General features: G+C 63.9%; 48 protein-coding genes and 1 pseudogene (1 of these 49 running past the window's edge). 18 read left to right on the plus strand and 31 right to left on the minus strand.

The annotated features are described in order from the left end of the window. Both P1X14_RS10960 and P1X14_RS10965 read right to left on the minus strand, forming a co-directional pair. Positions 1-982, minus strand: a pseudogene (locus P1X14_RS10960) (hypothetical protein); the annotation flags it as partial. Between the two features lie 37 nt (positions 983-1,019). Further along, positions 1,020-2,672 carry an electron transfer flavoprotein-ubiquinone oxidoreductase gene (locus P1X14_RS10965; protein ID WP_277315403.1) on the minus strand — a complete coding sequence of 551 codons (1,653 nt, stop codon included), beginning with the start codon at positions 2,670-2,672 and terminating at the stop codon, positions 1,020-1,022. Between the two features lie 129 nt (positions 2,673-2,801). Here P1X14_RS10965 and P1X14_RS10970 point away from each other — a divergent pair, with 129 nt between their 5' ends. From P1X14_RS10970 to moaB, 3 genes are read left to right on the plus strand one after another with little or no spacing between them, the layout of a single operon-like run. Next, positions 2,802-3,524 carry a uracil-DNA glycosylase family protein gene (locus P1X14_RS10970; protein WP_277315404.1) on the plus strand — a complete coding sequence of 241 codons (723 nt, stop codon included), beginning with the start codon at positions 2,802-2,804 and terminating at the stop codon, positions 3,522-3,524. Continuing rightward, on the plus strand, positions 3,521-5,368 hold the full coding sequence (locus P1X14_RS10975; RefSeq protein ID WP_277315405.1) for a lytic transglycosylase domain-containing protein: 1,848 nt from the start codon (positions 3,521-3,523) through the stop codon (positions 5,366-5,368). The genes P1X14_RS10970 and P1X14_RS10975 overlap by 4 nt, the downstream gene beginning before the upstream one ends. Positions 5,369-5,370: 2 nt before the next feature. Further along, positions 5,371-5,898 carry a molybdenum cofactor biosynthesis protein B gene (gene moaB / locus P1X14_RS10980; protein ID WP_277315406.1) on the plus strand — a complete coding sequence of 176 codons (528 nt, stop codon included), beginning with the start codon at positions 5,371-5,373 and terminating at the stop codon, positions 5,896-5,898. Here moaB and P1X14_RS10985 read toward each other — a convergent pair. From P1X14_RS10985 to P1X14_RS10995, 3 genes are all read right to left on the minus strand, one after another. Further along, positions 5,895-6,611, minus strand: coding sequence for a hypothetical protein (locus P1X14_RS10985; RefSeq protein ID WP_277315407.1), 717 nt, complete (start codon positions 6,609-6,611; stop codon positions 5,895-5,897). The genes moaB and P1X14_RS10985 overlap by 4 nt on opposite strands. Beyond that, positions 6,608-7,123, minus strand: coding sequence for a YbjN domain-containing protein (locus tag P1X14_RS10990; RefSeq protein WP_277315408.1), 516 nt, complete (start codon positions 7,121-7,123; stop codon positions 6,608-6,610). The genes P1X14_RS10985 and P1X14_RS10990 overlap by 4 nt, the downstream gene beginning before the upstream one ends. Before the next feature lie 71 nt (positions 7,124-7,194). Then, the gene (locus P1X14_RS10995; protein ID WP_277315409.1) at positions 7,195-7,545 is read right to left on the minus strand and encodes a VOC family protein; all 351 of its coding nucleotides are present in this window, start codon (positions 7,543-7,545) and stop codon (positions 7,195-7,197) included. A gap of 54 nt (positions 7,546-7,599) precedes the next feature. Here P1X14_RS10995 and P1X14_RS11000 point away from each other — a divergent pair, with 54 nt between their 5' ends. Beyond that, the gene (locus P1X14_RS11000; protein WP_277315410.1) at positions 7,600-8,670 is read left to right on the plus strand and encodes a PA0069 family radical SAM protein; all 1,071 of its coding nucleotides are present in this window, start codon (positions 7,600-7,602) and stop codon (positions 8,668-8,670) included. 139 nt (positions 8,671-8,809) lie between these two features. On the opposite strand, the gene P1X14_RS11005 is transcribed toward P1X14_RS11000, so the two are convergent. Beyond that, positions 8,810-10,210, minus strand: a complete 1,401-nt coding sequence (locus P1X14_RS11005; RefSeq protein WP_277315411.1) for a M1 family aminopeptidase — start codon at positions 10,208-10,210, stop codon at positions 8,810-8,812. A gap of 17 nt (positions 10,211-10,227) precedes the next feature. Continuing rightward, on the minus strand, positions 10,228-12,360 hold the full coding sequence (locus P1X14_RS22100; protein ID WP_346770455.1) for a GDSL-type esterase/lipase family protein: 2,133 nt from the start codon (positions 12,358-12,360) through the stop codon (positions 10,228-10,230). Positions 12,361-12,418: 58 nt separating this feature from the next. Here P1X14_RS22100 and P1X14_RS11020 point away from each other — a divergent pair, with 58 nt between their 5' ends. Beyond that, on the plus strand, positions 12,419-13,156 hold the full coding sequence (locus tag P1X14_RS11020) for a cyclic nucleotide-binding domain-containing protein (protein ID WP_277315412.1): 738 nt from the start codon (positions 12,419-12,421) through the stop codon (positions 13,154-13,156). 213 nt (positions 13,157-13,369) lie between these two features. On the opposite strand, the gene rutA is transcribed toward P1X14_RS11020, so the two are convergent. The 6 genes from rutA to dnaE all read right to left on the minus strand — a co-directional run bounded on the left by rutA (position 13,370) and on the right by dnaE (position 21,527). After that, entirely contained in the window at positions 13,370-14,434 is a 1,065-nt protein-coding gene (rutA, locus tag P1X14_RS11025; RefSeq protein WP_277315413.1) for a pyrimidine utilization protein A, read from the minus strand. Positions 14,435-14,437: 3 nt separating this feature from the next. Then, positions 14,438-15,223, minus strand: coding sequence for a pyrimidine utilization protein D (rutD, locus tag P1X14_RS11030; RefSeq protein WP_277315414.1), 786 nt, complete (start codon positions 15,221-15,223; stop codon positions 14,438-14,440). A gap of 22 nt (positions 15,224-15,245) precedes the next feature. Then, positions 15,246-15,629: a pyrimidine utilization protein C gene (gene rutC / locus P1X14_RS11035; protein WP_277315415.1), complete on the minus strand. Its 384-nt coding sequence runs from the start codon at positions 15,627-15,629 to the stop codon at positions 15,246-15,248. A gap of 4 nt (positions 15,630-15,633) precedes the next feature. Further along, positions 15,634-16,353: a pyrimidine utilization protein B gene (gene rutB, locus P1X14_RS11040; protein WP_277315416.1), complete on the minus strand. Its 720-nt coding sequence runs from the start codon at positions 16,351-16,353 to the stop codon at positions 15,634-15,636. 43 nt (positions 16,354-16,396) lie between these two features. Further along, on the minus strand, positions 16,397-17,992 hold the full coding sequence (locus P1X14_RS11045; protein ID WP_277315417.1) for a long-chain fatty acid--CoA ligase: 1,596 nt from the start codon (positions 17,990-17,992) through the stop codon (positions 16,397-16,399). Between the two features lie 61 nt (positions 17,993-18,053). Further along, a complete protein-coding gene (dnaE, locus tag P1X14_RS11050; protein WP_277315418.1) occupies positions 18,054-21,527 on the minus strand; it encodes a DNA polymerase III subunit alpha in 3,474 nt (1,157 codons plus the stop codon). A 469-nt stretch (positions 21,528-21,996) separates the two neighbouring features. On the opposite strand from dnaE, the gene P1X14_RS11055 reads away from it, so the two are divergent. Both P1X14_RS11055 and P1X14_RS11060 read left to right on the plus strand, forming a co-directional pair. Then, positions 21,997-22,485 carry a hypothetical protein gene (locus P1X14_RS11055; protein ID WP_277315419.1) on the plus strand — a complete coding sequence of 163 codons (489 nt, stop codon included), beginning with the start codon at positions 21,997-21,999 and terminating at the stop codon, positions 22,483-22,485. Then, complete coding sequence (locus tag P1X14_RS11060) at positions 22,485-22,913, plus strand: hypothetical protein (RefSeq protein WP_277315420.1); 429 nt, start codon at positions 22,485-22,487, stop codon at positions 22,911-22,913. Before P1X14_RS11055 ends, P1X14_RS11060 begins: the two co-directional genes overlap by 1 nt. A 167-nt stretch (positions 22,914-23,080) precedes the next feature. Here the strand turns inward: P1X14_RS11060 and P1X14_RS11065 are convergent, their stop codons facing one another. From P1X14_RS11065 to P1X14_RS11100, 8 genes are all read right to left on the minus strand, one after another. After that, positions 23,081-23,560, minus strand: a complete 480-nt coding sequence (locus P1X14_RS11065; protein ID WP_277315421.1) for a glutathione peroxidase — start codon at positions 23,558-23,560, stop codon at positions 23,081-23,083. After that, entirely contained in the window at positions 23,557-24,234 is a 678-nt protein-coding gene (locus tag P1X14_RS11070) for an ABC transporter ATP-binding protein (protein WP_277315422.1), read from the minus strand. Before P1X14_RS11070 ends, P1X14_RS11065 begins: the two co-directional genes overlap by 4 nt. Next, complete coding sequence (locus P1X14_RS11075; protein ID WP_277315423.1) at positions 24,227-25,477, minus strand: lipoprotein-releasing ABC transporter permease subunit; 1,251 nt, start codon at positions 25,475-25,477, stop codon at positions 24,227-24,229. Before P1X14_RS11075 ends, P1X14_RS11070 begins: the two co-directional genes overlap by 8 nt. A gap of 549 nt (positions 25,478-26,026) precedes the next feature. Then, positions 26,027-26,737 (minus strand): FadR/GntR family transcriptional regulator, encoded by a 711-nt coding sequence (locus tag P1X14_RS11080; RefSeq protein WP_277315424.1) that lies wholly within the window; start codon positions 26,735-26,737, stop codon positions 26,027-26,029. After that, entirely contained in the window at positions 26,737-27,513 is a 777-nt protein-coding gene (locus tag P1X14_RS11085; protein ID WP_277315425.1) for an AraC family transcriptional regulator, read from the minus strand. The genes P1X14_RS11080 and P1X14_RS11085 overlap by 1 nt, the downstream gene beginning before the upstream one ends. A 69-nt stretch (positions 27,514-27,582) precedes the next feature. Beyond that, positions 27,583-28,869 carry an MFS transporter gene (locus P1X14_RS11090; RefSeq protein WP_277315426.1) on the minus strand — a complete coding sequence of 429 codons (1,287 nt, stop codon included), beginning with the start codon at positions 28,867-28,869 and terminating at the stop codon, positions 27,583-27,585. Further along, positions 28,866-30,269 (minus strand): FAD-linked oxidase C-terminal domain-containing protein, encoded by a 1,404-nt coding sequence (locus P1X14_RS11095; protein ID WP_277315427.1) that lies wholly within the window; start codon positions 30,267-30,269, stop codon positions 28,866-28,868. Before P1X14_RS11095 ends, P1X14_RS11090 begins: the two co-directional genes overlap by 4 nt. A gap of 122 nt (positions 30,270-30,391) precedes the next feature. Then, positions 30,392-31,876 (minus strand): carboxylesterase family protein, encoded by a 1,485-nt coding sequence (locus P1X14_RS11100; protein WP_277315428.1) that lies wholly within the window; start codon positions 31,874-31,876, stop codon positions 30,392-30,394. A 227-nt stretch (positions 31,877-32,103) separates the two neighbouring features. Here P1X14_RS11100 and P1X14_RS11105 point away from each other — a divergent pair, with 227 nt between their 5' ends. The 9 genes from P1X14_RS11105 (at position 32,104) to P1X14_RS11145 (ending at position 47,565) form a co-directional block, all read left to right on the plus strand. Beyond that, the gene (locus P1X14_RS11105; protein WP_277315429.1) at positions 32,104-33,510 is read left to right on the plus strand and encodes a toll/interleukin-1 receptor domain-containing protein; all 1,407 of its coding nucleotides are present in this window, start codon (positions 32,104-32,106) and stop codon (positions 33,508-33,510) included. Next, the gene (locus P1X14_RS11110) at positions 33,507-35,474 is read left to right on the plus strand and encodes a hypothetical protein (protein WP_277315430.1); all 1,968 of its coding nucleotides are present in this window, start codon (positions 33,507-33,509) and stop codon (positions 35,472-35,474) included. The genes P1X14_RS11105 and P1X14_RS11110 overlap by 4 nt, the downstream gene beginning before the upstream one ends. Further along, positions 35,425-37,983 (plus strand): DUF2610 domain-containing protein, encoded by a 2,559-nt coding sequence (locus P1X14_RS11115; RefSeq protein WP_277315431.1) that lies wholly within the window; start codon positions 35,425-35,427, stop codon positions 37,981-37,983. Before P1X14_RS11110 ends, P1X14_RS11115 begins: the two co-directional genes overlap by 50 nt. Positions 37,984-38,742: 759 nt before the next feature. Continuing rightward, the gene (locus tag P1X14_RS11120; RefSeq protein WP_277315432.1) at positions 38,743-39,006 is read left to right on the plus strand and encodes an AP2 domain-containing protein; all 264 of its coding nucleotides are present in this window, start codon (positions 38,743-38,745) and stop codon (positions 39,004-39,006) included. Positions 39,007-39,036: 30 nt separating this feature from the next. Then, on the plus strand, positions 39,037-39,759 hold the full coding sequence (locus tag P1X14_RS11125; protein WP_277315434.1) for a hypothetical protein: 723 nt from the start codon (positions 39,037-39,039) through the stop codon (positions 39,757-39,759). A 47-nt stretch (positions 39,760-39,806) separates the two neighbouring features. Further along, positions 39,807-42,029 carry a M23 family metallopeptidase gene (locus P1X14_RS11130; protein WP_277315435.1) on the plus strand — a complete coding sequence of 741 codons (2,223 nt, stop codon included), beginning with the start codon at positions 39,807-39,809 and terminating at the stop codon, positions 42,027-42,029. Positions 42,030-42,242: 213 nt separating this feature from the next. Further along, entirely contained in the window at positions 42,243-45,905 is a 3,663-nt protein-coding gene (locus P1X14_RS11135; protein ID WP_277315436.1) for a hypothetical protein, read from the plus strand. Positions 45,906-46,030: 125 nt separating this feature from the next. Next, positions 46,031-46,654, plus strand: a complete 624-nt coding sequence (locus P1X14_RS11140) for a hypothetical protein (protein ID WP_277315437.1) — start codon at positions 46,031-46,033, stop codon at positions 46,652-46,654. A 782-nt stretch (positions 46,655-47,436) separates the two neighbouring features. Further along, positions 47,437-47,565, plus strand: a complete 129-nt coding sequence (locus P1X14_RS11145) for a hypothetical protein (protein WP_277315438.1) — start codon at positions 47,437-47,439, stop codon at positions 47,563-47,565. A 2,076-nt stretch (positions 47,566-49,641) separates the two neighbouring features. Here the strand turns inward: P1X14_RS11145 and P1X14_RS11150 are convergent. The 6 genes from P1X14_RS11150 to P1X14_RS11175 form a co-directional block, all read right to left on the minus strand. Further along, positions 49,642-50,022, minus strand: coding sequence for a hypothetical protein (locus P1X14_RS11150; protein WP_277315439.1), 381 nt, complete (start codon positions 50,020-50,022; stop codon positions 49,642-49,644). Continuing rightward, positions 50,019-50,186 carry a hypothetical protein gene (locus P1X14_RS11155; RefSeq protein ID WP_277315440.1) on the minus strand — a complete coding sequence of 56 codons (168 nt, stop codon included), beginning with the start codon at positions 50,184-50,186 and terminating at the stop codon, positions 50,019-50,021. Before P1X14_RS11155 ends, P1X14_RS11150 begins: the two co-directional genes overlap by 4 nt. Before the next feature lie 402 nt (positions 50,187-50,588). Then, complete coding sequence (locus P1X14_RS11160) at positions 50,589-50,792, minus strand: DUF6771 family protein (protein WP_277315441.1); 204 nt, start codon at positions 50,790-50,792, stop codon at positions 50,589-50,591. Between the two features lie 40 nt (positions 50,793-50,832). Continuing rightward, entirely contained in the window at positions 50,833-51,033 is a 201-nt protein-coding gene (locus tag P1X14_RS11165) for a hypothetical protein (protein ID WP_277315442.1), read from the minus strand. A 291-nt stretch (positions 51,034-51,324) separates the two neighbouring features. After that, complete coding sequence (locus tag P1X14_RS11170; RefSeq protein ID WP_277315443.1) at positions 51,325-51,618, minus strand: hypothetical protein; 294 nt, start codon at positions 51,616-51,618, stop codon at positions 51,325-51,327. Then, the gene (locus tag P1X14_RS11175; RefSeq protein WP_277315444.1) at positions 51,615-51,752 is read right to left on the minus strand and encodes a hypothetical protein; all 138 of its coding nucleotides are present in this window, start codon (positions 51,750-51,752) and stop codon (positions 51,615-51,617) included. The genes P1X14_RS11170 and P1X14_RS11175 overlap by 4 nt, the downstream gene beginning before the upstream one ends. Positions 51,753-52,389: 637 nt before the next feature. Here P1X14_RS11175 and P1X14_RS11180 point away from each other — a divergent pair. Beyond that, the gene (locus tag P1X14_RS11180) at positions 52,390-53,589 is read left to right on the plus strand and encodes a site-specific integrase (RefSeq protein ID WP_277315445.1); all 1,200 of its coding nucleotides are present in this window, start codon (positions 52,390-52,392) and stop codon (positions 53,587-53,589) included. 119 nt (positions 53,590-53,708) lie between these two features. Here the strand turns inward: P1X14_RS11180 and P1X14_RS11185 are convergent, their stop codons facing one another. Both P1X14_RS11185 and P1X14_RS11190 read right to left on the minus strand, forming a co-directional pair. After that, positions 53,709-54,380: a response regulator gene (locus P1X14_RS11185; protein ID WP_277315446.1), complete on the minus strand. Its 672-nt coding sequence runs from the start codon at positions 54,378-54,380 to the stop codon at positions 53,709-53,711. A gap of 92 nt (positions 54,381-54,472) precedes the next feature. Further along, positions 54,473-56,044, minus strand: a complete 1,572-nt coding sequence (locus P1X14_RS11190; protein WP_277315447.1) for a PAS domain S-box protein — start codon at positions 56,042-56,044, stop codon at positions 54,473-54,475. Between the two features lie 364 nt (positions 56,045-56,408). Here P1X14_RS11190 and P1X14_RS11195 point away from each other — a divergent pair, with 364 nt between their 5' ends. Further along, positions 56,409-57,026, plus strand: a complete 618-nt coding sequence (locus P1X14_RS11195; RefSeq protein ID WP_277315448.1) for a response regulator — start codon at positions 56,409-56,411, stop codon at positions 57,024-57,026. 239 nt (positions 57,027-57,265) lie between these two features. Here the strand turns inward: P1X14_RS11195 and P1X14_RS11200 are convergent, their stop codons facing one another. Beyond that, the gene (locus tag P1X14_RS11200; protein ID WP_277315449.1) at positions 57,266-57,583 is read right to left on the minus strand and encodes a hypothetical protein; all 318 of its coding nucleotides are present in this window, start codon (positions 57,581-57,583) and stop codon (positions 57,266-57,268) included. Positions 57,584-57,636: 53 nt separating this feature from the next. Next, on the minus strand, positions 57,637-57,671 hold the 3' end of the coding sequence (locus P1X14_RS11205) for an usg protein (protein ID WP_277315450.1). It continues 235 nt past the right edge of the window; 35 of the gene's 270 nt are visible here — the last part of the coding sequence; the start codon falls outside the window, past its right edge; its stop codon occupies positions 57,637-57,639.

The raw sequence follows: 57,671 nt of genomic DNA on the forward strand, positions 1-57,671 counted from the left end.
CCTTGGCGAGCGCAATCGCCTCGCGTGCGCGGCCCGCGCGGTTCAGCGCAGCGATGCGGCTGGCCGCGGCATTGCCGGCAAAGGGGCTGTCGCGCCGAACCTGCGCCAGCACGCCCAGCGCCTGATTCCCCATGCCAGATTTGGAGAGGGCATCGGCCAGATAGATGCGCCCGCGATCGTCGCCCGGATCGAGCAGCAGCGCCGCGCGCGACAACAGGATCGCGATCGGCGGCGGCGCTTCTTCCTGTGCCAGATCGGCGGTCAGATTGAGGAACAGCCATGAGGCGCCCAGCGCCGCGCTCGGCTTCGCGCCGCGCCCGATCCGGCTGCGCAGCCCGGCCATTTCGGGGCGGTCGCCTGCCAGCAATTCCAGCGCCTCGTCCCGCCGCCCGGTCGCGCCGAACAGGAGTGCCGCGTCGATACGCAACTCATCACTGACCGAAGCCGGGCGAAGGATCGGCCGCAGCGCTTCCATTGCCTCGGCCGGACGGCGCAGCGCGATCAGCAGCAGCGCGCGATTCTCGATGGCATAGCGCCGCGTCAGCGGGCTGCCGCGCGTGGCGGCTTCGAGGATCGGAAACGGGTCTTCGCCACGATCGAAGGCCACCCAGGCGCGCAGCACCGGGACCATGAATTCCAACGGACCCTTTTCCATCCGCCCCAGCGCGGTTTCCATGCCGGCCTTGTCGCGCGCCTTCAGCGCCAGCGAGAAACGCAGGATCGCGGCATCGACCGGCACTTCGTCACTCTTGGCCAGTGCCCGCTCGGCCCGGTCGGCCAGCCCGTAATCGCCCACCGCCAGCGCCTGGCGATAGGCGTATAGCGCAATCGCGGGATCGTCGGGCGCCGCCGCCAGCGCCGCGGCATAGCCGGTGACCGCAGTCGCCGCGTCGCCGCGCTCATCGGCAGCGCGGGCGCGGACATAGGCGGTAGGATCGACAGGCGCCTTCTGCGCTTCCCGGACCTGGGCGTACGCCGGCACCACGGCGAGCAACGCCGCGATGCCGATACCCAGTTTCTTACATGTTCGGGTAATTGGGTCCGCCTCCGCCCTCGGGCACCACCCAGTTGATGTTCTGGCTGGGGTCCTTGATGTCGCACGTCTTGCAGTGCACGCAATTCTGCGCGTTGATCTGGAAACGAAGGTCGTCGCCCTCGCCCACCACCTCATACACGCCTGCCGGACAATAACGCTGCGCCGGCTCCGCATACAACGGCAGATTGACGTGGATCGGCACGTCCGGATCCTTGAGCGTCAGATGGACCGGCTGGTCCTCCTCATGATTGGTGTTCGAGATGAACACCGAAGAGAGCCGGTCGAAGGTCAGCACGCCATCGGGCTTGGGATAGTCGATCGGCTTGTGGCTGCTGGCATGGTCCATATAGCTATAGTCGGGCTTGTGCTTCATCGTGAACGGCCAGCGCAGGCCCAGATGCTCGCACCACATGGCGATGCCGGCGAACGCCGTGCCCCAGGTCGCGCCGAACTTCTTGACCAAAGGCACCACGTTGCGAACGCCGCGAAGCTCCTTGTAGATCCAGCTATTCTCGTAAGCCTCTGGATAGGCGGTCAGTTCGTCCGAAGTCCGCCCGGCCTGAACCGCGGCAAACGCCGCCTCGGCCGCCATCATCCCGCTCTTCACTGCGGTATGGCTGCCCTTGATCCGCGGCACGTTGAGGAAGCCCGCCGCGCAGCCGACCAGCGCGCCGCCCGGGAACACCAGCTTCGGCACCGACTGCCAGCCGCCATCGGTGATCGCGCGCGCGCCGTACGAGACGCGCTTGCCGCCCTTCAGGATCTTGCTGATCTCGGGATGCGTCTTCCACCGCTGCAGCTCGTGGAAGGGCGAGAGATAGGGGTTCTTGTAGTCGAGCCACACCACGAAGCCGAGCGCCACCTGCCCATCGGCCTGATGGTAGAGGAAGCTGCCGCCATTGGTGTCGTCGTCCAGCGGCCAGCCCTGGGTGTGGATCACCCGGCCCGGCACATGGTTCTCGGGATCGATATCCCACAATTCCTTGATGCCGATGCCATAGACCTGCGGCTGCGAGTTCGCATCCAGCTCGAACTGGCGGATCAGCTGCTTGGTCAGGTGCCCGCGCGCACCTTCGGCAAAGAAGGTATACTTGGCGTGCAGTTCCAGTCCCGGCTGGTAATCGCCCTTGTGCGTGCCGTCGCGCGCCACGCCCATGTCGCCGGTGGCGACACCCTTCACCGATCCGTCGTCATTGTAGAGGATCTCGGCGGCGGCGAAGCCCGGGAAGATCTCGACGCCCAGCTCCTCGGCCTTGCCCGCCAGCCAGCGGCACAGATTGCCGAGCGACCCGGTATAGGTGCCCTTGTTGTGCAGATAGGGCGGCGTGATGAACTCCGGCATCGACGATTTGCCATTCTTCGTCAGCACCCAATGGTGATTCTCGGTCACCGGCGTCGCGGCGAGCGGACAGCCCTGCTCGCGCCAGTCCGGGATCAGCTCGTCCAGCCCCTTGGGGTCGACCACCGCGCCCGACAGGATATGCGCGCCGACTTCTGAGCCCTTTTCCAGCACGCAGACCGCCAGTTCGCTCCCGGTCTCGTTCGCCAGCTGCTTCAGGCGAATCGCCGCCGAAAGTCCCGCTGGTCCGGCCCCGACGATCACCACGTCGTAAGGCATCGACTCCCGTTCGCTCATCGCAATCTCCCTGCCCGTCCCGCTTCCGGACGGCTTGCCTTGTTCTCGTCGCGCATCCGCAACGCCTTGTCCCTGTGCCGATGAAGCCTAATTGACCGCGACGTCAAGGCAGGAGCCTATGGGCATCATATGGGGGCGGAACTGACAACCGATTGGCGCGGCAGCGTCTCGAGCGCGCTCGAATGGTGGGCGGACGCGGGCGTCGACACGCTGGCGGCCGACGAACCGCGCGACTGGCTGGCCCCGCCCGTAGTGAAGCGCGAGGCCGCAGCAGCGCCCGCCGTAGCGGAACCTGTCGAGGAAAAACTGCCCGAGACACTCGAGGCGTTTCTCGAATGGCGCCTGGGCGAAGCGGCACCGGAGGCCGACTGGATGTCCCCGCGCGTGGGTCCCGCTGGCCCAGCCGACTCTACGCTGATGATCCTCACCGACATGCCGGAGGCCGACGACGAAGCCGCATTGCTGGGCGGCGCAGCGGGCCGGCTGTTCGATCGCATGCTCGCCGCGATCGGCGAGTCGCGCGACTCGGTCCATCTCGCCTCGCTTGCCGTCGCCCGTCCGATCGGCGGCCGCATCCCGCCCGAACAGGAAGCGCGGCTGATCTCGCTCGCTTTGCATCACATCGCGCTGGTATCGCCCGCGAAATTGCTGGTCCTCGGCCAGTCGGCAGAACGTGTCATCGAAGCGGCCGGTGGTTCAGCTTCGCTAAATGGCATACGTGACATTAAACATTCTGGTGGAAATACAGACGCAGTCATGATCCGCCATCCGCGCTTCCTGCTGGAACGACCTGCAGTGAAGGCCGATGCCTGGAGACAATTGTTGCTGTTGAGCCGGGGAACCAGCCAATGAGTTTGCGTATCGCTATGGCAGCCGGCTTGCTCGCCGCGCCGCTTGCCGCCCATGCCGCCGATCTTCGGGACGGCAATATCGTCGCCGAAGCCGATCTGAGCACGCCTGCCGCCACGCTCGACCTTGCCAAGCTCGATCGCGCGACCCGCGACGGCGACACCCCGGCCCCGGCCCCCGCGAAGAAGCGCGACGGCGACGGCATCCCCGATCAGCTCGATGCGCAACAGCGTTCCGATTATCGCGCGGTCTTCGCCGCGATCCGATCCGGCCGCTGGGCCGACGCCACGATCAAGCTCAATGCGATGAAGCCCGGCCCGCTCCACGCGATCGCCCGCGCCGAACTCTACACCGCCCGCAATTCGCCCCGCGTCGAACTCGCGCCTTTGCTCCAGCTCCTCGCCGAAGCGCCCGAACTTCCCCAGGCCGATAAGGTCCGCCGCATGGCCGCCACCCGCGGCGCGACCGATCTGCCGGCACTGCCAAGCACCACCCGCCTCGTCTGGTTCGATGCCGCACCCGTCCGCCAGCGCGTCCGCACCGTGCGCAGCGACAGCGCCTCGACCGAAGTCGCGCTCGCGATCCAGCCTTTCATCAAGGCCGATGACGGCGCCTCAGCCGAAGCCCTGGTCGAACGGTTCAGCCCGGACCTGACCGACGACGCCCGCACCGAATGGCAGCAGAAAGTCGCCTGGGTCTATTATGTCGCCGGCGACGACGCCAACGCCCGCCGCGTCGCCACCAAGGCCCAGCAGGGCAGCGGCGACTGGCGCGTCACCGCTCACTGGGTCGGCGGCCTCGCCGCATGGCGCCAAAAGGATTGCGAAGGCGCAGGCGACGCCTTCGTCGCGGTCGCACAGGAAGCGAACGACGTCGAACTGCGCTCGGCCGGCCTCTACTGGGCCTCGCGCGCCGACATGGCATGCGGCCGGCCCGAGCGGGTCGCGGCGCATCTGAACGGCGCGGCGCAATATGGCGAGACCTTCTACGGCCTGCTCGCCCGCCAGGCGCTGGGCATCGAGGACAAGCCGATCCGCGGCGAGACCCGCATCTCCGAAGACTGGCGCGCGCTCGAGCGTCGCCCCAATGTCCGCGTCGCCGCGGCGCTGGTCGAGATCGGCGAGAACCGCCTCGCCGACGAAGTGCTGCGCCATCAGGCAAAGCTCGGCACCGCACAGGATCACGCCGCGCTCAGCCGCCTTGCCGGCCGGATGAACCTGCCCGCCACCCAGCTCTGGCTCTCGCACAACGGCCCCGCCGGCGCGAAGCCGCTGGTCGAGGCCCGCTATCCCGCGCCGGACTGGACGCCGGACGGTGGCTGGCGCGTCGATCGCAACCTCGTCTACGCCCACACGCTGCAGGAATCGCGCTTCAACGCCGATGTGCGCAGCGCCGCGGGCGCGGTGGGCCTGCTTCAGGTCAAGCCGATCGCCGCGATCGACGTCAGCCGCCGCCGCGGCACCACCTATAACAGCGCCGACCTGACCCGCCCCTCCGCCAATATGGAGCTGGGCCAGTCCTATATCGAGCAGCTGCGCGATTCGCCCTTCACCGGCGGCCTGCTGCCCAAGGTTGTCGCCGCATACAATGCCGGCCCGACCCCGGTAACCAACTGGAACAGCACGATCCGCGATAATGGCGATCCGCTGCTGTACATCGAGAGCATTCCGTACTGGGAGACGCGCGGCTACGTGATGATCGTGCTGCGCAATTACTGGATGTACGAGCTGCAGGAGGGCCGCAAGTCGACCAGCCGCGCCGCCCTGGTCGACGGCATGTGGCCACGCTTCCCGGGCCTGCCCGGTGCCACCGCAGTCCGCGTCGGCGGACGCGCGTCTTCCTACTGAGCATGCCGATCGACGAGAGCCGCACCTTCCAGCCCGTTCGCATCGCGGTGCTGACGGTATCGGACACGCGAACCCTCGCCGACGATCGCTCGGGCGACACGTTGGTCGATCGCCTGACGGTTGCCGGCCATATCCTCGCCGATCGCGCCATCGTGACCGACGATAGCGACCAGATCGTCGGCAAGCTCCACGCCTGGATCGACGATCCCTCGGTCGACGTGATCCTCACCACCGGCGGCACCGGCGTCACCGGCCGCGACATCACGCCCGAGGCTTTGGCCCGCGTGTGGGACAAGGAAATTCCGGGCTTCGGCGAGCTGTTCCGCTGGCTCAGCTACCAATCGATCGGCACCTCGACGATCCAGTCCCGCGCCACCGCGTGCGTGGCCCGCGGCACCTATATCTTCGCCCTGCCCGGCTCGACCGGCGCGGTGAAGGACGGCTGGGACGGCATTCTGAAGGACCAGCTCGATATCCGGCACCGGCCGTGCAATTTCGTGGAACTGCTGCCGCGACTGACGGAGCGTTAGGGTTTTGGCATCGTAACCGCGTTTGACGGCGCCTCGCCTGCGGGTTCGCGCCAATGCCAGTTCTCGCTGTCCGGCATATCCTCGGGCACGATTTTGCGCAGTGCCTCAAACACCAGCGATCCCAGTTGGTCATAATGATCGGAGCAATTTCCGATCCCCGACGTGATCCGGCTACCCCGCACCCGCTCGAACCCTAGCGGCGTCCCGTCGGTGCAGAGATCGATAGCACCGGCCCAGCCATCGGTCAGCGTGTCGATCGCCGCCATCAGCCGCGCATAATCGGCTTTCGGCATGATGAAGGCACGGCGCTTGGTCTCCGCGGGATCGGCGCGGACGTCGTACAGGATCAGCACGCCCGTCGCTTGCTCGCCATTGCGGGGCAGATACAGCGCAACGGCATAGTTCGTATAGTTGAACGAGGGCATCGCCACGAACCGGAAACCGTCGTCACCGAGACTTTTCAAGGCAGGCAGGCCGGACAGAAGCCGGACCGCCAGGCGGTTCACATGGCCATCGGCATGTATCGGACCGTCCCGTGTGCGGGTCATCTCGATCCGCTCGCGCTCAAACGCACGCACCCTCAGCCACTCGCTTCCGAAGATGAAGCCGGCGAACAGGATTTCGGCCAGCACCAGCGCGGTGGTGACATAGCCGATCCGGTGCAGCCACTTCAGGCGCGAAGAAGGTCCAGCTGGTATCGGCTGGTCACTCACGCCTTCGGCTTCAGGTCCAGTTCCTTCTGGAAGAACTCGCCCAGCTCGACCAGCATCGAGGTCCACCAGTCCAGCACATCGGCGAAGTTGCGTTCGGTCAGCCCGCCGATCGTCGCCACGTCATAGGCAGCGACGAAGCGTCCATCCTCGGGCACCGATGCCTGGAGGAAGCGCTTGCCGCGGTTCCAGCGGTTCGCGAGGTCCGTGGTGTTCTCGTCCTCTTTCTTGAACGACACTTCGAACCGCAGCGAATCGCAATTCTTGTTCTGCTCGCAGCCATAGAAATAGACGTCGAAATGATAGGCGCCCTCGTCGCTCTCGATCATCGGGTCGCCCTGCTTGTCGGTCGTCTGTTTGGGCTTCAGCCCGGCCTTGTCCATCGCGCGCATCACCGTCGCCGGATCGCTGGCGCAGATCAGCCCTTCCGGGCACGGCTTGCGGTCCTGCGCCTGCGCGGTGCCGGTCGCGATGAACAGGGCCGCGGCGATGGCGGCGAGACGGAACGGACGCATGCTTACTCCCCCGGATTGCCGCGCCAGCCTATCAGGATGAGACGTTGTTACAATCCGTCGAATGCAGCCGGTCAGTGCGCATCCGGCTCGTTGATGAACACGCCCAGTTCATGCCCCTGCGGATCCTTGAAATGGAAGCGCCGACCGCCCGGATAGGGGAAGATCGGCAGGGTGATCGTGCCGCCCGCGGCAACCACCTTCTCCAGCGCGCCTTCCAGATCGGCCTTCACCTCGACCAGCGGCAGAATGCCCGCGGTTGCCTGCTCCTGATCGCCGTTCAGGCCCAGATCGGTGTCGCCGCTCATCGTCGCCGAATAGTCCGGCCCGAAATCGGTGAAGTCCCATCCGAACGCACCGGCATAGAAATCGCGAACCGCGGCCACATCCTTCACCGGCAGTTCCACATAGCTGATCCGAAGCATGTCTTTCCTCTCAATGTTCTTGCTATGTTCTAGTCTCGCGCCTAGCATCTGGCAATGGCCAAAACCCGTCCCGTCCGCGGCGCCACGCTGAACCGTGAAAGCACGCGGTTCAACCTGCCCGAGCGCGAATCGGACGGCGACTGGCTCGACGATCGCGAGACGGTCGACGAAGGTCCGCCGCCGCTGCGCACCACCGTAACGGTCGAGAAGCCGAAAACGATCATCACGCGAAACCAGTCGCCCGACATATCCTTCGATCGCTCGATCAATCCCTATCGCGGGTGCGAGCATGGCTGCATCTATTGCTTCGCCCGGCCCACCCATGCCTATCACGATCTGTCGCCGGGGATCGATTTCGAGACGCGGCTGTTCGCCAAGCCCGATGCCCCTGCCCTGCTCCGCGCCGAACTTTCGAAGCGCGGCTATGTGTGCCAGCCGATCGCGTTCGGGACCAATACCGATCCCTATCAGCCGATCGAGAAGGAATGGCGGATCACCCGCGCCTGTATCGAGGTGCTGGCAGAGACCAACCACCCGCTGACCATCACCACAAAGTCCGATCGCGTCACCCGCGACATCGATCTGCTCGCGCCGATGGCGGCAAAGGGTCTGGCGGCGGTGATGCTTTCGGTCACCTCGCTCGATCCCAAGGTGGCGATGACGGTCGAGCCGCGCGCGCCGCATCCGGAGAAGCGCCTCGCTGCGGTCCGCAAGCTGACCGATGCCGGCATCCCCGTCTTCGTCTCGATGTCGCCGGTCATCCCCGCGATCACCGATCACGAGATGGAGCATATCATGGAGCGCGCGGCACAGGCCGGCGCCCGCGCAGTCTTCTACCTGCCGGTCCGCCTGCCCCATGAGGTGTCGCCTTTGTTCCGCGCCTGGCTCGACGAGCACTTCCCCGATCGCGCGGGCAAGGTGATGTCGATCATCCAGTCGATCCGCGGCGGCCGCGACAATGATCCGAACTTCCATACCCGCTTCCGCGGACAAGGCGCCTGGGCCGATCTGCTACGCACCCGCTTCCACATTGCCGCAAAGCGCTACGGGCTGGATGGACAGCGTTTCAACGTACGCACCGACCTGTTCCGCCCGCCCGCCGGCCCGCAGGGCGAGCTGTTTTAGTGCTTATTCAGCTCCGCTGAAGCGGCACCAGCCCGCTCCCCCACCCGGCCTCCCAACAGGATATGCTATGGGAGGCCGGGCGGGGGAGCGGGCTGGTGCCGCAACCGGTTCAGCTCTGCTGAACCCCATTCAAAGAACGCTACTCCTTCAACTGTTCCTTGATCGGGATTTGCTCGACCGCCAGCGGCACGCCGGTCGCGCGAAACAGGCGGCGGAAAAAGGCCTGCGGATCGGGCGATCCCTGCATCACGAACTGCCGCACATCGTTGGTCAGCGCCGCATCGCGCGACATCAGGCGAAAATGGGCGAACCAGTCTTCTGCCGTGATCTCGCCGTCGCGCTGGTTCGCCCGGATCAGGCTGCGGACAAACTCATAGCTGTCGGCCTGCGGATAGCGTTTCTTGGTCGCATATTCCGCTGCCAGCGCCAGCATCGCGCCACAGCCATAATAGGCGTTGCTGCCCACGGTGTTGCCCGCCTTGGCCAGCGAATAGCCGGGCCGGACCGAGACGAGGCACTCGTTCATCATCCGCCGCAACTCGTTGTACACGTCATATTCGGGCAGCATTTCCTCCAGCGCCCGGGTGGCAAGGAAATCCGCGCCGCCCTCGGTGATCCAGCGCTCGTTCCAGCTGCTCGTGCGCACCGTCCGGCCCAGCCAGAAATGCGCGGCCTCGTGCCCGATGAACTCGCGCACCGTGTCGATCTTCTTCGAATCGCGCCAGCGCGCCGCCTGTCCGGAAATCTGGATGATGATCATCCCTTCCAGCACCCGCCCGCCCAGCGTCCAGCCATCCTCGATCGGCCCGCTCCACGCCACCATCGCCAGCGGCCTGGTGTCCCGCGAGGGCCCGAGCTTGGCGGTGTAGAATTGCAGCAGCCGCGGGGTGAAATCGGTCATCTCGGTGCGGATCCAGGCCGGCAGCCCCGCATCGAGAACACCGGCAAAGCTCGGCGCCTCGATCACCGGCGTATCGCCGGCATAGACATAGGTATTGCCGCTCTCGGTCAGCAGGCTGACCGTCCCGATCGATTGCTTGCCGCGCAGCAGCAGGCGGCGGCCGGGATCGTTGAACGCGATCCGCGTGGAGGGGCGCGGCATATCGACGTTCGTCCGGCCCTTGTTGAGCGGCACCAGCATGAAATTGTCGCTGAGGAACGCGAGGCTCCCGTCCGAAAATCGCACCGCGGGCGTGAAATCCGAAGGCAGGGTGTCGGTATAGGGCCGGATGCGGATACGGACGCTGGTCAACGGCTTCTCGCCGCCGTCCAGCCGGTCATATCCGCCACTGCGCGACAGCGTCACGCCCGGCGTCTCGACGGTCCAGGATTTCACCCGCCACGAACCGCCCTTGCGGTCGTCCGAGGATCGCGGAAAGAACCACACGGGCGCTTTCGGCCCGAACCTGTAGTCGACGATCCACTCGCCATTCTCGGATCGGGTGACCGAAATCTCGACCTGCGCCTCGGCGGCGGCCGGCGCTGCGGCGGGGGTAGCGAAAAGGACGAGCGCGAGCGCGCAAACCAGCCAGCGGATCATTTCGTGCGAAGGTTAGCCTATCGGCACATGCTGTCCAGCGGCGGCTTTTGATATCCGGCGGGGACCGGCAGATTTTTCTCCCGCATCGCACCCTCCAGCCCCTGCGGCGCCGGGGCCAGCGCGGGGTTCACCTCGGTCCGGTAATAGGGATCGCGCCCGGCCTCCTCCAGCGTGCCGAAGCGGAAGCCGTGGCGGCGGTACAGTTCGAGCAGGCGCGGCAGCATGTGCGCGTCGAACGCCCCGGCATGGAGCAGCAGCACATAGGGAATGTCGCGCCCGTACAGCGCTTTCGCCATCGCCCGGTAGCGACCGATATTCCATTCGGCATCGGCCAGCCATGCCGCTTCCAGCGTCGCAACCGCCGCCATGTCGCCCTTCGCCATGCACCGGGCATAGGGCTCGTTATAGGCCCAGTCGCCGAAATCCATCGTCACCGCCGCGACCTTGTACCCCTTCGCCCCCAGCAGCGCGCGGATGCGTGCACGCCGCGCCGGATCGGCCCCCGCTTCGGACAGGAACGGATAGCGGAACCAGTGCCAGTCGGCCTCGCCCATCAGCGATCGCAACAGTGGCTCGTTCTTCGCCAGTTCCTCGGCGAACTGCTCGTCGCTGATCTTCGCCAGATCGGCATGGCTCCACCCGTGATTGCCCAGCGGATAGCCGGCATCGCGCCACACGCGCAGCGCGGGCGCGGTATCCGGCTCGCGTTCGCCCGACGCACCATTGATGAAGCCATAGGCCTCGAGCACGCCTGCCTTCTTCAGCGCGCCCACGATCTGCTCGGCCACCTGCACCTGCGTCATGCCCGGCGGGGTGATGGTGTGCTTGGGCAGATCGTCGAAGGTCAGGACGATCATCGGTGCTGGCTCGCGGGCCGGCACCACCACGCGCCCCGGCTTGCCCTTCCACTTCGCCCGTGGCGTCAGCAGGTCGAGCGGCACCGCGTCCGCCATCGCCCTGTAGCCCGCGGCCGAGGGATGCAGCCCGTCGCCCGAATCATAGTCCGGCCGCAGATAGGCGGGCCGCGCGGGATCGCGCATCGCCGCGTCGAAATCGATCACCGCGTCGAAATTCCCCGGCGCGCGGATCCAGTCATTCACCGCCTGCCGGTCGGCTTCGTTGGCCGCATCGGGATGATAATAGCCCGATCCGCCATAGGGCAGGATCGTCCCCCCGATCGCCACGATCCCCTTCGCACGCGCCCGCGACACCATCTGCCGCAGCGCGCCGATCATCCGCGCGACCAGCGCCTTGTGCTCGTCGGCACTCACCGGCGCATCGCGGGTCAGCGTGCCGAGGTCGTTCACGCCTTCAAGGACGATCAGATGCGTCACCCCCGGCGGCGTCATCACCTCGCGATCGAACCGCGCCAGTGCATTCGGCCCCAGCCCGTCATTGAGCAGCCGGTTGCCGCCGATCCCGCCATTCAGCACCGCCATCTGGCTCAGGTCGCCCGTCGCGCGCAGCCGCGTCTGCAGCGCATCGGTCCAGCGCCCGTTGCTGTTGGCCGTCACGCCATAGCCGTCGGTGATCGAGTCCCCCAGCACGACCACCGCCGAGGCCTTGGCATTGTCCACCTCGATCCCGGCAAGCTGGTGCCAGCGATCGATCGCCTTCGCATCGGCCAAGTCCGCGTCGCGGGTCCGGTCGCCCTTGGCGAGGTACGAGGTCGCACGCGAACCCGGATGCCCGGTCTGCCGCGCGGGCGGCGCGGGATAGTGGATCGAGATCGCGACATCCGCCCCGGCCTTGGCCTGCACCGCCACCGGATCGGACCAATAGTCCGCCCCCGCCGGGATCACGACCTGCGCCGCCCCGTCGAAGCTGAGCGGCTTCATGCTCGCGGGATCGACCTTCGCCGAAGCAGGCCCCGTTGCCAGCGCGATGCTCGCCGCGGAGATCTTCAGCGGCGCAGTGCCGAACGCGTTGGTGAAGCGCACTCGCACCCGGCTCCCGCCGACCTGCAACCGCACGATCTGGCGCAGCGTCGCGTCGGTTAGGTCCTCGGCCGCCAGCGCATTCTGCCCCTCGGGCACCATCGGCGAAGTCGCCCATGCCGCCACCCAGCGCTCGCCCGGCGCGCTCTGGGCCATCACCGCCCCGCCCAGCGCAAGCGCCACGAACGCCAGCAACAGCCGCATCCGGCCCATCATCCCTCTCCCGCGATTATCTCGTTATGATAACGCTACCATAACTCGCCACAGAGTGATGACAAGGGCGCTTCCCGTCGCCCCCGCCTTCGGCCATTATGCCCGCGTAACGGAGTGGGGCATGTTTTCGAGCGGATCGCTGGTCCTTCAGCTGAGCTATGCATTGCTGGTGCTCGCGGTGGTGACGTCGCGAAAGCTGCCGCGCATCTTCATCGCGCTGTCCGCGGCGGTCGCGCTGGCGCATGCGATCTGGTGGAGCGGCGATCCGGCGGCGATCGGCTGGATGGCGCTGCTGCTCGGCGCTTGCGCGGTCGTGCTGGGCAATGATTTCCTCGCCAATCGCCGCGCCCGTTTCAGCGACGAAGAGGAAGCGATGCTCGCCGGCTTCCTTGCGCACGTCCCGCGCCACGCCGCACGCCACCTGATCGATCAGGGCATCTGGCTGTTCGGCGCGGAGGGCGACATGCTCACCCGCGAAGGCGAGCCGGTCGAACGGCTGCTGTTCATCGCACGCGGCGAAGCCAGGGTGTTCAGCGGCACCAGCCAGGTTGCCTTGTGCGGCCCGGGCGAACTGATCGGCGAAGCGACGGTGCTGGCGGGCGATCCGGCCACCGCCACCGTGGTGCTGGCCGGTCCTGCACGCTTCTGGTGCATCGCCGCTCCGGCCCTGCGCGCCTATCTCACCGCCAATCCGGACCTGTTGCCCGCACTCGAACGCAGCTTCGCTCGCGCGGTGGGCGACAAGCTGCGCGCCAGCAACCGCACCATCGCCGCAGCCGGCGGCGTCGCCGCCTGAAGCCGATCCGGCACAGCTTGCAATGTAGGATTTCCGCTGCTGCAGTCAGCGCGCCGCGTCGCCGCCCGGCCGCTCTTTGACATGACAATAGTTCGGCGGGAATTTTCTCCCGCGGGGTAAACCCAACCGGCCAAGAGTCACAAGTCCATGCGCGCCATGCCAGTGTGACTCTTGTGACTTTTGCTACCCCGAAAGGGTAAATCCCGACACGCTTCAGCCCTTTTGCCGGCTCTTCATCAGCGGCTGGATGCGCGTGCCGAAATTCTCCACCCCTTCCAGAAAGTCGTCGAAGGTCAGCAGCACGCCGCCGGTGTTCGGCACTTCGGCCATCTCGTCGAGCATCGCCGCGATCTTGGCATAGCTGCCGACCAAGGTGCCCATGTTGATGTTCACCGCACCTTCGGGCGCGGCAAGCTGGCGGACATTGGTGGTCGCATTGTGCTTGTCCGCTGCACCCTGATTGGCGAGCCAGGCAATCGCGTCCAGATCGACACCGTCATTATACGACTTCCACTTGGCCTCGGCTTCCTCGTCGGTCTCCGCGGCGATCACCATGATCAGCACAAACACCGAAACGTCGCGCCCGGTCTTCTCCAGCGCAACCGCCAGTCGCTCGTTGTTGAAGGCAAAGGCAGTGGGCGTGTTGACACCTTTGCCCAGGCAGAAGGCATAGTCCGCCCACTTCGCCGAGAAGGCGAGGCCCTCGTCCGACGAGCCCGCGCAGATGATCTTCATGTCACCCGTCGGCTGCGGCCGGACGAGGCAATCGTCCATCTGGTAATATTCGCCCTTCAGATCGCTGCGACCGGTCTCCCACAGCTCGCGCAGGATCTGGGCGTACTCGTCGAGCATCTGGTAGCGATTGCGGAAATGCTCGTCGCCCGGCCACAGGCCCATCTGGCTGTATTCGGGGCGCTGCCAGCCGGTGATCAGGTTCAGTCCGAACCGGCCATGGCTGATGCTGTCGATAGTGTTGCACATGCGCGCCGCAAAGGCCGGCGGGATGATCAGCGTCGGGCAGGTGGCGTAGATCTTGATCTTTTCGGTCACCGCGGCGAGCCCCGCCATCAGCGTGAAGCTCTCCAGCCCATATTCCCAGAACTCGGTCTTCCCCCCGAACCCGCGCAGCTTGATCATCGACAGGAGGAAATCGAGGCCATGCTCCTCGGCCTTCAGCGCGATCGCCTTGTTCATGTCGAAGCTCGGCTTGTACTGGGGCGCGTTCTCGCTGATCAGCCAGCCATTGTTGTTGATGGGCACGAAGACGCCGACCTGCATGATTCAGTTCTCCAGGATTTCGAGCAGCAAGCGATTGAAAGTCTCGGTATCGGTGAAATTACACGCGTGCCCACCCCAGCGCATCACCGCCAATTCGGCACCCGCTATGCCCTCGGCCAGCCGCTCGGAGCAGGTATAAGGCACCAGCATATCGTCCTCGGTCGCGATCGCCACGGTCGGCACGCTGACCTCGCCCAAGCGGGCATCGACATCGAAGGCGAGCAGCGCGGCGATCCGCTTCTCATAGGCTTCGGCACCGGCGAAATGCGCGAGGTGCTGCGCTTCCTCGGCCGCGATGAACTCGTGCATCTGCGAGATAAATACCGCCGGATACAGGAACAGTGGCTGCGCCTTCAGATAGGCTTCAGGCCCACTGTTCCGCAGCAGTGCAAGCCGCGTCTCGAAACAGCGGATGAAATGCGGATCGGCTTTAGAGAAGGCGTTGACCAGCACCAGACATGTAACGCGCTCCGGCGCCTTCAACGCCAGCGCCAACCCGGCAACGCCACCTGCGGCATGGCCGACGATGATCGCGGACGGCACGCCCAAAGCATCGATCACCTCGAGCAGATCGTCGCCCATCTGATCGACCGTCACCGTGTCGGGCAATGCGCGGTCGCTCCGCCCGGTGCCGCGATGATCGTAAAGGATGACGCGGAAACGCTCGGCGAGCCCCTTCACATTGGGCAGCCAGTAATTGCCCGATCCGCCAAGGCCCGCGGACAAGATCATGGCCGGCGCATCGGCCGGTCCATGTTCCTCCCAATAAATGCCCCCCGCAGTCAGCATCAGGCCCCCCTCGCGGGCAGCGTCACGAAAGGTGGGCCACGCTGGCGATCTCGACCAGGCAATCGGGCTTCACCAGATCGCACTTGATGCAATAGCGCGCCGGCTTCGCGCCGGGGAAATACTCGGCATAGACCGCATTGAACGCGGCATAGTCGCCCAGGTCCTTCAGGAAGATATGGTTCATCGCCACATCCTCGAGGCTGGCTCCGGCGGCTTCCAGCGTGATCTTGATCACGTCCAGCACATGCCGGGTCTGCGCCGCGGCATCGCCGACATGCAGCACCACCCCGCCCTCGCCCAGCGCCAGCACGCCCGAGACATAGACGGTGTTCCCGGCCTTCGCCCCCGCCGAATAGGGCGCGATCGGAGTCGGGAACTGCGGCGGATTGATCGGTTCGAAAGGCATGATCTTACTCCGTGGGAAGCTGGCCGAACGAGCCGCAGAAGTCCGCAGTCGTGCTCACCCAGCCGAAGAATTTCTCGACATTGTAGACGGTCGCTTCCTGCATCGCGGGCGGCCCCAGATGATGGGTCGCATCCTCCAGCATCACCCCGAAATATTCGAGGTGGAAGCCGTCGCGCAGCGTGCTTTCGACGCACACATTGGTGGCGATCCCGACGAACACGATGGTGCGGATGCCGCGCGACCGCAGCACGCTGTCGAGCTGCGAATTGAAGAACGCGGAGTAGCGCGTCTTGCCGATCACGATGTCGCCATCCTGCGGCTTCAGCGCATCGACCAGATCGTAATCCCATCCGCCGCGCGCCAGCAGCTTACCCGAAAGCTCGGGCCGCTTGCGCATCGTCTTCAGCGCGTTGGACTTGTGCCAGTTGGGCGAACCCGGCCCGCCCGCCTCGACATAGTCCGGGTCCCAGCCATTCTGCAGATAGACGATCTGGATGCCCGCCTTGCGCGCGGTTTCCAGCACCGTCCCGATCTTGCCGATCACGCCGGCCGCGCCCGAAATGTCGAACCCCGCCTGATCGACATAGCCGCCGGGCGAGGCATAGGCGTTCTGCATGTCGATCACGACGACCGCCGTCTCGGACGGCCTGACGCGAACCGCCTCCGGCCGCGCGCCAAGGGTTACGCCCTCGACACCCGCCGATCCGATGTTCACCGTTTCCATTTAACCCAGACTGACCAGTCCGGAGTCAGCGGTCAAGGCGCGATCAGGCCGCGGCCAGCTTGAAGTCCTTGTACTGCTCGCGGATCGCGGTCTTCAGCAGCTTGCCGGTCGCGGTGTGGGGCAGGCTGTCGACGAAATGGATCTCGTCGGGCAGCCACCATTTGGCGACATGGTTGGCCAGATGCGCCTGGATCTCGTCGGCGGTCACCTCGCTGCCGGGCTTGCGGATCACCAGCAGGATCGGCCGCTCGTCCCATTTGGGATGATAGACGCCGATCGCCGCCGCCTCGGCCACGCCGGGGCAACCGACTGCGCAATTCTCCAGATCGACCGAACTGATCCACTCGCCGCCGGACTTGATCACGTCCTTGGCGCGATCGGTGATCTGCATCGTGCCATCGGGATGCAGCACCGCGACGTCGCCGGTATCGAACCAGTTGTCGGCATCCACCGCCGGACCGCTCTCGTCCTGGAAATATTGCTCGATGATCCACGGACCGCGGATCTGCAGCTTGCCCGAGCTTTCGCCGTCGCGCGGCTGGACCACGCCCGCATCGTCGACCACGCGCAGCTCGACGCCCCATGGCACCCGGCCCTGACGGCAGACCTGATCCACCTTCTGGTCGAAGGTCAGATCCTCCCAGTCGGGCGATCGCGCACCCATCGTGCCGATCGGGCTGGTCTCGGTCATGCCCCAGGCATGATTGACCCGCACGCCCATCTTCATCAACCGCTCGATCATCGCGCGCGGCGCGGCCGATCCGCCGATGGTGACCAGCTGGAGATACTTCGGCGTCTCGCCGGTCGCGTCCATATGCTGGAACATGGCGAGCCACACCGTCGGCACGCCGGCCGAATGGGTCACCTTCTCGCGGTTCATCAGGTCGCACAGCACGACCGGATCGTTGACCGCCGAATAGACGAACTTGATCCCTGCAGCCGCCCCCGCAAAGGGCAGGCCCCAGGCCGCGGCATGGAACATCGGCACCACCGGCAGCGCCACCGCGCGGGTGTCGAGATCGAACACCGCCGGCTGCATCTCGGCCAGCGCATGGATCATCGTCGAGCGATGGGTGTAGAGTACGCCCTTGGGGTTACCCGTCGTCCCACTGGTATAGCACAGCATGCACGGATCGCGCTCCGGCCCTTCGTGCCAGGCGTAGTTGCCGTCCTCGGCCGAGATCACCGCTTCGAAGCTGTTCGCCCCGTCACCGTCGAACACGATGTAATGTTCGATGCTGGTCCACTTCTCGCGCAGCCGGTCGACGATCGGCTGGAACACCTTGTCATAGAGCAGCACGCGGTCTTCGGCGTGATTGGCGATATAGATCAACTGCTCGTCGAACAGGCGCGGGTTGATGGTGTGGATCACCCCACCCATCCCGATCGCGCCATACCAGGCGACCAGATGGCGGCTGTGGTTCATGCCCAGGGTCGCGACGCGATCGCCGGGCTCCAGCCCCATCCGCTCGAACGCCTGCGCCAGTTTCTTGGCATCGCGGGCGATCCCGGCCCAGGTGGTGCGGGTCTCGCTGCCATCGGCCCAGCGGCTCACGATCTCGCGGCCCCAATGCTCGCGTGCGGCGTGATCGATCAGCCGGGGTACCCGAAGCTCGAAATCCTGCATTCCACCCAGCATCACGTCTCTCCGTTCTGTTTTGACGGAGCGTACCGTGTACCCGGGGGCCGAGTCGAGGGGGTCAGGCCGCGGCGGCCAGTGCCATATCCGCGTCGCCGAAGCGCACGGCAGCCACACCCGGCAGCCCTCGGATGCGGTCGGCCATTTCCTCGTCGATCCGGAAATTGCGGCCCAGCACGACGGTGGCCGTCTCCTGCGGCCGCGAAGCCATCCGCAGCTGCACGGTGCACCGCCCGGTCCGCTCGCCGCCGATCAAGCCGGCCAGCAGCGGCAGCGCGGCCACATCGGTAATGGTCAGATCGAGCAGCATCCGCGCAGAACCGGCAATGCTCTCGAACGACTGGACGCGGCGGATCGCCACGCGGGGCGCTTCCTCGCCGGGACGCTTGTCCATCTCGATGGTCAGGATCGCGCAGCCACCGCCGCGGGCGCATTCCTCCATGTCGTTGGCCACCGCTTCGTCGAAACAGCTTACCGGCACCTGCCCGCTGGTGTCCGAGATCGTCGCCATCATATAGCGATTGCCCCGCGCCGAGGTGCGCCAGCGGGCATCCTCGATCAGCGCCGCCACGGTCGCGCCGACGCGCTGCCCCTCGGGGATCGGCACTTCGCCCAGCGTGGCGATCAGCCGCGCGCTCTGGGCGCGGGCGAGGTGCTGGTAACGGTCGAGCGGGTGGGCCGAGAAATAATAGCCGAATGCATCGCGCTCCGCGCCGATCCGATCGGCCAGCGTCCATTTGGCGCTCTTGGGCAGCGAGATCGCCCCGCCCGCGCGCTCGCTCTCACCGAACAACCCACCCTGCCCGCTGGTGCGGTTCTGATGCGTGCGCTGGGCGACGGCGAGGATGGTCTCAGCGGCAGCAAACACGCCCGGGCGGTTCGGCTCGATCCCGTCCAAGGCACCAGCGCCCGCCAGCGTCTCTAGCTGCCGCTTGTTGAGCAGCCGCGGATCGACGCGGCGCGCCACATCGTCGAGCGAGACGAAGCGGCCGTTGAGGTCGCGCTCCTCGACCAGCTGCGCCATCGCCCTTTCGCCCACGCCCTTCAGCGCGCCCAGCGCATAGCGGACGGCAAGCTGTCCCTCATGCTCCTGCACGCAGAAATCGGCGAGCGAGGCGTTGATATCCGGCGCCAGGCACTGGACGCCCAGCCGCTTCATATCGTCGGCAAAGATCGCCAGCTTGTCGGTCTGGTCGATATCGAAGCACATCGACGCAGCGTAGAATTCCTGCGGGAAATGCGCCTTCAGCCACGCCGTCTGATAGGCGAGCAGCGCATAGGCGGCGGCGTGCGACTTGTTGAAGCCGTACCCTGCGAACTTGTCGATCAAATCGAACAGCTCGTTGGCCTTGGCCGCCTTGATGTCGTTCTTCGCGCAGCCTTCGACGAAGATCGCGCGCTGGGCGTCCATCTCCGCCTTGATCTTCTTGCCCATCGCGCGGCGGAGCATGTCCGCGCCGCCCAGCGAATAGCCCGCCAGGATCTGCGCGGCCTGCATCACCTGTTCCTGATAGACGAAGATGCCGTAGGTCTCGGACAGGATGCCTTCCAGCAGCGGGTGCGGGTAGACGATCTCCTCGCGACCGTTCTTGCGCGCGCCGAACATCGGGATGTTGTCCATCGGACCCGGGCGATAGAGCGAGACGAGCGCGATGATGTCGCCGAAATTGGACGGGCGCACCGCCGCCAGCGTGCGCCGCATGCCTTCCGATTCCAGCTGGAACACACCCACCGTGTCGCCGCGCTGGAGCAGCTCATAAACCTGCGGATCGTCCCAATGCAGCGTATCGAGATCGATATCGATATGCCGGTCGGCCAGCAGCTCGACGGCCTTTTGCAGCACCGACAGCGTCTTCAGGCCGAGGAAGTCGAACTTCACCAGCCCGGCCGCCTCGACATATTTCATGTCGAACTGGGTGACCGGCATGTCCGAACGCGGATCGCGGTACAGCGGCACCAGCTCGGCCAGCGGACGGTCGCCGATCACCACGCCCGCCGCATGGGTCGAGCTGTGCCGCGGCAGGCCTTCCAGCCGCATCGACAGATCGATCAGGTTACGGACGTCGTCGTTCGACTTATACTCGCCGTGGAACTCGCTGACGCCGTTCAGCGTGCGGTCCAGCGTCCAGGGATCGGTTGGATGGTTGGGGATCAGCTTGGCGAGGCGATCGACCTGGCCATAGCTCATCTGCAGCACGCGGCCGACGTCCTTCAGCACCGCGCGGGCTTTCATCGTCCCGAAGGTGATGATCTGCGCCACCTGCCCGCGACCGTATTTCTCCTGCACGTAACGGATCACTTCGCCGCGCCGCGTTTCGCAGAAGTCGATGTCGAAGTCGGGCATCGACACGCGTTCCGGGTTCAGGAAGCGTTCGAACAGCAGGCCCAGCTTCAGCGGATCGAGGTCGGTGATCGTCAGCGACCATGCCACCACCGAGCCCGCGCCCGAACCACGGCCCGGTCCCACCGGAATGCCATTGTCCTTGGCCCATTTGATGAAGTCGGCGACGATCAGGAAGTAACCCGGAAAGCCCATCGTGACGATCACGTCGGTCTCGAACGCCAGCCGCTCGAAATAGGTCTTGCGGGTCTCCTCGTCGGTCACCCCCGCCTTTTCCAGCCGCGCCTCCAGCCCCGCGCGCGCATCGTCGCGCAGCTTGGCCGCCTCGCCTTCCAGGTCGCCGGCAAGGCTGGGCAGGATCGGCTTGCGCTTCGGCGCCATGAACGCACAGCGCTGCGCCAGCACCATCGTGTTCGCAATCGCCTCGGGCAGGTCGGCGAACAGCGACTTCATCTCGTTCGCCGGCTTCATCCACGCGTCGGGCGAGCTCTTCCGGCGATCGTCGCTGGCGACATAGGAGGAACTGGCGATGCACAGCATCGCGTCATGCGCCTCGTGGAAATTCTCGTCGGCGAAGCAACTCGGATTGGTCGCCACCAGCGGCAGATCGCGGACATAGGCCAGATCGAGCAGCTTCGGCTCGGCTTTGCCTTCCACCTCGTCCAGCCGGCGGACCAGTTCGACATAGAGCCGCTTGGGGAACAACCCCTCCAGCCGGTCGGCATAATCCTCGGCGGCGCGTTCCTGCCCCTCGGCGAACAACCGGGCGAGCGCACCTTCTGCGCCACCGGTCAGCGCGATCAAGCCATCGGTGCGGCCTTCGAGTTGATCGAAGGTGACATGTGCGTCCTCCTCGATGGGCCGGTCCAGATGCGCCATCGAGACCAGCGCGCACAGATTGAGATAGCCCGCCTCGTCTTGCGCCAGCAGCGGCAGCCAGTCGATCACCGGCTTCACCCCATCGGGCATGTCCGGCCGCACCACCGCGAGCAGCGTCCCGACGATCGGTTGCACGCCCGACTTCGCACAGGCTTCGGAGAAGGACATTGCGGCATACAGGCCGTTGCGGTCGACAAGCCCGACCGCCGGGAAGCCAAGCTCGCGGGCGCGCTTGGCGATCGCCTTGGGCTCGATGGCGCCTTCCAGCATCGTGTAGGCCGAAAAAACCCTAAGTGGCACGAATCCCGAATGCATGGGGCATAGTAGGGAATGGGGCAGCGGGTTTCCAACCCCGGTGGCACCCCTATCCACAGGTTTCGCAGCCCGCCGATGAACGGATCGGCCTCAATTCACCGCACGACCTGCGGTGAGTTGAGGCATTCGGCGCAGGAAGCGGTTCAGGCTGCCACCCGGCATCCTGTATTCGCGGGCGATCCTCCTGCAGAGAAAAACCCAAGCGCGTCCAGCCGGTTACCGAGTTCTTAACGCCCGCCTCCGCGCAGCCACGACGGGGATTCAACCCGAATGGCGACTCAACCCGGCTTGATCCATTTTATGGTTAACAACGGTTCGTCGATAAAAACGAACGGTTCATCGGACGGTCAGAATGAGGCGCTATTATGGCAAATATGAGGCAATCCCAGTGTTTCCTCATAGATACAATGACTTAATAGCGTAGCGACTCACCTCAAACCCCTTGCGACGAAGCGAATTGAGACCAAAAATGACTTCCTCTTTCTTCCATGGCAGCGCGATCTGCGAAGTCGACCGGGACGGCACCGTCTCGATCCCCGACTTCCTGGCCGACGCCCTGACCGGCGAAGAAGGCGAGTTGCTGGTCGCCCGTCACGAGGCCGATGACTGCCTGGTCGGTTATGGCCGGGATCATCTGAACCATCTGCGCACCCGCGCCGAAGCCCGGCGGATCGCCGACGAGGCCCGCGGCGAGGATGCGCGCAATCATTACCGCCGCATGCGGCGCACCTTCGGGGCAGTCGAAAAGCTGCCCCGCGCCGGCGCCACGATGCGGATCCCCCCCGCGATGCGCCACCTGGGCAAGATCGGAGCGCTCGCGCTCTTCGTCGGCGCCGGCGACAGTTTCGAGATCTGGAATCCCGATCTCGCCATCGAAAATGCGGACGAACAGTTCCGCGACCTCGCTGCCTTCCGGGTGAAGGCGATGCGGGGCGACCATCTTGGGAGTGTTTTCTGATGACTCTGCTCTGCTCGGTGACCGGCCACAGCGCCAATACGGTCCACCATCACAATCAGGGCCTGGATTTCAGCACCTGCCATCGTTGCCGCTGCGACCTGATCCGCACCGAAGCGACAGGCGAGTGGGCCGAAGTGCCCAAGGGCTTCCGCGTTGTCTGGCGGGAGTTTGGGCGGGCGGGGGACGCCGCTTCGGTCATGGCGCGGATGCAGCGCATGACGCCGCCTCCGCGCCGGGAACAGCGGGGCGCCCGCCCCAAGCCGCGGCGCGATCCGCGCGGCCGGCCGCTCAAGGGCGCGGTCAGCATGTTCGGCGCGCTCGGTAATCTGAGCCAGTTGCTCACGGGCGGCGAGCCGGTCGAGGACAATGAAGGCCGTTCGATGGAGACCAGCGGCCAATATGTGATCTGCCTGCCCTCCGCAGGCTGACGAGAAGGGGTCCGCACACCTGTGACGCGCTTTCCCGAGCGTTGTGCAGGCCCTTTAAGCGCGGTGGTGGGGCGCCTCTCTCCTCCCGCCCCACCACCATCCGCTTGTGTTTGCGTAAGTTGGCGTAGGTGCCGCGCGGCGAAAGCTGCGCGGCATTTTGCGTCGGGTTACAGCAGCCCCTCGATATCCTTCGCCAGATCCTCGGGCTTGGTCTGCGGCGCATAGCGTTCGAACACCGCGCCCGAACGCGCGATCAGGAATTTGGTGAAGTTCCACTTGATCGCTTCGGTGCCCAGCAGGCCCTTTTGCTCTGCCTTCAGATACTGGAACAGCGGCGCCGCCTTGTCCCCGTTGACGTCGATCTTGCCATAGATCGGGAAGGTCACATCATAGGTCCGCGAACAGAAAGTCGCGATCTCGTCCGCGTCGCCCGGCTCCTGCTCGCCGAACTGGTTGCAGGGAAAGCCCAACACCTCGAACCCACGATCCTTGTACTGGCGGTGCAGCGCCTCCAGCCCCGCATATTGCGGCGTGAACCCGCATTGCGAGGCGGTGTTGACGATCAGCAGTACCTGCCCGGAAAAGGCCGACAGATCGGTCTCGCTTCCGTCCGCCGCGGTGACGGGGATTTCGGTGAGCTTGCTCATTCCAGATGTCCCTCGTGCAGCCGCAGCACCCGGTCCATCCGCGCGGCCAGCCGTTCGTTATGCGTCGCGACCAGCGCCGCCGATCCCTGTTCGCGGACCAGCGCCAGGAACTCGGCCAGCACCTTGTCCGCGGTCGCCTCGTCCAGATTGCCGGTGGGTTCGTCGGCGAGCACCAGCATCGGTTTGTTCGCCAGCGCACGCGCCACCGCAACGCGCTGCTGCTCGCCGCCCGAAAGCTGGCTCGGCCGGTGCGTCAGCCGCTGGGAAAGGCCCAGCGCGGTCAGCAGATGCTCGGCGCGCTTGTCGGCGTCGGCGCGGGTGCTGCCATGGATCATCTGCGGCAACACGACATTCTCGATCGCGCTGAAATCGGGCAGCAGGTGGTGGAACTGATAGATAAAGCCCAGCCGGTCGCGGCGCACTTCGGTGCGGCCCGCGCTGTCGAGTTGGGCGGCTTCCTTGCCGGCGATGCGGATCGACCCGTCGAACCCGCCTTCCAGCAGGCCGACCGCCTGCAACAGCGTCGACTTGCCCGAACCCGAAGGGCCCAGCAGCGCGACGATCTCGCCCGGCATGATCTTCAGATCGATGCCGCGCAGCACCTCGATGGTCACCTCGCCCTGCGTGAAGCTGCGGGTCAGACCAATGGTCTGGAGGACGGGTTCTTCACTCATAACGCAACACCTGGACCGGATCGGTGCTCGCGGCCTTCCATGCGGGATACAGCGTCGCGAGGAAACTGAAGAGGAAGGCCATCACGATGATGCCGATCACTTCGGCGGGATCGGTCTTGGCGGGCAATTCGGTGAGGAAGCGCATCGACGGATCCCACACATCCATGCCGGTCACCAGCCCGATGAACTTCACCACATATTCGCGGAACTGGATCAGCAGGAAGCCGAGCAGCGATCCCGCCGCGATGCCGACCACGCCGATGGTGGTGCCCACGGTCACGAAGATGCGCATCAGCCCGCCCCGGCTCGCCCCCATCGTCCGCAGCACCGCGATGTCGCGCGTCTTGGCGCGCACCAGCATGATCAGCGACGACACGATGTTGAACGACGCGACGATGATGATCAGCGACAGCACCACGAAGCTGACGATCCGGTCGACCGACAGCGCCTCGAACAGCTGCGAATTCATCTGCCGCCAGTCGACGATCTGCCCGCTGGCACGGATTTTCGGCGCGAGCGGGGTGAGGATCGTCTCCACATTATCGGCATTCTCGGTGTCGATCTCGACCATGCCGACCGAATCACCGAGCAACAGCAGCGTCTGGGCATCCTCCATCGGCATGATCACGAACGCCTTGTCGTAATCATAGACGCCGACCTCGAAGATCGCGGCGACCCGGTACTTCACGATGCGGAACATGGTGCCGAATGGCGTGGCCGCGCCTTGCGGATTGATGATCGAGATTTCGCTGCCCAGCTCCGCCCCGATCGACTTGGCCAGCCGCGATCCGATCGCGATCTGCTCGCCGCCGGGCTTCATATTGGCGAAGCTGCCGACGATCTCCTTGCCCTTCAGCGTCGGGTTTGCGCGGATATCCTCCACGGTCATGCCGCGCACCAGCGCGAACTCGACCCGGCCGTTGTAGCTGGCGAACAGGGGTTGCTCGATCAGCGGCGTCGCGCTGACGATGCCGGGCGTGGCCTTGGCCTGCTTCACCACGTCGCGCCAGTCGCGCATCTGGCCGTTATAGCCCTGGATCACCGCATGACCGTTCAGCCCGGTGATCTTGTCGAACAGCTCGGCACGGAAGCCGTTCATCACGCTCATCACCACGATCAGCGCGGCGACGCCCAGCATGACGGCGACAAGGCTGAACCCGGCGACGACGGCGATGAACGCCTCGCCGCGGCCGGGCAGCAGGTATCGCTTGGCGATCATCCGCTCATAGCGCGAGAGTAGCATGAAGTCGGCGGTCCCCGCACAAAAGCAACTGGTGTGTCGCGGCTCTAGGACAGTTTCGGGGCGGTGCGCAAATGGAGATAATGTCACATTTCCTGTTGCCGAAGCGCCACAGGGTCACACCAATCTGAGTCCTATCCCGTCATAAGCGGTGACAAAGGGCGATGCCGGTCCTAGCAAACCCATGTCGAAACGCAGGCAACGGCCGTGGTTCGGGGAGGCTCTTTGCCCCGCTTGTTGGCAAGAACAGGCGTGCGGGCGAAGGACCTGACAAAGGGGGCTGACGAGGCATCGTCACGCAGGCGCCCGGGCTGGAAACAGTCCGGGCGTTTGCGCGTCCGGGGTAGATCGAAAGCGACCAAACCTCTCGTCGCCCGGAGCTGTTCGGCGCCTATCTCATTACGACAAGCTGGAAGGAAATGGCTGTGCTCCGGCGAAGGCCGGAGCGTTGGACGTATGGCAATACTTTGACTGCCAACGCTCCGGCCTTCGCCGGAGCACAGCTAGTTTGCGCAAGGGGTATGCACCGAACAACTCCGGGTGACGGAGATTTTACCCCGTCCGAGTCCCCGCCATCAAATCCTGGATCGACGCATCGAAATGCGCCTCCATCGCCGCCACCGCGGCGGCGGGGTCCCGGTCGGCGATCGCTTTCGCCAGAGCGCGGTGTCCGGCCAAAGTCGAAACCTGCTGGTCGCGCGTCTGGCGGGTGCCCCAGGCCTGCGGGACCGCGACTTCCATCAGCGGGGCATAGGAGCGCACCATCTGGCGGAAGAGCTGGTTGTGCGAAGCATCCGCGATCGCCTGATGGAGGGCGACGTCGATCTTCGTCAGCTCGGGCAAATTCTCCGCCGCAGCGGTCATCGCGTCAGCCAGTTCCACGATGCGCTTCGCCTCGGCATCGGTGCGGCGCTCGGCGGCCAGTGCCGCGATGCGCAATTCGACCGTGCGGCGCACATCCCACACTTCGTTGAAGCTGATCTGCGCGGTCGACACGGCATGGTCGAGCGAGGTCGCCATCACCGATCCGTCGATCGCGCCCACCCGGGCGCGGCGGCCATTGGCGACGTCGAGCACACGCAGCGCGGCCAGCGCGCCGAACGCCTCGCGCATCACCGCGCGGCTCACCCCCAGCTCGGCCGCGAAATGGCTCTCACCGGGCAGATTGTCGCCGACCTTCAGGTCCTGATCGCGGATATGGTTGCGGATCGCCGCCACCGCCTGATGGACCAGCGAGCCGCCCTCCCCTGCTGCGCTCGCCATCAGGCAGCCAGTCGCGTCGCGCGATACTGGGTCGGCGCCACGCCGTAATGGCGCGAAAAGGCGCGCGCGAAGCTCGCATTGTTGAGATAGCCGCAACGATAGCCGATCGACGAAACCGGCAGGTCAGTTACAAGAAGCATCTGCTTCGCCTCCCCCAGGCGCTGCTCGGCAATAGCGTCGGCAACGCTGCAGGAAAAGAGATCGCGAAAGCCCCGGGTCAGCTTAGCGCGATTGAGGCCGCAGGCGCGCGCGATGGTGTCGAGCGTGATCTTCTCGGCCCATTTGTCCTCGATGAAGCGTCGCGCGACCATCAGCCGCTGGCTGTCGGCAAGCGACAGCGACCCGGCCGCGCCGAACGGGACCAGTTCGTCCTCGTCGTGCAGGCGCAGAATCTCGCACACCGCCTCGATGCTCTTGGCGCCGCGATAGGGCAGCCGGGCGCCTTCGGGGAACTGGCAGTCGCGGATCGCGAAGACGATGGCGCGGAGACTCGCCGGCACATGGAACCGCTCGCCGTCGCGCATGTCGAGCTTCGAACCGAGCAGCCGGGTGATCGCCGTGCGGGCAACGACCAGGATCAGCCGTGCCTGGCCCGCATCGCGGTCGAGCTGCGCCGCCGACGGGCGGCTGTGGTGCGAGAAGCTGGTGGTGGAGAAATCGAACACGAAGGCGGAGGACTGCGCCGGCCACGCGGTCTCGCCAAGCAGGCCGGTGCCGACATGGATCACCATCTCGGGCGAAACAGGGATCCGATCCATCGCCGAAACTTCCGTCATGACACCTCTCCAATTCCCTCTATGGGGTGGAGAGGCTATGAACCTATCGGATAGGTTTGGCAATAGCTATCAGACAGGTTCCGCCGTCGCGCTGGCCGGCGCCCGGCGCATCGCCATCCAGAAGGCCACGCAGGAAATCGCGCCGACGATCACGCTGACCCATGCGGTCGCGGTGCCCAGATGCCTGCCGCCCTCGCCCATCGCATCGCTGATCGCGCCGATCAGCGGCGGCGCCACGCCGAAGCCGATCAGCCCCGCCAGCGTCAGGAAGGCGCCGATGCACAGCCCGCGAAGCTCGTTGGGCAGCAGCACGGTGATCGCGATCGCGGTGATCAGCCCGGTGATGGTCCCGCACAGGATCAGCACACCGAAGCCGATACCCAGCCAGGTGACGTCGGGCGCGACGGTGTAGAGACCCGCGGGCACGCCGAGTGCGGAGAAGATCACCGCGCCGATCAGCACGCCGCCCCTGCCCCGGCGATGCCCGGCGTCCGCGGCGATGCCGCCGATGATCGATCCGGCCAAGCCGGTCAGGAACAGCACGGTGCCGATCCACTGGGTCTGCTCGGCGGCCATGCCATAGCTGCGCGACAGGACCGGCGCGATCAGGATACCGGCCGAGGCATCCGCCATCGTCACCGCGATCTGACCGACGAACAGCGGGATCAGGAAGCCACGCCGCGTCCAAAGCTCGCTTACGACGGTGCGGAACGGCGCACCGGGTCCGGCCAGCATCTCGCGCCGCGGCGGCTCGCGCAGCAGGAACAGGGCAGCGATCAGCGCGGCGCTGACCAGCCCGACGATCAGGTGCACGCCGCGCCACGCCTCGAGGCCCCACAGCCCGCTTTCGCCGATCATCGCGAACAGGGTGACGCCGACGGTGAACACCGCCGCCTGCCCCAGCACCTTGCCCACCGTCAGCACCAGCATCGCCCGGCCGCGCTGGCCCGGCGTGCAGATATCGGCGGCCAGCGAGATCGCACAGGTCATCGCGCCCGTCGCACCCACGCCCGCCGCCATGCGGCTGGCCAGCAGCATGCCAAGGTCGTTGGAGAAGGCCGTGCCGATCGATCCGGCAGTCCAGATGCTGGTCAGCACGATCATCAGCCGCAGCCGGTTGGTGCGGTCGACCAATATGCCGATCGGGATCGACAACAGCAGCATCGGGATCGCAGTGCCCAGCCCCTGCACCAGCGTCAGCTGGAAATCGGTGAGGCCAAGCTGCTTGTTGGCCGCGTCCTGCAACGCGCTGAACTGCCCCATCGCCTGCACGCCCAGCGCGACGACCAGCGCGAACAGGATCAGGGTCGGCAGCAGCCGGACGAACGGCGTCTCGCCGGTTTCCGACGCGCTCACAGCGAGAAGATCTTGCCGGGGTTGAACAGGTCCTTGGGATCGATCGCCCGCTTGATCACCCGCATCATGTCCACCGCGTCGCCCAGCTCGTCGACCAGGCAGTCCTGCTTGCCGATGCCGATGCCATGCTCGCCGGTGCAGGTGCCGTCCATCGCCAGCGCGCGGGCCACCAGCTTCTTATTGATCGCGGTCACTTCCTCGATCTCGGCCGGCGCGTTCGGATCGATCGAGAAGACGACATGGAAGTTGCCGTCGCCGACATGGCCCAGGATCGTCGCAGGGATCGGCGACGCGTCCAGATCCTTGCGGGTCTCGACGATGCATTCGGCCAGCCGGCTGATCGGCACGCACACATCGGTGGCCCAGCCCACTGCCCCGGCGCGGAGATTGACCGCGGCATAATAGGCCTCGTGCCGCGCCTTCCACAGCTTCGACCGTTCCTCGGGCAGGTTCGACCAGTTGAACTCGCCGCCACCGTTCATCGACGCGATCTCGCGCACCGTCTCGATCTGCTCGTTCACATGCAGCGGCGATCCGTGGAATTCGAAAAACAGGGTGGTCAGTTCGGGATAGTCGAGCTTCGACCAGCGATTGACCGCCTTCATCTGAAGTTCGTCGAGGATTTCCACGCGCGCCAGCGGCACGCCGATCTGGATCGCCTGCACCACTGTGTCGACTGCGCCGCCGATCGTCTCGAACGCGCAGACCGCCGACGCGATCGTCTCGGGAATGCCGTGCAGACGCAGCGTCACTTCGGTGATGATGCCCAGCGTGCCCTCGGAGCCAACCATCAGCCGGGTGAGGTCATAACCCGCCGCCGATTTGCGCGCGCGGCGGCTGGTGCGGACATCGCGTCCATCCGGCGTGACGACGCGGAGCGACAGCACCGCCTCGCGCATCGTACCGTACCGTACCGCATTGGTGCCAGACGCGCGGGTGGCGGCCATGCCGCCGATGGTCGCGTTGGCGCCCGGATCGATCGGGAAGAAGAGGCCGGTATCGCGGATCCAGGCGTTCAGTTCCTCGCGGCGCACCCCGGCCTGCACGGTGCAGTCCAGATCCTCCGCATTGACCTCCAGAATCGCGTTCATCTCGCTCAGGTCGATAGTGACGCCCCCGCGCACCGGCAGCGTGTTGCCCTCGATCGAGGTGCCCGCACCGAACGGGACTACCGGCACCTCGTGCGCCACGCACAGGCGGACCAGCGCCACGACTTCCTCGGTCGTATGGGCATAGATCACCGCATCGGGCAGCATCGGCTGGAAATGGGCCTCGCTCTGGCCGTGCTGCAGGCGGATCGCCTCGCTGGTCTTCAGCCGCTCCCCGAACATCGCGCGCGCGGCATCCAGGAATGCGGACGGTAGCGCCTTTCGCGGCGGCATGGCGGTTGCAACGGACATCGGACCTCTCCCCCGCCGGCCTTCACAATAGCGGCCGTCCGGTCAGCATCTTCTAAGTCAGCCAGAACCTATCTGAAAGGTCAATGCCTATGCCGTTCGGCGCGAGCGGTTGATCGAACCGCTCAGGGCTGGAACGCAGCAGCAGGCATCGGCGGCTCGGCAATCGCCTTGCCCGCGGCAAGCTGGAAGACCTGCCGCGCCTCGCTGTCGAACGCGTCCCAAGGCAGCGACCCGTCCCTCGCAAAGCCGACCCACAGCGCATGGACGCGGTCCGCCAGTTCCTGCGGCGGGTTCGGTCCCGCCAGCCCTTCCGGCCCCGTCACGCTGGCGAGCGTATCGAACACGAAGCCCAGTTCCATGCCGTGACACGCGCCCAGTTCCCCGCCCGACTGGGGCGAGCGCCAGTCTAGCTCATACATATGCGTGCGCCCGCGATGCTCCTCGGCAAAACGCCGCGCGGGCCAGCGGAACACCAGATCGTTCATCGCATCGGTAAAGGCCTGTCCCGGCTTCTTGCCGCTGCCCAGACCATAGGCCCTCAGCGTCCGGTGCGCGTTCGGATGCGATTTGTGCAGCGCATAGAGCGCCAGCCACTTGCCGATCTTCTCGCGGACACCGGTCGGCACCAGATAGAGGTTCATCTCCTCGGCATTGGTGCCGATCAGCACCTCCACATCGCTGCCGGCGCCCTTCCGCAGCAGATCGAGCGCCGGTTCGGGCAGCACATCGTCGCCATGTACCGGGCTGAACCGGCTGAGACCGAACAGCGGCTCGCGCCCGCTCGCATCGCGCAGGTCGATCCGTGCCGTGGGCTGCGAAATCTTCTCCAGCGCCTTCAGCCCGTCCTCATAGGAAACGCTGCGAAACCCTTCCGCGTCCGGCGAGACCTTCAGCATCTTCGCCAGCTTTTTCACCAGCCGCTGCATCACGCGGATCCCGCGCGTCATCGATCCATGGCCGCTCTGCACGATCGCGCGGCGGAACAATCCCTTGGCCAAGGGCGAGGCGATCAGGTTGCCGATCGACATCGCCCCCGCGGATTCGCCGAACACCGTGACGTTGCCGGGATCACCACCAAACGCAGCTACATTGTCGCGCACCCATTTCAGCGCAGCGATCTGGTCGCGCAGGCCCAGATTGGTTGGAATGCCCGGGATCGGCAGGAACCCGTCAATCCCCAACCGATAGTTGATCGCGACGCACACCATGCCCGACCGCGCGAAACCGCTGCCGTCATGCACGCTGGCATCCTTGCTCCCCAGCACGAACGCGCCGCCATGGATGAACACCATCACCGGGAAGCCCTTCGCCGCGGGATCGGGGGTCCAGACATTGACGCTCAGATACTCGTCTCCGGGCACCCAGCCGGTGCCGATCAGCGGCGCGACGTCCAGCCCCGGAAAGGGCTTCACCAGATGCGGCGCGTTCGGCCCCGGTCGTGTGGCATCGCGCACGCCGTCCCACCCGCCATGCGGCTGCGGCTCGGCAAAGCGCAGCGGACCCACCGGCGCAGCGGCGTAGGGCACGCCCAGAAACCGGACCACGCCGTCGCTCGCGATGCCCCGAATGTTCCCGGCACCGGTCCGGACGATCTGCTCAATTTCCATCGAATTGCGGATATCCCACCCCGCGGCAACCCGCTTCGCCTTTGACTGTGCGCAGCCGCTCTCGAACATTGCCGTTCAACACCCGGCGGAAAAGCAGGTTCATTTCGGTGACGGTAATTGCCGCATAACTGCAGATCGGCATTGGCTAGCTGGAAGAATGAAAATATCGTCATGGTGAAACTGCGATTCGGTATCATTTGCGGTGGCGCTGACTGAGGGGGAGCGTGATGCGCAACAAGGCGCAGGATGATTACGATATTTTCGTAAGCTACGCGTCCGCCGACGATCGCCTTCCTGCGCCGTGCAATCACTGGGTTACCCGCTTCGTCGAAAGTCTGAGCAGCACCCTGACCTATGTTATGGGTGAAGAGCCGCGCATCTATTTCGCACCGCGCACTTCCGAAGCGAATCATGAACTGCGCGATATCGAAGCGGCCTGCCGCAAGAGCCGCATCTTCCTGGCGATCGCTTCGCCCTCCTATCTGACGCGCGACTGGCCCAAGCGCGAGCTCGGCGCGTTTCTTGAGGTCGCGCCCGATCCGCGCCGCCTGTTCGTGGTAGCCACGGCACCGGTCGATGCGGACAGCCATCCGGTGCTGGGCGAGCGGACCCATTCGGCCTTTTATCGCGCGAGCGACGCCAAATACGCCGATTCCGAAAGCCGCGTTCCGATGCCGCTGGTGCCCGATACCGGCGACTTCTTCGATCATCTGCTCGATCTCGCCTTCTCGATCAGCAAGTATCTCGGCCAGCCAGAGGACGATGGAGACACAGCGCCGGAAGAGAAATTCGGCCCGATCCTGCTGGCGCCGACCACCGACGATCTGGAGGAGGAACGCGAGGGCGTACGCCGGTTCTTCGAGCAGGTCGGCATCGAGGTGCTGCCGCGCGCCGAATATCCGCTGGGCGGCGATGCGTTCAAATCTGCCTTTGCCGAGGATCTCGCACGCTGTTCGCATTTCGTGCAGCTGCTGGGCCCGCGTCCCGGCCGCCGCCCACCCGACCTGCCAGAAGGCTATGTCGCACATCAGGCCGATACGGCACGTGCCGCAGGCCGCCCGATGCTGCAATGGCGCAACCTCGCCCTGATCCCGGGCGAGATCCAGGACGCTGCCCACCGCCAGTTGCTTACTGCCGAAACTGTCACCGCGTCGACGCTCGAACAGTTCAAGCGCGACGCCCGCAAGCAGATCACGACCCCGCCCCCGGAACCGGAAACGGCCAAGGCAGGCAAGGATCCAAAGAAGCACATCATCGTCTTCATCAATGCCGAGAAGGCAGACGAAGTCGCGGCCAGGCAGATCAAGGACGAGCTGGGAAGCGACTATTCGGTCTTCCTGCCGCTCTATTCCGCGGAAGGCAGCAACCAGAAGGATTATGGCGAAAAGCTCCGCCAGTGCGATGCGCTGCTGCTTCTCTATGGCGATGCGGGGCCGGTCTGGGTCGAAAGCCAGATGCTGCATGTGGTGAAGACGCTGCGCAACGATCTGCCGCCCGGCGCGATATGCGTCGGCCCGCCGCCCGAAAATCCGCAGGTCAATTTCAGCGTCCCCGGATTCCGTGAGGTCGATTGCCGCGACGGCGCTGTATGGCGGATGGAGCCGATCCGGGAACTGATGACCCAGTTCCAGTGATCACGCTCGACAAATTCCCTTATCCCGGCCTTCGCGCGTTCAATCGCGAGGAAGCCCATCTGTTCTTCGGCCGCGAGGGCTGTGTCGACGAGATGATCGACCGGCTGGCGTCGACGCGCTTTCTCGCGGTGCTCGGTGCCTCGGGGAGCGGCAAGTCGTCGCTGGTCAAGACCGGGCTGCTCAGTTCGCTGCAACTCGGCTTCTTCGCACGCGCCGGCGCACGCTGGACCATCGCGGAGTTCACGCCGGGCGGGCAGCCGATGCGCAACCTTGCCGCCGCGCTCACCGAAGCTTCGGACGCCCCGCGCAAGCCGAGTGTGGACATGCTGCGCGCGCTGCTGGCCCGCGGCCCGCGCGCACTGATCGAATGGTGCCAGAGCGGCGCGCTGAAACCCGGCCATAATCTGCTGATCCTCGTCGATCAGTTCGAGGAACTGTTCCGCTATGGCGACTATGCCGCACGCGAAGAGGCCGAGGCATTCGTCCATCTGCTTCTCGAAAGCGCCAAAGCGGCGGAGGTGCCGATCCACATCGTCCTCACGATGCGGTCGGAATATCTCGGCGCCTGCGCGCTGATCCCGGGCCTGGCCGAGGAGATCAACGCCGGCTTCTACCTGACCCCCCGCATGTCGCGCGAGGAGTGCCGCGCCGCAATCGAAGGCCCCGCCGCGATCGCCCGGTTCGAGATCGATCCCGAATTGGTCAACCAGATCCTGAACGACATGGCGAGCTTTGCGCCATGGGAGGAGCAACGCGGCGTCGCGCAAGGCCAGAGCCTGTCGCGCCGCGCCGATCAGCTCCCGCTGATGCAGCACCTGCTCAACCGGCTGTGGCTGCGAGCCCGTGCGCGCGGCGAACCCGTCGTGCTGCGCATGTCGGACTATGACGAGACCGACGGGCTGGCCGGCGCGCTGAATTCGCACGGTGCCGAAATCCTGGCTCGTCTGTCCCCCGCTGCACGGGATGAGGCCGGTACCGTCTTCCGCGCGCTGGTAAGCGGACCCGACCCGACCAACGCGATCCGCCGCCCCTGCCGGTTCGACGAGCTGGCGGCACAGGTGAAGGGCGGTCCGGCGGTAGCGCGCGAGATCGTCGAGGCTTTTCGCGCGCCCGATTGCAACTTCCTGCGGCCCGAAGCGACGGCGACGCTCGCCGACGACATGCTCATCGACATCAGTCATGAGAGCCTGATCCGGCAGTGGAACACGCTGGCCGGCTGGCTGCAGGAGGAAGCACGCGCCGCGGCGAACTGGCATCGGCTGCTGCTCGGCACCGATCGCCGGGCGAGCGGCGAAGGCGGACTGCTGACCGGCCTCGACCTCGCCTCGCTCGCGGCCTGGTGGGACAAGGAAGAACCGAACAAGCTGTGGGCGGCAAGGCATGGCGGCCGCTTCGAGGAAGCCGAGCGCTTTCTCGGCGACAGCCGCGCCGCCGAAGAGGAAGCGCAACGCCGCGAAACCGCGCGCGCCGCAACCGAACGCAAGCGGCTGATCCAGGTCGTAGCGGTGCTCGCGGTCCTGCTGCTCGCCGCGGCGGGCAGCCTCGGCATGGCATGGTTCCAGGGACGCACCATCGACAGCCAGCGCGAGGAGATCGCGCGCAACCAGGCCAATCTCGAGAAGCAGGCAGCGGAAAAGCGTCGCGCCGAGGAATCGGCAAGCGAGACGCTGAAACAGGCGAGAATCGCAACGGCGCGACTCCGCGAGGCGGAAGTATCGATCGCGGCAGCCCGGGTGCAGGCCGAAAACGAGAAGAAGCAGGCAGCCGACGCACTGGCGGCCGTCGTGCGCGCTCGCGAGGATTTGCAGGGGCGTTTGAGAGACGAAAGCAAGATCGCGCAACGTCAGCGCGGCATCTTCCGTGACAATGATCGCATCGCGGAGAGCGTGAAGGACTATTGCGGGGGGAAAATGGATGAACCAGCTTGCCGTACTATTTATCGCAACGCTGCTCGGGCTAACTAGTCACTACGGCTCGGCATTCGTCTCAAATGGCAACGGGGCTCCACAGCCCCGCGCTACGCCGACTCCGACACAGGCATCTTCCGGAACCGGGCTGTCGATCGACAAGCCCCGAACCGAAAGCCCCCAGGCCTCCCCGCCTCCCGACAGCAAGCCGGATTCGGGCGACATTTCCGGAGGTCTGAACTCGCGCGAAACCACGCGAATGCTGCTTATTTTCGCGGATACCGCCGAACGAAGCGGCGATTCGGCGGGGTCGACAAAGACCCGCCGCCAGCTGTTCGACGACCGGCTCGCGCAGTTGAAGGCAACACCCAAGGATACCCCGGAATACATCACCTTGCTGCGTGACGTCTCCGAAGCAGGCTATTTCCTCATCTGGGGCCTCTATGACGACTACAAGTTCGACGATGCCAGAGGCATCATAACGGAAATCAACAACTTGCTTGCGCCTTATCGCAAGCAGAAGCCCCCGCCCGCGCTGGTATTGCCTCTCACCAGAATGCTGTGGGTGGAATACAGCATCCTCATCGAGAACGATCCGGCTGCGGACAAGCGGGTCCTGTCGGAAATCCTCGCCCTCACCGTCGATCCGGACGCCTATCCGGACGACTATCTCTTCGTCGCAAACCGCCGTTACGGCGCATTATGGTCGATGCCCGGCGAGACGCGCGCGAAATCGCGCCAGTCAGCCTGTGCGCTCGCCGCGGAAATGGACCGGGTGATTTCCGACGAGGACAGCATCCTCCGGCTCATGAAGTGCGATGTCGAGGCTGCGACGACTGCGCAGAACGCAAAAACGTTTCCGGCCGCCTTCGCCGCGCTCGAGCGCGCCCGGCAAAAGGGCCGCCAGTTTCTGAAGGAAGAGCCGGATTCGACGGTGATCCAGATGATGATGGTGAGCATCGAACTGACCGCTTACGATATCGAGTCCGGGCGAAAGCGGAAGGCGGAGGCTGCAAATTACCAGCTCACCGCCGCGAACCTGTTCATCGCTGCGATCGATGGTCGCGCCTATCCGCAAACCTACCGGACCGAGATCAGCGATACCTATGACCGGTTCAACGATCTCGAATTCGCGGATCTGCCGCAATATACGACCGCGGAAGCGCGGACCGAAGCCTCGCTGAAACTGTTCCAGCGTATCGGTACGGCAATCGAGCGCAGCAGGCAGGTCTTTCCGCTTTCGCCGAGCTACGCCCTGGTCGCCGCCGACGCCTGGGTCCGCGTGGCCAAGATCCAGCGCGAGCGAAAGGATCTGCCCGCCGCAGACAAGAGCAGCGAGCTTGCGGTGACCGCGATCGCCGGCGGACGTCTGGTTTCGGCGCATCGCAACTATTCGGAACTGCCCACGACCGAATGCGAAGCCTATGCCGTCCGCATCCGCGTCCTGATCGAACTGGACCGGACCGACGCAGCGATCACTACCAATAACGAGCTTCAGAAGTGGTGCGGCCCATGGATTCAGCGCTATCCTTGGGACTTCTACATGCGGCAGCATTGGGTCAGTTCCGCGAACCGGCTCGGCATCCATCTGCACCGCAAGCGCCGCTATGCCGAAGCCATTCCGTTGCTTGAACTCGCGTCCAACTGGGGGACCGAAGAGAGCAGCTTCTATCTCGCCGACATCTACCGCAACGGCCGCGGGGTTCCCGCCGATGGCGAGCGCGCTTCCTACTACACGACCCTCGGCAGCCGGCAGGGGATGAAGCGCTTCACGGTGCCCACCGACTTCGCCGGCACCAAATTCCCGTTCCATGTCTATGTCCTGCACTATCCCGGGCCGCTGTGCCCGGTCCAGAAGGAGCCGCTGCCGCCGGAGCTGAAATGCGCCGGATTCACGGGAATCGACGATCAGGTCGAATGGGTGAAACAGGCGCGGGGCGGCCATGTGCCAGACGACGTCACCACCTCGTTCCAGAAGCTCGAAAAGATCGCGCGCGACAACAACGTGTCGTTCCCGGAACTGGCGGTCTATGCGCTCGGGCTGGCTCAGAATGAGGACGCCGAGAACGCGAAGAAGAAGGCGATATCAGGAAAGAACACGACCAAACCGGCACCGCCTCGTCAGATCGCGGCGAAGCCGAAGGCGGCCGCACCGCCCCCGCCGCCCCGGGCACGCGTCGCACCGGTATCGCTGAACTCGAGGTTCTTCTACCACGTCCGGGGCGCGCCGCGTGCCCGCTGGATCGAAGCCACCGTGGTTCCGTACCGTCCCGGCGAGATGTGCTTCTCGTGGGTCATCAGCGTGGCCCCGCAAAAGGGCGACTTCGAATTCTTCGAGGAATTCCGCCTGCCGTCCCCGCCCAAGGATCTGCCCGAGCCTTCGGAAAGGATCTCAGTGCTGGAAGGGCGTCAGATGGTGCGCACGCGGCTGTCCGATCATATCCGCGACGGCGAGATCAGCAGCGGCTGGTGCATCGGCGAGGGCGACCCGATGGGCACGCACACGATCCAGGTCTGGTATGGCAAGGAATCGCTCGCCAAGTTCGAATTCGACCTGGTGGAGTAGGCGCTCATGCGGCGGCGCGGTCGGGAACGTCCCTGCCGCGCCGTCCGGCGGCGGTAGTCCGTAGTAACCGGGAGACCATGGCGGAGAGGGAGCCATCGAAATGGCTGAAATCCGTGCCTTTTCGTACCTTTTCCGAAGTGTGCCAATGGCACGGTAATTCAAACGAGATGCGTTGGCACAATTTGCCACGGCCGCCGAACTTTTCGCTTTCACAGTTGTCACAGTGTGCCAGTCGAGGCTCGGTCGAGCATGATATGCCGCCAAGCGGCCGGCGGCATTATATCCGTTCGGATAGCCGCAGCGGCCCTGCATCGGATCAGACCGGTCCCCCTGGGGAAGGGGCCTCGGAAAAAACCAATCCATACAATGGCTTAAATTAGGTTGCACTACTGGGAGACCGTCAAGTCTCCTTAAGGATACCGTTACGGTTCACCCTAAGGTTTTATCTGTTGGGTATGTCTTCCGTAGGGATATCGTGAAGTGTCCTTTGAGCGTCTTCACGAAACTAGCGGGTTCAATTCGATCTCCTGTCATGTGAACTCCGGCCCATGGGCATTGCGACAATTCGCCTTAAGTCACCGGTGACGGAGTGCCCGCGTCATATTGAGTTGCACCCTATGGAGATAGAAGCCCGGCCCATACCCCCCGATGGCGGGCATTGCGGCTTCTCAATTCCGTCACCATCCCAGACGGCTTCGAGTCAACATTGCCATGTTGGCGAGGTCCGGGTTGGGAAAGGGGGCGGTCATAGGAGACCCCATGTCAATTGCCATTTATGAGCCGAGCAGTTCGGTAAGTCGCGGCCGCCTCCGCCGCCGCCTGAAGTCGGCTCCCGCGAAAACAAATCGTCTCGGGATCACCGGCGTTCTGTTGCAGCCCTCCGGGCGGTATCGAGCACGCCTAACTATCAACGGGCGTATCTACAGCCTCGGAAGCTACGCGACCGCCGAACAAGCGTCGGATGCGCGCAAGCTGGCCCAGAAGGCCCTCAAAGGCCCTCTCGCGTTTCTGATCGCGAACTGAATGAGGCCCAGCCAAACGAAATTCACGCCGATGTACAGCCACGACGACAGGCATGTCGCTGTGCGGCTGTTTGAGACCGCGGCAACGGGGTCTCAGCTAGATCCGGATGAAATCAACCGTGCGGTCGCTGCCGGATCAATTGAGGTGCGCAACGCTGCTGATTATTTCGGCGTCAAGCACTGGCCCGTTGTCCCCGACGATCTAGCGCTCCCTGGCCGCCCAATCCGCGAGCTACCAGTTATCATCGCCCGCTATGCTGACGGACAATCGTGGCTTACCGAGGTGCTGCAAGAGATCATGGCCTTCGCCGCTGCCGGCCGCTTGGGAACCGGTAAGTATCGACTGGAAGCCCTGTCCGCCGCCTTGCGCGACTTGAGAGCGATCCGCGATGGTATGCGCCGCATACGTTCAAAAGCCGGAAGGGCTGGCCGCGCCATGATCCGGCGATACACGGGCTTTCGAAATCAACCCGCACACCCCCAATTTTCGGCTTTCGAAATAACGCAGATGGCTGCGCCCCTCGTCTCGCGATGGGCGGTCGAGGTCGCCGCTCGCCCAGATGAGAGCCCGTCGGCTATCGCTCGTGAACTCTTGGTCAGCAGTAGATTGATCCTTGATATCGAGTATCTCGAAGCCTCCGATACCGCCCCGGCGCCCCACATTCAGTTGCTCAGTCAAGACGCGAGAGATCGCTTAGCGGCGCTCACTCCCCGACGCGCCATTCGCGTGCAGGACGTCCTCGACGGCCGATGAGCGCGCCCTACGCCCAAGCCAAGAAACCAGCCAAGTAAGGAGCCGCGATGGCGAACCTAGCGAAGGTCATTACGCCCTCCGACGCTCGCCGTCGCGGCACCAATAATCGAGACTACACGCTCCCGGCACGGCGCAACACTGACGCCCCGAACCTCGAGGTTAATGCGCCGATCCGCCGCCCTAGCGGAGACGCAGCGGAGGAGCTGAGGAAAACTCTAGGTCTCGTTGCGGATGCCGCCGGTTCTCTTGCCAGCAATGAGATGATCCGTCGCGAACAACGCGACGAAGGCGATGCTATCTATGATGCGGCCATCAACAACCCTGACGATGAACGCTTCAGGAACTCTCGGGCCTATCGGCGCGCCTACGTCATCGAAGGCGCCAAGCGCCAAGCGTTTCAGATCGATCTTGAAGTCGTCGAGGCGGTCCAGAACCGCCTCGCGGATGAAGACAATCCGGCTACGTTGGGTGACATTGAGCGGATCGTTGAGAGCCGATTTGCGGCCTTCGGGACTGACCCGGAGACCGGTAAGATCCGCAACTTCGGAGATCCTGACGCCGCCCGTGCGGTCGCTCAGCAGCTAACCACGACCCGACAGAAGGTTATGGGCGTCGCGTATGATGTGATCCGTGATCGCACCAATGAGCGCACACTCAACATGATCGCAGGTAACGCGATCAGCGAACTGCTCCAGGGTCCGCCCGCTTCCCTCGAGGGGGCGCCGCCAACTCTGGGGACGTGGATGTCTGCCGGCCGTGTCGCGTCGCTTACCGCGACATCGATTGGCAAGCCGACCGGAGAAGCAACGGTAACCCCAACGGTTTCCGTGCCGGCTCCTACGGGGCGATTGCCGGTCTCCGGGAGGACGACTTCTGGTTTTGGTCACCGAGCGCCGCCAATTGCTGGCGCTTCTGCCAATCATCGAGGCATGGACATCGCCGCCGGTCTCGGCTCGCCGGTCGAGGCGCCGGCCTATGCGCGGGTTGTTAAGACCGGCCGCGACAAGTCTTCCGGCAACTACGTCGTCCTTAGCCATGGCAAAGATGCGAACGGTCGAGAGATCCGTTCCAGCTACGCGCATTTAGGCTCGTACTCCGTGAAGGAGGGGGACGTCGTTCAGCCCGGCGACAATTTCGCCAAGGTCGGTCAAACCGGCCGAACCTCAGGTCCGCACCTCCATTACTCGGTCAGCGTGGGCGACGAGAAGGTCAACCCGGAAGGGTTTGATTTCAGCAAGGCGTCAGGCGTTGACCCGCAGGACACCAAGACGGTCCCGCTGTCACCGGCAGGCGACCCACGCGCCTTCGGTTCGGTTGAGCCTCCGGTCTCATTTGAGACGCTTATGGAGCGGGTGCCTAATTCAATTCCACGCGAGCAAGCGAAGAAGTATTTGCTTCAGACCTTCTTGACCGCAGCGGACGCGCAGAATCGGCCAGAGTGGCTAGAGGCTCTTTGGCGTTCAGAACGCCCGGACGGCACCCCGTCGTTTAACCCTGACGAGATCAAACAGATTCGCCAAGCGAGCGACGCGATCCGGGACCGAATGCGGGTCGAGGAGAAGCGAAAGCGTAACGACCGCTATGAGGCCAATGAGGAAATCCTCATGTCCTCGATGGCTCAAGGTCAGGTCCCGACTCAAGCCACCATCCGTCAATGGGAGTCCGAGGATCGGATTTCTGGGCGGTTCGCGTCTGCTCTTCTGGACCACATCGATGCCGATCAGAGGCGCGATGACGCCGAAGCCCGAGCGGCGCAGCGGGAAGCTGACCGCGACGACAAAGACCGCCAACGTGAAACGGACAATGACCTTGACGTTGAATGGGCGAGTGAAGCTGAACTTCGGCGATCAGGCGTTCTCACAACCGCCACTCTCGAAGAAGACCAACGGCGTCTAGACTCAGGTGAGTTGGGAACAGGGAAGCGCGCCATTGCCCGTTACCGTATGCTGCGCGCCGCCGCCCGGCAGGGCGAACAGGAGCTTCTCCGCAATCCTGAGGTCGCGGTATATGCTGAACGGATTACACGGGAATTCAAACCCCTCGTAGGGTCAAGCCGGGTTGCGCAGTCTTTGGGCGGCGGAACGCTTGGCATCGATTACTCGAAGCCGATTATCGCCGACTATAGGCGCCGCGTTCGGGCAGGCGAAACACCCTCTGAAGCGTATGAAGCCGCTAAGGCGGCATACGGCCCTAAGCCTGGTGCCAAGCCGGCAGCCGACCCCCGACGCGCTCGCCGTGAGGAACTCTTACGGAAACGTGACGGACGCTGACGTCCACCACAAGGAGACTTGATGCCTCTCACTCCCGCAGAGGAGGAAGAGCTCCGCCGGTTGAACCGGGAGCTCGCGGATGAGGATGACGCGCTCGCTGGCGGAAAGGCCTTGGACTCTATGTCCGAGGCTAGACCGCCAGAGCCGCCGCCTGAACGTCCTTTCTCTATATATCGCGCTACCGTAGGCGGTCTTCGTGACGCGGCTCAGGGTTTGCTCGACACCTCCCGAGACTACAGTCATTGGTTTCGAGATCTCTACACCCCCTGGGTGGGGGACACCGCGGCAGGTTGGTTGTCGGGAGACAACCTACTCCCATCAATTGGGCGGGTTATTGATCCGACGATCACCGACCGCGAGGGCATTCAACTCCCGCAACTGGAAGGCTCAGAGAATGCCGGCATGGCCGAGCGCTTCACGCGCGGCGTGGTGTCTTTCGCTGTCCCCTACGTTAGTTGGGCGAAAGCTGTCGGTGTGGTCCGCTCAGCCTCATGGCTGGGGCGAATTGGTCGAGGCCTGCTTGCCGGCTCCGCCGTGGACTTCACACAAGTCGACCCGGTTTCTGGGAACGTAGCGAACGCGCTTCGAGACGGCTTCGGTCTGGAGTCCCGAATGCTGGACGCACTGGCGTCCGAAGAGGACGACGGCGCGCTCGAGCAACGGACACGTGCCGCGATTGCCGGCGCGCCCCTTGGTCTCGTCGCCGATGGCGTGATGGAGCTCGGAGTCCGTGGTGTCCGCGCCTATCGAGCGTGGAAAGGGACCTCCGAAGAAGCGGCAGGGATCGTCGACAGTCTTCGCGCCGACATCGGTCTCAATCCGAACGCTCGCTCCATGGATGACGCTGTGTCTCCTGAAGCGACCGCCAAGGCCGCGGATGCGGCCGACACGGCGACGGCCTCAGGAGGCCGGAAGGGTGAGAGCGCTGCCGCCCCGAAAGGGCGCGGCCGGGCTAAGCAACCCCCGCCTGAAGACTTCGACGACGTCCTCGAGTATCTCAAACGAGCCGCCGGGGACCCGCAAGTCGCCGAAGCGGATGCCGCCAAGTTCGCTCGGAACCTCCTCTACGGTGACCCTGAGAACGCCTTGGCGAAGATCGGGATCGATCCGGTCAAGCTCGACTATAGCAAGTTCGACAACCCCGAGATGCTCGGCCGTTTCCAGGTCGGCATGGCGGAGCTGTACGAAACCTATGCCCGCGGCCTCGGACGCTCGAACCTTCGCGTCACCGAAGCCTCCACGGCGTCTGCCGCGAGAGCATTCGCGACTACCGCAGATGTCCTGAAGGAACTCCACGGCTCCACCTCGAACCTTGCGGAGCGCCTTATGGGTGCCCGTATGTTCGTCGGATCACATGCCCACAAGCTGATCGCGCAAGCCGATGAGGCGATAGCCGAGATCAACGCAGGGGGTGCCGGGACCAAGTGGATCGAGTTCCTGGAGAGCTTCCACCGTCACGCCTATTTCCTCGGCGCCGTTCGCGGCGCCGGTTCGGAGGTGGGCCGTGCGTTAAGGTCGCTCCAGAGCATCGCGAAGGTCAGCAAGGCCAAGGCCGCACAGTCCGTCGAGAAGGCTCTGGACGGTGAGGTCGTGGACAGCGGAGCCTCTATCGGGGTGAACCGTGTTGCCGCGGACGCGTCCGACTATGCCGCAAGGCTGACGACGGATGCTGACAAGCTCCTCGCTTTGGCGGAGTTGAAGCGCCTTCAAGGCGACGTTGGGGAACTCTCGCGGCATGTTCGTCGGGAGAACAACAGCGTCCTCCGGCGCATTGACTCCGCGCTCAAGGAAACCGTCGGGAACCTCTTCTCGCCCGCCACGGCGGTCTACAATATCGCCTCGGGCGGCGTGATGCTGGGGAGCCGCGTGCTCACCCGTTCCATGTCCTCCCTCGCTCGTCTCGCCCTGGTTCCCTTTGGTGGCCGTGAAGCGGGCGTGGCGGCTCGAATGGCGTTCATCGATACGTGGGCATACACCCACGGCATCGTCTCCGGCTTCGGGGAAGCCTCCAGCAACATGCTGAAGGTCCTCGAGAAAGAGGGAGCGGCGGAGGTCTCGCTCAACGCGGACAGCTTGGGTCTTCGGACCCTCGCCACGCGAGCAGCGGGAAGATCGGCGAAGGCATCCGATGAGCTCGGACAAGTCACTTTCGAGCGCGCCGACGTGAAGAACTATCGGAGCTTCGCAATTACCGCGAGCGAGCGCGCAAGGCTAACAGAGTTGAGCCGAAGCCTGCCCGGCCCGAAGTTCTTTCAGGAAGGCTTGGCGGCTCTATCAAGGGTCGCCGCGGTTAACACCAACGTTCTCGGCTCGCTATCGCGAATGGGAACGACGCTGTTCATCAACATGCCTGACGAGTTCATCGGGACCCTCGCGGCCCGAGCCGGCGCCTATTCACATGCGGTACGGACCGCGGCGAACGAGGCGGCTGAGCTCGGTCTAGAGGGGAAGGACCTTAGCGCTTACCTGAAGGCACGCGCGGTTCAGCTCGCCGAGCATCCCCCCGGCTGGCATCCTGATGGGTATGACGCCGGTGTGCGTGAGGCGATGGGCAACGTCGGCGAACGTGAAGCTCGTGAAGTCCTCTTCCAAGACGACCTCGAGCTGACGGCCGACGTTTCGCGGTTCCTCACCAGCATCCCTCTGATGCACATGGTGGTCCCCTTCGTGAAGACACCGCTGCGCATCTTGGAGCGAACTGCCATCGATTATACGCCACTTGGTCTGGTGAAAGACCGCGTACGCAAAGCGATCATCGCGGGTGGCCCGGAGCGTGATGAAGCTCTCGCACGATTGTCGTTGGGCATTCTTGCGGTCTCTACCGCCTACGCTCTCGCGGATGACCGACAGATCGTCGGTAACGACGGCGGCTACACAAGCTCGGCCCGTATGGGCCGCCCAAGCTACTCGTTGAAGGTCGGTGACGACGTCTACGAGTTCAGCCGGATTGACCCGCTCGGCACTTTGCTGGGCATGGGCGCTGATATGCGCGCCTACTTCCGGTCGCAGGAGGACGACCCAAACGCTCCCGGCGTGGTCCAACAGGTCACCGAAGCGTTTTTGTGGGGGGTTTCCATGAACATGCTGAGCAAGACATGGCTGGAATCACTAAGGAATCTGACAGAGCTCGCAGGTGCCACCAGTGACGAGCACTTCTCCTCTCGCATGACGGTATTCCTCAAGGAATTTGCGCCGCGCTTCGTTCCCGCCAGCGGCATTCAACGCCAGTTGGAGAAGGCCGGCGGCGGGTTCCTCCGCCAAGCATTCACCTTCAGTGACGAGCTGCTGAAGGGTTCGTTCGGTGCGGATACGCTGCCCCTCCGTCGTGACGGCCTGCTTGGCAGGCCTATCCCTCTCGATGGGCTGGACAGGCTGATCGGTCTCCGCGGCGGTGTCGCCACGAACGAAGCTGATGATCCTCTGGCTTATGAGCTGGAGCGCCTGTCGTTCAAATTGCCCAGCGCGCTGCGAACGATTGAAGGCGTCAAACTCAATGCATCTCAATTCAGCCGATATCTCGAGCTGAAGGGGCAGATCGTCGTCGATCCTCGCACCGGCCTCACGCTGGAAGAAGCCCTAGAGAGGCTCATTCGCCTTCCTGAGTACCGGCAGATGACCGACCCCGGGCGCATCGCAGCCATTCGAAACGAAATGGAAGGATACTCGCGGTTGGCGGTAGATCAGCTCGTACGCGAAGATACCGACTTTGCGTACGAAATGCTTCGCGAGGAGACTCGGACGCAGGCGGGTTTAGAAGGCTGGGATTCAGAAGAGCGCGATGCGCGCACGCGGAAGCTGGCACTCGAACTTGGCTTGTTGCCGGTGGACCAAATGACGCGTTCTGAAGCTGGCGCAGAACTCCTACGCACGGATTAGCGCCTTCCAGCAGACCAGATGCCGTGATGAAGCCATGCTTCATGGCAAGATGACCGCCCCTTCGTTTTTGGGTCCGAAGGGGCGGTCCAAATCCTATAGCATTGAGACCCAGAGGACCCAAACTAATGGATAACGAAGACCCCTTTGATCCGAATATCGTTGTTCCCGGCATGCCGAGTGATGACGAGATCCGAAAATCGCTTGTGGCATCAGCCGACGTGCTGATGTTCCCCACCCACAACAGCCCCCCTCGTCAGCGTCCCTTCGACCTGAGTGGCTACTCGGCGGAAACGCGAGATAAAATCATCGCCTCGCGCCTAAGGGTGGGACCGGGAGAGCACGCAAATCATTATCAGCGTGCCGTCCACAATCAATTCATGAAGCACTACGAACTGCGGCGTGAAGCTGATCGGCTCACAGATGATCTCACTGCCAACGCCGGCTTTGACCCGGTCACGGGCGACCCGATCTTCCTTTACAGCCCGGAACGCCGCAAAGGCATCGTCGATGAACTTGCCAGGATCGCGGATGAGCTAAAACGGATCGAAGGCAATCCCGGCCGCGAGAACCTTGCGAAGGAACTGGAGATCGCTGTCGTTAAGGAAAAGGCCGCCTATCAGCGGCGCTATATCGAGGCGGAAGCGCAGCGTCGTGCGCAGACTAACGCCATGGAAGACCGCATTCAGCGTCGAGCTGCCGATATTCGACGCGGGAGTGTCGGCCTGAACCTAGCTAACGACGTCCTGTGAGGGGACGCCAGCGCCAGCCGCGCCAGCCGCGCTACGTGGTCAGTGACGATGGGATTGCGCTGCGGACGGGCAATTTCGCGCCCTCTATGGGCGACATTTTGGCTGAGCGGCCGGCCTCAGATCGAGGTGCTCGGAAAGAAACTTTGCCAAACGGCACCGTTCTGACCACGCTCGTCGAAATGGCAGTCTTTGAGCCACAGGTAGATCCTTCTCGCAGTCCTCTCGGCTTTGAACACGACGAAGTCGTTGAGGCGTGGAAAGGGCCGGCGCGGGCCGCCGAAATGGATCGACGCGATTTAAATGTCGCCGCCAGGTTTGCCAAATATCCAATGCCAGGCCACCATCGCGACTAGACCCCCCGAGGATTCGCCAGGAGCGCCGTCAGGGAGCGAAAGGACACTTCCCGGTGCCCTACGGCCCTCGCCACGAATTGGACTCTAAGGTGCCTCTAAGGCGATTTTAGAGGGTGGTCACTTTTGGCGCAGATTTCTGAGACCCCATACGTGAAGCCGGCTTCAGCGCACTCCCCCCATAGGGTGGGTGTCTCGGGTACGTGACCCGGCTTCACTCGCTGCCCGGCTGAGAGAAGGAGCGCAAACCCCCGCACGGCACAGCCCGTTGTCACACTTTGCCGCCACCCCACGCAAATGCGTCGATGTGATGGCGCAACGTGCGCCAGTAGTGTCCGATTTAATGTTGTTGACGGATATCAAATCGGACATTATGCAGGCCCCTAACGACATCCCTACGGACACACAAGGATGCTCGGTAGGAGGCAAGCGATGACTATCGAAACCGTTCGGGCGCTCAAAGCGCGCGCCCTTGTTGCAAACTTGGTGGGGCTGCCCGACGCGGAAGACGCCCGCGCGAAAGCCGCGCGCGCCCGCGTGGAACACGCCCTCTTTTCCTAAACCCGCGAACAGCCCATATGGCGCGAGGGGCTTAACCCCTCCGTCACGCGGGCGCATCCGAATACGTTGAGCGCTCGCGCCGTGGTACGGGGCGGGCTTTTTTTGTGCCTGGGAGCATGGGCCTTGATGCTGATCGGATATGCACGAGCGGGACGCGAAGGGGATGCTTTAGACGTCCAAGAGAGCGACCTTAGGGCCGCCGGCTGTGCCCGTGTGTTCGCGGATGAGACTGGGGAGAATGTGGGCTTTGCCCAAGCCTTAGCCTCCCTTGCTCCTGGCGATACACTGGCGGTCACCCGTCTAGACCGTCTTGCTGAAGCCGTCCGTGACTCGAATGGGGTTCTAGACACGGTGCTAGTCAAAGGCGCTAGCTTTCGCGCGCTTGATCACGCGGGCCTCGATATAAGTGCAGCCGACGCGAAAGTGGCACTGGTGCTCCTAGGCGCCATCTCAGGCCTTGAAGCAGACATTAAGGCCACACGCAGGCGCGCGGGGATTGCCGCTGCCCGAGCGCGCGGTGCCTACAGCCAGCGCCGCACGAGAGGGCCGTCAATTGACCCACAACTAGTCCTAGCCGCCCTTGCCGCAGACCCCTCACCGGCTCGCGTTGCCAAGCGGCTCGGCATAGCTCGCTCGACCGTATACCGCTTGCGGGATGAAGCCGCCCAAAGCTCCAGCTCCGAGTGATGCCGCTCCGCTGAGAACGCGCGTCCGTCCGCTTACCCCTGCCTTTTTAGAAGTGCGGGTTTGACTGTGATAGAACGGGCAACGCTGATCCAGATCGGACCGCCATTTCCGCCAACTCTTAAGGTGCGGGCGATCAAGCGTGCGGATGGCCTCTGGGTCTCCGCAGCGGACCTAGCGTTACATGTAGGGTGCCGTTCGGAGTCCGGCGGGGTCGACAGAGTACGCCTCTGGGCGCGGGCTGAAGTTGAGCGAGTGTCTTGTTGGCGGAACCGAGAGGATGTCCGACCGGGCCTCGTTACGCTCCTAATGGTATCTCCGGTTGGAATTACATTCCTCATGGAGCGTGTTAGGGCGGCCGGGTATTGCGCTCCTCCGGTTCGTCCGCCGCGGCCAGTCGATATCCCATTGCCACCGGTTGCCGCCCCATATGCTACCCCTGCGCCGACCGTTAGGCCCCCTGAGGAAGAAATTCAGTTCCTGCGCGCCCGCGTTGCGATTCTTGAAGCTGCGCTAGCGAGAATCCGTGACGCTGTTGGCGAGATCGGCGAATAGCCCGGAGCTCGAGCGGAGCTGCACGGATCACAGGGGGGGTTGGTGCCGCTTCCCTTCGGACAGTTGGAGAAAGACTACGCCGCACCTAGCAAGCCCGGCTACGTGGTCAGAGAGAGTGTGTGTGTGAGGTAAGCGGCAGATCGACACCATGCTGCGGGGCTTCCCGACGAAGCGTCCACGCAAGGTTGCACCGAAAGCCGGTCAAAGTCCTTGAGTATTCGAATGGTGGACGAGCGGCCGCAACATCAACAGCAATATGTGGAAGCCATCCATGGCTCGACCTGAGCGGCGTTGCCTTGTGCCCTTTGGCCGGTTCAGCGAACCCAAGGATGAAGTTGATCGAGCGCATCCGCGCGACGTGTAGTGGTTCGACCTGGGCGACGAACCACCGGCGCCTTTGCGGGTATCAGGAAAATGGACCCGGGCGTGGGCGGGGTATTCAGCTTCCTGACTTGTGGGCCGAATAGCCTCGTCGAGTCCAAGCATCCCAAGGCTATGCCGATAGCCTCCAGCCTGACGATTATGATCAATGGCTACGCGGGACGCATGAGGAGGCGCTTGCGGGCTGGCGCCTTATCCGAGCCTGATGCGGATCGCCGCCTAGCGGTAGAACGGCGAGCGGAGGTCTTCGCCACGATCCATCGGCACACCCATGATGATCGCGGGCCAAATCGCGGCTGGGGCCTTCTCGGGCACAGGCTTATCTGCGCGTCGCTGGTGCAGGAACGAGGCGATGGCTACGCCAAGGCCGATCACACCGACGAGCGTGCCGATGATGCCGGAAATGCCGGTCCAGAGGGTGAAGGGAAACGTGCAGCACCGCGAATAACCACATTGTCAGTTCAGCCCTGCACGATCCTTCACAAGCTGCGCTTCCGGCCAATCCTTCATCACGCCGCTCTCGGCGATGCTCCGAATCATCGACTCGTACCGCTTGGCGATGCAGTCGCTGTTCTGCTTGCGCTCGGTGCGGGTGTTGCCGATCCCGCAGTTCTGATCGACGGTCGCGATAACATCGACCAATGCAGCGCGGACGATGTGCGGCATGACGTAGCCGCCTTGCTGACCGCGGGCAGCGTTCCAAAAATGCGCGGAGTACCAGCGCGCCACCTTCTTCGCGTCTAGAACGCCTTTGCGTCCGCAGGCACACTCGACCTGCATGTTCGCGCCGTGGCTCACGAAATCGCCAATGGACTTGAACGAGATCCGCCAGCTCATGTGGGGTCTTCGATCAAGCCAAGCTGGCGCTCGATGGCCGTCACCATCATGGAAGCGTGGTTCCACGGCTGCCTTTTGCTCTCGGGGCTGAGTTCGTTCCAGAGAGTGCCGAAGGGGTTCTCGCCGTAGAGGTAGGGGCGCAGCACCTCCATCGCTTCCTTCACTTTGTCGGTATGCCCAGGCACGCCTCTGCCAGAAGCGGATTTCAGTACTCCGACCGCATGACTGATGGCCTTCGGGTCAGGGAATGGCGATGGGCCTCGCCGCTGTAGGGAGCGTGAGTCCTCGCGATAGATCGGGCGCAGGGAATTCGGGCGAGTGGGGATCGGCCTCGGGCGACTGCTGATCGGAATGGCTTTGAACCGGATGCGCGTCGATCCGCAGCGCCAGCGAAAGCGAGTGAGCGCGTCTTCTAGCAATAGGGACCAGTGCCGCTCATTGAAGCGCCGTTCGGCTTCAAAGGCGCAGTAGACGGTGACGGTGCGACAGACAGCGCACTCAACGCCAAGGTCAGAGCCTGCGAGTCCAAACTGTCCAATCTCTCGGATAGGGCGAGCCACCGACAATCACAGGGCGAACGGAATCTGTTGATCCGCGTCAGCCGGGGGCGGGTTCAGGCTTTCCACAATCGCCAGCGCCAACTCACGCGCGGATCGCTGTCGCATGTCCTCGGTAGGTGCAGTGATACCGACGCGGCACCATGCAGGGGCGGACATGATCGCGGCGGACAGGTCCGGCACGATAGCGGGCGTGAGGGGCGAATCGAACATGCCCTCATTGTAGAACGAAAAGAGAACGATTCGGAAGGGGTCACTTGATCGCCGCGATCACTGCCGTCGCCGTTCGCGCGGGCAGAGAGGGATTGAGAACCAAGCCAATGCCAGCCGTCACCGCAGCAATCGACCAACCCAACCGACGCACAAGCGAGAGGATGAAAGCCATCCTCGGATAACCAGCGCGCAGGAAGGCAAGAACCTCCCGCGTCTCGTTCTGTCGATGTTCGTTGGACATAGTACCTCCACAATAAAATCAGCTGATCTTTGTGGGGTCGTTGAAGGGAGAAGCCCTCCGGGCTGAGAGGCTCATATTTGGCGGGGTCCGTCAATAGTTATCCCGGCCTTCTCCTCAGCTTTCTCAATTTCAACAGAATAACACGAACCCTTTGAATGACTTAATCCCGCAGAAGGCTGTGGAGAATCATCGCGTTAGTCGAGGACTAGGACGTCGGCGTCCGAGGTAAGATCGCCCAGCACGTCGTCGCAGAACGGCATCGTTGACATGGAGGACCGGCGACAACCGCCTTCAGAATTGCGGTGAGCGAGCCGCGATCATCTCGCTGTTCCAGAGCGTCATCTGGATCGACCAGTCTAGCTGCGAGTCGATGAAAGCCTCACGAGCCTTGGAAGCCTGATAGGCGGCCCACGAACCGACAAAGCCAATGGCACCGATGAAGGCCATCACCAGACCCATCACGGCGACAAAGGCTGAAGTGTTCGCGAAGAAGCCAAGGGCAGAGGTCGCGAAGCCCAAAGGGATCAGGATTGCCGATGCCCAGAGCGCCAGCAGCGCGCCGTTTCGATGAAGCCAGTTAGTCATTGATGCGCTCCGTTTGCGATCACCGTTACGATGAGGGAGGCGACCGAGATCAGCAGCGCCAGAATTGAAATGACCATGCTCCAGCTATCGGGCGACCGCCACGCTTCGCGGATGCGAAGTTCTGATTCGATCACGGCGCGGTGATACGGCTGGAAGCCTGCCTTCGCTAAGCGGCTGTGCAGGTACTCGTACGACCAGCGCCGAACGTCCTTGGGCCGGGGTGGCGGCTCGCTTCCTTGAGGGGGGTCTCGGTATTGTCTGAAGCGCATTGTGACGATGTAGGAATGATTAGCTGCGCTTCCAGATCGGTCAGCGCTTCGACCGCTCTCCACCTCAGGCAACAGGTCGATGGTATTGGAATTCCGCAAACCGTCGTCGGGCTCCGCAGCTGGAACATAACAAGATGAGTCGGAAAGAGCGCGGCGTCTGGATCGAATGGCTCAAATCCGCCAATCACATCAGAATATGGCACTAAGTGCATTAGCACATCTAATTCATAAGCCTACGCTAACCGCGCCATGGCGGGCACAGCGATATCAGCTAAGCGATTGAAATATAACGTATGAACTGGCGGAGAGGGTGGGATTCGAACTAGCCGTTTCATAAGGCTTCAAAAGACGCCTTATGACTCCATATTTTACATCCATTTCAGTGCCTTATCTCGTTGCACATCCGAGGGCATGCCGGTAGATTTTACTGCATCCGGCGCAGAAAATGGGACCGAAAGTGGGACCCGAAATGGGACCGGGACAGTTCGGCGGAGACATCGGGATGGCGGCTCGCACCCTCAATAAGCTGACGGCGATTCAAGCTGGGAGGCTCTCGACTCCTGGCCGGCATTCCGATGGCGGAGGCCTGTACCTCTTTATTGATGACGCTAGTCGGCGCCGGTGGATCTTCATGTACACCCGCCACGGCAGGCGGTCCGAACTTGGTCTCGGCAGTGGCCGTGACATGAATCTGGCCGCCGCACGGACAGAGGCAGCGGCCCTTCGTGCCATTTTGGCAGCTGGTGGTGACCCAAAGGCCGAGCGCGACAAGCTGAAGGGCGTTCCCAGCTTCGGTGACTTTTCGGACGCCTATGTTGAAGCGATGGCGCCGTCGTGGAGAAATCCGAAGCACGCTGCCCAGTGGAAGATGACGCTCACGGTCTACGCGCAGCCGCTTCGACACCGGCCCGTCGATGAGATTACGACGAGCGAGATATTGAAGGTTCTGGAGCCACTCTGGAAGCGCACACCTGAGACGGCCGAGCGTCTGCGCGGTCGTATCGAGAACGTCCTCAATGCTGCCAAGGCAAAAGGCTATCGGTCGGGCGAGAACCCGGCGCTGTGGCGCGGCCATCTCGACCAGCTCCTCCCGAAGCGTCAGCGGCTCTCGCGAGGGCATCACGCCGCACTCCCCTATGACGCAATGCCTGCTTTTATGGAGGATTTGCGAACGCGAAGCGCCAATGCCGCTCGAGCGCTGGAATTCACAATCCTGACCGCTGCTCGGTCGGGCGAGGTGCTTGGGGCACAGTGGAGCGAGTTTGATCTAACCCGCAAGGTCTGGACGGTCCCGGCCGAGCGGATGAAAGCCGGTCGGGAGCATCGCGTGCCACTATCCAACCGCGCTTTGCAGATCATCTCAGAGACTCCGGAGGCAGACCGCAAGGGATTCGTGTTTGCTGGACCGAAGCCCGAGGCCGCTCTTTCATCAATGGCGATGGCAATGCTTCTTAGGCGTATGAAGTCTGACGTGACGGTTCATGGGTTCCGCTCCACGTTTCGCGACTGGGCATCAGAGGCGACAGGCTTTCAGCATGAAGTGTGCGAGATGGCGCTTGCTCACACCATCTCCAACAAGGCCGAAGCGGCATACAGGCGCGGCGACCTTTTCGATAAGCGCCGAAAACTCATGGATGCTTGGGCAAGCTATTCGAGCAGCGGTACAAGTGCCCAAATTGTCCCAATCCGACAGTCCGCTTAGCGCCCCAATCTCTGCCGTTCCGGTCGGGGATAGATGATCCGAGACCGGCCATTCGTTCAGCACACGAAGATTTACCTCATTAGGTCAACCGCCGGCGCATCTGACGTCAGATCAACGTCTTAGATGAACTGCTCGTCCCCGCCGTCGTCCTGAATCCCATCCTTAGTCTGACCGAATTCCGACGCGTCGAGACCGGCGGCGAGCGCGAACTTCACGACCTCTGCGGTTCCCCGCAACTGCAGGCGAACAAGCAATTGCGCGCGATAGGCTTCGATCGTGCGGATGCTGAGGCCAAGCTCATAGGCGATGATCTTGTTGGGATGCCCGCATAGGATACCAGCGAGCACCTGCCGTTGCCGCCATGAAAGGCGCTTGAGCACGGCTTGCGCCTCGGGATCGACTGTCCGCGCTTCGCGCTTTCCCAGCCGGGTCGCTGCCGCCTTCTCGATCATCTCGAACAGCCGTTCGGGCGCGTAAGGCTTTTCCAGGAAATCCGACGCGCCGAGCCGCATAGCCTCTACCGCGAGCGGAATGTCGCCATGGCCGGTGATCACCACGACCGGGGGCATGTTTCCCCGCGCTTCCATGATGCGCAGCACTCCTAGCCCGTCGGTACCCGGCATGCGAATATCGAGCAGCATGCAGCTGATATCGTTCGGAAGCGATGCCGCCAAGAAACTGTCGCCACTATCGTAGGCTTGCGTCGAATAGTCGGCACGATGCAGCAATCTAGCCGTCGACTCGCGAACGGCCTGATCATCATCGACTATAAAGATGCATCCTCTCGGCATACCCGCCTTCTCGGCGAACTCTACGCTTCAAGCGACTAAGTATCAACACGGATACGTAACAAGTTGGAAGGGCGATTGCATACCAACTTAAGTTAAACTCTATATTGGGGCAATGTTAGGCGGAACGCCGCGCCGGCGCCGCCGGGTGCCTCGAGCGCGATCGATCCATCATGCGCTTCAATCAGACGGCGGCAGACCGAAAGCCCCATTCCCATGCCTTTGGCCTTGGAGGTGAAGAAGGGTTCAAAGACGGTTGATCGGAGTTCTTCCGGAATGCCGGGGCCAGTGTCCGCGATCCGGATTTCGACGGCACTGCTTTTCTCGATCACCTTAGTCGCGATGCTAATGCGGCGCTCCTGCCCGGGCGGGAGTGTAACGAGCGCGTCCATCGCGTTACGGATAAGGTTCACGATCACTTGCTGAATCTGTACGGTATCGACGCGAGCCTGGACGCCATCGGCGCCCGTCAGCCGTTCGACCTGAATGCCGTTGGCCGCAGCATCGATCAGCGCCAGCCCGCTCGCGGCATCGACCAGGGTGTCGATTGCTTCGATGCGCCGCTCCCCCGTGCTCTTGCCGACGAACTCGCGAAGCCGGCGGACGATCTCTCCGGCACGCAACGCTTGCACCGAAGCGGCGACCATCACTTCCTGTGCCTCTTCGAATGCGCCTTGGGAGAGGCCCTCGTTGCCCGCATAAAGCCCGGCGTTCAAGTTGTTGACGATCGCGGTCAACGGCTGATTGATCTCGTGCGCGATGGCGGCGGCCATCTCGCCCATTTCGTTGACGCGGGCGAGATGCGCGTATTCGTTCTGGAGCGAGCGTAGCCTTTCTTCGCTGGTCCGCAATGCCGCTTCGGCTTCGCGGCGCGGGGTAATGTCGCGCATGATGCCGGTGAAGAAGGTCTGGCCGGCGCGCTCCCATTCGGCGACCGAGAGATCGATCGAGAGCGGGGTCCCGTCCTTGCGCATCCCCTCCACTTCGCGGCCGATCCCGATGATCGCGCGCTCGTGGGTGGTGCGGTAGCGATTGAGATAGGCGTCATGCTCTCGGGCGATCCGCTTGGGCATCAGCGTGCGGACGTTATTGCCGATCAGTTCGGCGGGGGCGTAGCCGAAGATGCGCTGCGCCGCCGGGTTGATCGACTGGATCGTACCGCGTGAGTCGATTACTGCGATCGCCTCCACAGCGCTGTCGAAGATCGCGCGATAGCGGGCCTCGCTATCGACAAGGCTTGCTTCGACATGCTTACGGTCGCTGATATCCTGGATCACGACTACGAAGAAATCCGGCGCGCCGTCCTTGTCGCGGATCAGCGTGACGGTCAGGTGCACCCATACGCTGCCGCCATCCTTGCGGATATAGCGCTTGTCCATCGAGTAACGCTCAGCCTCACCACACAGCAGCCGCTCGACCTGGGCTAGGTCGTGCGGCAGATCCTCGGGATGCGTGATGTGCTGGAAACTTCCGCCCAGCAGCTCATCCTTGCTGTAGCCGATGATTGCGCTGCACTGGTCGTTGACGCGGAGCCAGCGGCCGTCGAGCGCGACATGCGCCATGCCCACTGCGGCCTGCTCGAACGAGGCCTCAAGCCTGAGGTCCACCGTCGAACTCGGGTCGCCCGCCTTGCTCCCCGACAGTGCGGCAAGGGCCTGTCTCAGCATCGCGCCGCTCCCCGCCCGGCCTGTATCGCCGCTACAAGCTGGATTGACTCTCTGCGGGATGCCGGCACGCTTTGCTCCTTTGTCCGGGTGTAGATGCGCGTCGTGCGCCTGCGAGCCAATGCGGTATTGCTACTGTATCGCAATCGCCGCGCAGTCGCATCGTATAAATACGGCTATGCTCAGGCCAGATCGCGGTCTGCGTCGTAGTAATGCTGTACGGTGAGGACGGCGGACTTGGTGTTACTGCCATATCGACGGCCGCACCGACCTGGCTCATTACCTAAGTCACAGTCCGCTCAGTACTTTAGCAGACCGCCATCCAGCGTAGCTTGGAAATGACGCCGTTGTAAAAGGGGAGGTCCGAATGCTGCATAATCTCTATATCGTGGACGATGACGAGGCTGTCCGTGCTTCGCTCTGCCGTCTGGTTTCGCGTCAGCCCGACTATGTCGTGCGTAGTTTCCCGTCCGGCGAGGCTTTTCTCAAGCAATTCGACGAACTGGAGCCTGGAGTCGTTCTGCTCGATTTCCATATGAAGGGGGCAAACGGCATCACCGTGCTGAACGCCATCCGCGCCATATCGCAGCGTTTCGTCGTAATGATGCTGACTGCACACGGCGCGGTCCACCGCTCGGTCGACGCGATGAAGGCGGGCGCGTTCGACTTCATCGAAAAGCCCTATGATTCAGCCGCGCTGATGATGTGCCTCGACTTGGCTTTCGCCGAACTCGACAAGCTTTCCACCGAAGTGGGTGGCCGCGATGCCGCCGTCGCCCGCCTTGCGCTCCTGACTCCGCGCGAGACCGAGGTAATTGCTGGCCTTGCGGCGGGCTATTCGAACAAGCAGATCGCGTGGACCCTCCAGATCAGCCCACGCACTGTCGAGGTGTACCGTGCGAACCTAATGGTGAAGCTCAATGTGGGATCGCTGGCGGAGGCGCTACAGCTTGTTTTTGTCGCGGAGCAGGCGATCGCGGCGTGACTGTACACCGCGCTTCGAGCGGTCAAACTGTCTGTGCAAATCCAGTCGTCAACCCAGCACAATTTCAACGTCGAATTGTCTGCTCTGCTACTGTTCTGCGTCGTAAGCAGTCTGTCGCCTTACGGCCCACTTTCAGCCGTTCCGCGTGCCGAACGCTCGATGGCGGCTTGTGGGCCGGAAGCTGACTGGCAACTTTTGGTACGAGCATGTGTCAAAGCGGACGTTGGCCTTACGACGTATCAGCCGGCACGCCGGTGCGATGCGGCGTCCAATGCCGCTGCCACCCGATCGAGCATCGCGGCGTTGGTCGCGGCCTTAGGCAGTTCGCGACGCGCGAACCGCTGGAGCCGGTCGAGGTCGCGCTGCGGGACCACCAGTTCGATCGGCAGCTTCGGCAGATCCATCGGCCTCGTGCCCTGCGCCGCCTTCCCGGATGCGAGAAAATGGTCGAGCAGACGCTTGCGGTCGGCGAAGGTCCAGCCAAGCGTTTCCAGTTCTGCTGGCGTCACCGCTAGCAGGGCCAGCGCGAACTCCATGATGTCGTCGAACGGCAGCACAATGCGCGCGGGGCGGCCGCCGCGCTCGCGCCAACGCCGGATCGGGCCGCGGCTCACTGGATCGAAATGACGCCGTCTACCGCGCGCC

The organism is Sphingomonas sp. AOB5 (genome assembly GCF_029433115.1).
Classification (GTDB): Bacteria; Pseudomonadota; Alphaproteobacteria; order Sphingomonadales; family Sphingomonadaceae; genus Sphingomonas.

Bases quoted from the DNA above. Each gene is read 5' to 3' on its own strand.
- P1X14_RS10965 (WP_277315403.1), bottom strand. From the start codon at position 2,672: ATGAGCGAACGGGAGTCGATGCCTTACGACGTGGTGATCGTCGGGGCC.
- P1X14_RS10970 (WP_277315404.1), top strand. From the start codon at position 2,802: ATGGGGGCGGAACTGACAACCGATTGGCGCGGCAGCGTCTCGAGCGCG.
- P1X14_RS10975 (WP_277315405.1), top strand. From the start codon at position 3,521: ATGAGTTTGCGTATCGCTATGGCAGCCGGCTTGCTCGCCGCGCCGCTT.
- moaB (WP_277315406.1), top strand. From the start codon at position 5,371: ATGCCGATCGACGAGAGCCGCACCTTCCAGCCCGTTCGCATCGCGGTG.
- P1X14_RS10990 (WP_277315408.1), bottom strand. From the start codon at position 7,123: ATGCGTCCGTTCCGTCTCGCCGCCATCGCCGCGGCCCTGTTCATCGCG.
- P1X14_RS10995 (WP_277315409.1), bottom strand. From the start codon at position 7,545: ATGCTTCGGATCAGCTATGTGGAACTGCCGGTGAAGGATGTGGCCGCG.
- P1X14_RS11000 (WP_277315410.1), top strand. From the start codon at position 7,600: ATGGCCAAAACCCGTCCCGTCCGCGGCGCCACGCTGAACCGTGAAAGC.
- P1X14_RS11005 (WP_277315411.1), bottom strand. From the start codon at position 10,210: ATGATCCGCTGGCTGGTTTGCGCGCTCGCGCTCGTCCTTTTCGCTACC.
- P1X14_RS22100 (WP_346770455.1), bottom strand. From the start codon at position 12,360: ATGGGCCGGATGCGGCTGTTGCTGGCGTTCGTGGCGCTTGCGCTGGGC.
- P1X14_RS11020 (WP_277315412.1), top strand. From the start codon at position 12,419: ATGACAAGGGCGCTTCCCGTCGCCCCCGCCTTCGGCCATTATGCCCGC.
- rutA (WP_277315413.1), bottom strand. From the start codon at position 14,434: ATGCAGGTCGGCGTCTTCGTGCCCATCAACAACAATGGCTGGCTGATC.
- rutD (WP_277315414.1), bottom strand. From the start codon at position 15,223: ATGCTGACTGCGGGGGGCATTTATTGGGAGGAACATGGACCGGCCGAT.
- rutC (WP_277315415.1), bottom strand. From the start codon at position 15,629: ATGCCTTTCGAACCGATCAATCCGCCGCAGTTCCCGACTCCGATCGCG.
- rutB (WP_277315416.1), bottom strand. From the start codon at position 16,353: ATGGAAACGGTGAACATCGGATCGGCGGGTGTCGAGGGCGTAACCCTT.
- P1X14_RS11045 (WP_277315417.1), bottom strand. From the start codon at position 17,992: ATGCTGGGTGGAATGCAGGATTTCGAGCTTCGGGTACCCCGGCTGATC.
- dnaE (WP_277315418.1), bottom strand. From the start codon at position 21,527: ATGCATTCGGGATTCGTGCCACTTAGGGTTTTTTCGGCCTACACGATG.
- P1X14_RS11055 (WP_277315419.1), top strand. From the start codon at position 21,997: ATGACTTCCTCTTTCTTCCATGGCAGCGCGATCTGCGAAGTCGACCGG.
- P1X14_RS11060 (WP_277315420.1), top strand. From the start codon at position 22,485: ATGACTCTGCTCTGCTCGGTGACCGGCCACAGCGCCAATACGGTCCAC.
- P1X14_RS11065 (WP_277315421.1), bottom strand. From the start codon at position 23,560: ATGAGCAAGCTCACCGAAATCCCCGTCACCGCGGCGGACGGAAGCGAG.
- P1X14_RS11070 (WP_277315422.1), bottom strand. From the start codon at position 24,234: ATGAGTGAAGAACCCGTCCTCCAGACCATTGGTCTGACCCGCAGCTTC.
- P1X14_RS11075 (WP_277315423.1), bottom strand. From the start codon at position 25,477: ATGCTACTCTCGCGCTATGAGCGGATGATCGCCAAGCGATACCTGCTG.
- P1X14_RS11080 (WP_277315424.1), bottom strand. From the start codon at position 26,737: ATGGCGAGCGCAGCAGGGGAGGGCGGCTCGCTGGTCCATCAGGCGGTG.
- P1X14_RS11085 (WP_277315425.1), bottom strand. From the start codon at position 27,513: ATGACGGAAGTTTCGGCGATGGATCGGATCCCTGTTTCGCCCGAGATG.
- P1X14_RS11095 (WP_277315427.1), bottom strand. From the start codon at position 30,269: ATGTCCGTTGCAACCGCCATGCCGCCGCGAAAGGCGCTACCGTCCGCA.
- P1X14_RS11100 (WP_277315428.1), bottom strand. From the start codon at position 31,876: ATGGAAATTGAGCAGATCGTCCGGACCGGTGCCGGGAACATTCGGGGC.
- P1X14_RS11105 (WP_277315429.1), top strand. From the start codon at position 32,104: ATGCGCAACAAGGCGCAGGATGATTACGATATTTTCGTAAGCTACGCG.
- P1X14_RS11115 (WP_277315431.1), top strand. From the start codon at position 35,425: ATGAACCAGCTTGCCGTACTATTTATCGCAACGCTGCTCGGGCTAACT.
- P1X14_RS11120 (WP_277315432.1), top strand. From the start codon at position 38,743: ATGTCAATTGCCATTTATGAGCCGAGCAGTTCGGTAAGTCGCGGCCGC.
- P1X14_RS11125 (WP_277315434.1), top strand. From the start codon at position 39,037: ATGTACAGCCACGACGACAGGCATGTCGCTGTGCGGCTGTTTGAGACC.
- P1X14_RS11130 (WP_277315435.1), top strand. From the start codon at position 39,807: ATGGCGAACCTAGCGAAGGTCATTACGCCCTCCGACGCTCGCCGTCGC.
- P1X14_RS11140 (WP_277315437.1), top strand. From the start codon at position 46,031: ATGGATAACGAAGACCCCTTTGATCCGAATATCGTTGTTCCCGGCATG.
- P1X14_RS11145 (WP_277315438.1), top strand. From the start codon at position 47,437: ATGACTATCGAAACCGTTCGGGCGCTCAAAGCGCGCGCCCTTGTTGCA.
- P1X14_RS11150 (WP_277315439.1), bottom strand. From the start codon at position 50,022: ATGAGCTGGCGGATCTCGTTCAAGTCCATTGGCGATTTCGTGAGCCAC.
- P1X14_RS11160 (WP_277315441.1), bottom strand. From the start codon at position 50,792: ATGTTCGATTCGCCCCTCACGCCCGCTATCGTGCCGGACCTGTCCGCC.
- P1X14_RS11165 (WP_277315442.1), bottom strand. From the start codon at position 51,033: ATGTCCAACGAACATCGACAGAACGAGACGCGGGAGGTTCTTGCCTTC.
- P1X14_RS11170 (WP_277315443.1), bottom strand. From the start codon at position 51,618: ATGACTAACTGGCTTCATCGAAACGGCGCGCTGCTGGCGCTCTGGGCA.
- P1X14_RS11180 (WP_277315445.1), top strand. From the start codon at position 52,390: ATGGCGGCTCGCACCCTCAATAAGCTGACGGCGATTCAAGCTGGGAGG.
- P1X14_RS11185 (WP_277315446.1), bottom strand. From the start codon at position 54,380: ATGCCGAGAGGATGCATCTTTATAGTCGATGATGATCAGGCCGTTCGC.
- P1X14_RS11190 (WP_277315447.1), bottom strand. From the start codon at position 56,044: ATGCTGAGACAGGCCCTTGCCGCACTGTCGGGGAGCAAGGCGGGCGAC.
- P1X14_RS11195 (WP_277315448.1), top strand. From the start codon at position 56,409: ATGCTGCATAATCTCTATATCGTGGACGATGACGAGGCTGTCCGTGCT.